This window comes from Mesoplasma melaleucae, assembly GCF_002804105.1.
Taxonomy (GTDB): Bacteria; Bacillota_I; Bacilli_A; order Mycoplasmatales; family Mycoplasmataceae; genus Mesoplasma; species Mesoplasma melaleucae.
Map to the genome: position 1 here is coordinate 173,014 of NZ_CP024964.1, position 57,671 is coordinate 230,684.

61 protein-coding genes, 6 tRNA genes, 3 rRNA genes and 1 pseudogene (2 of these 71 only partly in view) are annotated in these 57,671 nt (G+C 26.6%); 40 read left to right on the top strand and 31 right to left on the bottom strand.

The window, feature by feature from the left end:
- A protein-coding gene (locus tag EMELA_RS00885) for an ABC transporter permease (RefSeq protein WP_028124069.1) crosses the window boundary here: on the top strand, positions 1-3,807 show its 3' portion. Its footprint begins 468 nt before the window's first position; only the last 3,807 of its 4,275 coding nucleotides appear in the window; the start codon falls outside the window, past its left edge; it ends in the stop codon at positions 3,805-3,807.
- 19 nt (positions 3,808-3,826) lie between these two features.
- Entirely contained in the window at positions 3,827-6,355 is a 2,529-nt protein-coding gene (locus EMELA_RS00890) for a hypothetical protein (RefSeq protein ID WP_028124070.1), read from the top strand.
- Between the two features lie 26 nt (positions 6,356-6,381).
- On the opposite strand, the gene EMELA_RS05160 is transcribed toward EMELA_RS00890, so the two are convergent.
- The 7 genes from EMELA_RS05160 to EMELA_RS05280 form a co-directional block, all read right to left on the bottom strand.
- On the bottom strand, positions 6,382-6,510 hold the full coding sequence (locus EMELA_RS05160; protein ID WP_268875450.1) for a hypothetical protein: 129 nt from the start codon (positions 6,508-6,510) through the stop codon (positions 6,382-6,384).
- A gap of 121 nt (positions 6,511-6,631) precedes the next feature.
- Positions 6,632-6,781 carry a hypothetical protein gene (locus EMELA_RS04680; RefSeq protein ID WP_198409296.1) on the bottom strand — a complete coding sequence of 50 codons (150 nt, stop codon included), beginning with the start codon at positions 6,779-6,781 and terminating at the stop codon, positions 6,632-6,634.
- Complete coding sequence (locus EMELA_RS04685; RefSeq protein ID WP_028124071.1) at positions 6,759-7,133, bottom strand: hypothetical protein; 375 nt, start codon at positions 7,131-7,133, stop codon at positions 6,759-6,761. Before EMELA_RS04685 ends, EMELA_RS04680 begins: the two co-directional genes overlap by 23 nt.
- Positions 7,133-7,519, bottom strand: a complete 387-nt coding sequence (locus EMELA_RS04690) for a hypothetical protein (protein WP_028124072.1) — start codon at positions 7,517-7,519, stop codon at positions 7,133-7,135. Before EMELA_RS04690 ends, EMELA_RS04685 begins: the two co-directional genes overlap by 1 nt.
- Positions 7,504-8,205, bottom strand: coding sequence for a hypothetical protein (locus tag EMELA_RS04695; RefSeq protein WP_028124073.1), 702 nt, complete (start codon positions 8,203-8,205; stop codon positions 7,504-7,506). The genes EMELA_RS04690 and EMELA_RS04695 overlap by 16 nt, the downstream gene beginning before the upstream one ends.
- A 188-nt stretch (positions 8,206-8,393) precedes the next feature.
- Positions 8,394-8,627 carry a hypothetical protein gene (locus tag EMELA_RS04700; RefSeq protein WP_028124074.1) on the bottom strand — a complete coding sequence of 78 codons (234 nt, stop codon included), beginning with the start codon at positions 8,625-8,627 and terminating at the stop codon, positions 8,394-8,396.
- Between the two features lie 20 nt (positions 8,628-8,647).
- Positions 8,648-8,761, bottom strand: a complete 114-nt coding sequence (locus EMELA_RS05280) for a lipoprotein (protein ID WP_169733532.1) — start codon at positions 8,759-8,761, stop codon at positions 8,648-8,650.
- A gap of 175 nt (positions 8,762-8,936) precedes the next feature.
- Between EMELA_RS05280 and ligA the strand changes: the two genes are divergently transcribed.
- From ligA to gatB, 4 genes are read left to right on the top strand one after another with little or no spacing between them, the layout of a single operon-like run.
- Entirely contained in the window at positions 8,937-10,937 is a 2,001-nt protein-coding gene (ligA, locus tag EMELA_RS00900) for an NAD-dependent DNA ligase LigA (RefSeq protein ID WP_028124075.1), read from the top strand.
- A gap of 1 nt (position 10,938) precedes the next feature.
- Positions 10,939-11,226: a hypothetical protein gene (locus tag EMELA_RS00905; RefSeq protein ID WP_028124076.1), complete on the top strand. Its 288-nt coding sequence runs from the start codon at positions 10,939-10,941 to the stop codon at positions 11,224-11,226.
- Entirely contained in the window at positions 11,226-12,674 is a 1,449-nt protein-coding gene (locus tag EMELA_RS00910) for an amidase family protein (protein ID WP_034971127.1), read from the top strand. Before EMELA_RS00905 ends, EMELA_RS00910 begins: the two co-directional genes overlap by 1 nt.
- A gap of 1 nt (position 12,675) precedes the next feature.
- On the top strand, positions 12,676-14,115 hold the full coding sequence (gene gatB, locus EMELA_RS00915; protein ID WP_028124078.1) for an Asp-tRNA(Asn)/Glu-tRNA(Gln) amidotransferase subunit GatB: 1,440 nt from the start codon (positions 12,676-12,678) through the stop codon (positions 14,113-14,115).
- Positions 14,116-14,158: 43 nt separating this feature from the next.
- Here the strand turns inward: gatB and EMELA_RS00920 are convergent, their stop codons facing one another.
- Both EMELA_RS00920 and EMELA_RS00925 read right to left on the bottom strand, forming a co-directional pair.
- Positions 14,159-14,605 carry a hypothetical protein gene (locus EMELA_RS00920; RefSeq protein ID WP_028124079.1) on the bottom strand — a complete coding sequence of 149 codons (447 nt, stop codon included), beginning with the start codon at positions 14,603-14,605 and terminating at the stop codon, positions 14,159-14,161.
- An 83-nt stretch (positions 14,606-14,688) separates the two neighbouring features.
- Entirely contained in the window at positions 14,689-15,603 is a 915-nt protein-coding gene (locus tag EMELA_RS00925) for a potassium channel family protein (protein WP_028124080.1), read from the bottom strand.
- An 83-nt stretch (positions 15,604-15,686) separates the two neighbouring features.
- Here EMELA_RS00925 and EMELA_RS00930 point away from each other — a divergent pair, with 83 nt between their 5' ends.
- From EMELA_RS00930 to EMELA_RS05175, 24 genes and pseudogenes are all read left to right on the top strand, one after another.
- Entirely contained in the window at positions 15,687-17,351 is a 1,665-nt protein-coding gene (locus EMELA_RS00930) for a TrkH family potassium uptake protein (protein ID WP_034971128.1), read from the top strand.
- 8 nt (positions 17,352-17,359) lie between these two features.
- Positions 17,360-18,214 carry a bifunctional 5,10-methylenetetrahydrofolate dehydrogenase/5,10-methenyltetrahydrofolate cyclohydrolase gene (locus tag EMELA_RS00935; protein WP_028124082.1) on the top strand — a complete coding sequence of 285 codons (855 nt, stop codon included), beginning with the start codon at positions 17,360-17,362 and terminating at the stop codon, positions 18,212-18,214.
- A 154-nt stretch (positions 18,215-18,368) separates the two neighbouring features.
- A tRNA-Asn gene (locus EMELA_RS00940) sits at positions 18,369-18,444 on the top strand.
- 8 nt (positions 18,445-18,452) lie between these two features.
- Positions 18,453-18,528 (top strand) — tRNA-Glu (locus EMELA_RS00945).
- A 9-nt stretch (positions 18,529-18,537) separates the two neighbouring features.
- Positions 18,538-18,613 (top strand) — tRNA-Val (locus tag EMELA_RS00950).
- A 10-nt stretch (positions 18,614-18,623) separates the two neighbouring features.
- A tRNA-Thr gene (locus EMELA_RS00955) sits at positions 18,624-18,699 on the top strand.
- 125 nt (positions 18,700-18,824) lie between these two features.
- Positions 18,825-18,900: transfer RNA gene (locus EMELA_RS00960), tRNA-Lys, on the top strand.
- A 3-nt stretch (positions 18,901-18,903) separates the two neighbouring features.
- Positions 18,904-18,987: transfer RNA gene (locus tag EMELA_RS00965), tRNA-Leu, on the top strand.
- A 268-nt stretch (positions 18,988-19,255) separates the two neighbouring features.
- Positions 19,256-20,780, top strand: a 16S ribosomal RNA gene (locus EMELA_RS00970).
- Between the two features lie 207 nt (positions 20,781-20,987).
- Positions 20,988-23,900 (top strand): 23S ribosomal RNA (locus EMELA_RS00975).
- Positions 23,901-23,966: 66 nt separating this feature from the next.
- A 5S ribosomal RNA gene (gene rrf, locus EMELA_RS00980) occupies positions 23,967-24,074 on the top strand.
- Together the 16S, 23S and 5S rRNA genes with 6 tRNA genes alongside form the textbook arrangement of a ribosomal RNA operon.
- 931 nt (positions 24,075-25,005) lie before the next feature.
- Complete coding sequence (locus EMELA_RS04710) at positions 25,006-25,200, top strand: hypothetical protein (protein WP_028124597.1); 195 nt, start codon at positions 25,006-25,008, stop codon at positions 25,198-25,200.
- Positions 25,151-25,600: an ATP-binding cassette domain-containing protein gene (locus EMELA_RS04715; RefSeq protein ID WP_028124598.1), complete on the top strand. Its 450-nt coding sequence runs from the start codon at positions 25,151-25,153 to the stop codon at positions 25,598-25,600. The genes EMELA_RS04710 and EMELA_RS04715 overlap by 50 nt, the downstream gene beginning before the upstream one ends.
- 240 nt (positions 25,601-25,840) lie before the next feature.
- Complete coding sequence (locus EMELA_RS00990; RefSeq protein ID WP_028124599.1) at positions 25,841-26,683, top strand: HAD-IIB family hydrolase; 843 nt, start codon at positions 25,841-25,843, stop codon at positions 26,681-26,683.
- Between the two features lie 85 nt (positions 26,684-26,768).
- Positions 26,769-27,731, top strand: coding sequence for a GMP reductase (locus EMELA_RS00995; protein ID WP_028124600.1), 963 nt, complete (start codon positions 26,769-26,771; stop codon positions 27,729-27,731).
- Positions 27,732-27,733: 2 nt separating this feature from the next.
- Positions 27,734-27,946, top strand: a complete 213-nt coding sequence (locus EMELA_RS04720; RefSeq protein ID WP_028124601.1) for a MerR family transcriptional regulator — start codon at positions 27,734-27,736, stop codon at positions 27,944-27,946.
- Between the two features lie 94 nt (positions 27,947-28,040).
- Positions 28,041-28,166 (top strand): hypothetical protein, encoded by a 126-nt coding sequence (locus EMELA_RS05165; protein WP_268875451.1) that lies wholly within the window; start codon positions 28,041-28,043, stop codon positions 28,164-28,166.
- Between the two features lie 137 nt (positions 28,167-28,303).
- Positions 28,304-28,540 (top strand): annotated as a pseudogene (locus EMELA_RS05285) (SDR family NAD(P)-dependent oxidoreductase); the annotation flags it as partial.
- 38 nt (positions 28,541-28,578) lie between these two features.
- On the top strand, positions 28,579-28,707 hold the full coding sequence (locus EMELA_RS05170; protein ID WP_268875452.1) for a hypothetical protein: 129 nt from the start codon (positions 28,579-28,581) through the stop codon (positions 28,705-28,707).
- Positions 28,708-29,014: 307 nt separating this feature from the next.
- Positions 29,015-29,986 carry a 6-phosphofructokinase gene (gene pfkA / locus EMELA_RS01010; RefSeq protein WP_028124602.1) on the top strand — a complete coding sequence of 324 codons (972 nt, stop codon included), beginning with the start codon at positions 29,015-29,017 and terminating at the stop codon, positions 29,984-29,986.
- A 52-nt stretch (positions 29,987-30,038) separates the two neighbouring features.
- Positions 30,039-31,475, top strand: coding sequence for a pyruvate kinase (pyk, locus tag EMELA_RS01015; RefSeq protein ID WP_028124603.1), 1,437 nt, complete (start codon positions 30,039-30,041; stop codon positions 31,473-31,475).
- Positions 31,476-31,968: 493 nt separating this feature from the next.
- On the top strand, positions 31,969-32,352 hold the full coding sequence (locus tag EMELA_RS01020) for a hypothetical protein (RefSeq protein ID WP_028124604.1): 384 nt from the start codon (positions 31,969-31,971) through the stop codon (positions 32,350-32,352).
- A 105-nt stretch (positions 32,353-32,457) separates the two neighbouring features.
- On the top strand, positions 32,458-33,174 hold the full coding sequence (locus EMELA_RS01025) for an ABC transporter permease subunit (RefSeq protein ID WP_028124605.1): 717 nt from the start codon (positions 32,458-32,460) through the stop codon (positions 33,172-33,174).
- Between the two features lie 203 nt (positions 33,175-33,377).
- Positions 33,378-33,509, top strand: coding sequence for a hypothetical protein (locus EMELA_RS05175; RefSeq protein ID WP_268875453.1), 132 nt, complete (start codon positions 33,378-33,380; stop codon positions 33,507-33,509).
- Positions 33,510-33,598: 89 nt separating this feature from the next.
- Here EMELA_RS05175 and EMELA_RS01030 read toward each other — a convergent pair whose 3' ends face one another.
- Complete coding sequence (locus tag EMELA_RS01030) at positions 33,599-33,859, bottom strand: hypothetical protein (protein WP_028124606.1); 261 nt, start codon at positions 33,857-33,859, stop codon at positions 33,599-33,601.
- Between EMELA_RS01030 and EMELA_RS04415 the strand changes: the two genes are divergently transcribed.
- The gene (locus EMELA_RS04415) at positions 33,858-34,001 is read left to right on the top strand and encodes a hypothetical protein (protein ID WP_156932150.1); all 144 of its coding nucleotides are present in this window, start codon (positions 33,858-33,860) and stop codon (positions 33,999-34,001) included. The genes EMELA_RS01030 and EMELA_RS04415 overlap by 2 nt on opposite strands.
- Positions 34,002-34,356: 355 nt before the next feature.
- Here EMELA_RS04415 and EMELA_RS05290 read toward each other — a convergent pair whose 3' ends face one another.
- Entirely contained in the window at positions 34,357-34,617 is a 261-nt protein-coding gene (locus EMELA_RS05290; RefSeq protein WP_028124607.1) for an IS3 family transposase, read from the bottom strand.
- Positions 34,583-35,014 (bottom strand): hypothetical protein, encoded by a 432-nt coding sequence (locus EMELA_RS01040; protein WP_028124608.1) that lies wholly within the window; start codon positions 35,012-35,014, stop codon positions 34,583-34,585. The genes EMELA_RS05290 and EMELA_RS01040 overlap by 35 nt, the downstream gene beginning before the upstream one ends.
- A 128-nt stretch (positions 35,015-35,142) precedes the next feature.
- On the opposite strand from EMELA_RS01040, the gene EMELA_RS01045 reads away from it, so the two are divergent.
- Positions 35,143-35,811, top strand: a complete 669-nt coding sequence (locus EMELA_RS01045; RefSeq protein WP_028124609.1) for a hypothetical protein — start codon at positions 35,143-35,145, stop codon at positions 35,809-35,811.
- Positions 35,812-36,114: 303 nt separating this feature from the next.
- Here EMELA_RS01045 and EMELA_RS01050 read toward each other — a convergent pair whose 3' ends face one another.
- Positions 36,115-36,333 carry a hypothetical protein gene (locus tag EMELA_RS01050; RefSeq protein WP_028124610.1) on the bottom strand — a complete coding sequence of 73 codons (219 nt, stop codon included), beginning with the start codon at positions 36,331-36,333 and terminating at the stop codon, positions 36,115-36,117.
- Between the two features lie 695 nt (positions 36,334-37,028).
- Here EMELA_RS01050 and EMELA_RS04420 point away from each other — a divergent pair.
- The 8 genes from EMELA_RS04420 to EMELA_RS01085 all read left to right on the top strand — a co-directional run bounded on the left by EMELA_RS04420 (position 37,029) and on the right by EMELA_RS01085 (position 42,579).
- Positions 37,029-37,181, top strand: a complete 153-nt coding sequence (locus tag EMELA_RS04420; RefSeq protein WP_156932151.1) for a hypothetical protein — start codon at positions 37,029-37,031, stop codon at positions 37,179-37,181.
- A 42-nt stretch (positions 37,182-37,223) separates the two neighbouring features.
- Positions 37,224-37,571 (top strand): hypothetical protein, encoded by a 348-nt coding sequence (locus EMELA_RS01055; protein ID WP_028124611.1) that lies wholly within the window; start codon positions 37,224-37,226, stop codon positions 37,569-37,571.
- A gap of 101 nt (positions 37,572-37,672) precedes the next feature.
- A complete protein-coding gene (locus tag EMELA_RS01060) occupies positions 37,673-37,936 on the top strand; it encodes a hypothetical protein (RefSeq protein WP_028124612.1) in 264 nt (87 codons plus the stop codon).
- Complete coding sequence (locus tag EMELA_RS01065; RefSeq protein WP_028124613.1) at positions 37,920-39,422, top strand: hypothetical protein; 1,503 nt, start codon at positions 37,920-37,922, stop codon at positions 39,420-39,422. Before EMELA_RS01060 ends, EMELA_RS01065 begins: the two co-directional genes overlap by 17 nt.
- Entirely contained in the window at positions 39,415-39,993 is a 579-nt protein-coding gene (locus tag EMELA_RS01070) for a hypothetical protein (RefSeq protein WP_028124614.1), read from the top strand. The genes EMELA_RS01065 and EMELA_RS01070 overlap by 8 nt, the downstream gene beginning before the upstream one ends.
- Positions 39,994-40,153: 160 nt before the next feature.
- Positions 40,154-40,660, top strand: coding sequence for a Panacea domain-containing protein (locus tag EMELA_RS01075; protein WP_028124615.1), 507 nt, complete (start codon positions 40,154-40,156; stop codon positions 40,658-40,660).
- A 1-nt stretch (position 40,661) separates the two neighbouring features.
- Complete coding sequence (locus EMELA_RS01080; RefSeq protein ID WP_028124616.1) at positions 40,662-41,045, top strand: hypothetical protein; 384 nt, start codon at positions 40,662-40,664, stop codon at positions 41,043-41,045.
- Between the two features lie 67 nt (positions 41,046-41,112).
- Positions 41,113-42,579 carry a P-loop NTPase fold protein gene (locus tag EMELA_RS01085; protein WP_028124617.1) on the top strand — a complete coding sequence of 489 codons (1,467 nt, stop codon included), beginning with the start codon at positions 41,113-41,115 and terminating at the stop codon, positions 42,577-42,579.
- Positions 42,580-42,609: 30 nt separating this feature from the next.
- On the opposite strand, the gene EMELA_RS01090 is transcribed toward EMELA_RS01085, so the two are convergent.
- The 18 genes from EMELA_RS01090 to EMELA_RS01165 all read right to left on the bottom strand — a co-directional run.
- Positions 42,610-42,945 carry a hypothetical protein gene (locus EMELA_RS01090; protein ID WP_028124618.1) on the bottom strand — a complete coding sequence of 112 codons (336 nt, stop codon included), beginning with the start codon at positions 42,943-42,945 and terminating at the stop codon, positions 42,610-42,612.
- 136 nt (positions 42,946-43,081) lie between these two features.
- Positions 43,082-43,516, bottom strand: coding sequence for a hypothetical protein (locus EMELA_RS01095; protein WP_028124619.1), 435 nt, complete (start codon positions 43,514-43,516; stop codon positions 43,082-43,084).
- A 42-nt stretch (positions 43,517-43,558) separates the two neighbouring features.
- Positions 43,559-43,726 carry a hypothetical protein gene (locus tag EMELA_RS04425; RefSeq protein ID WP_156932152.1) on the bottom strand — a complete coding sequence of 56 codons (168 nt, stop codon included), beginning with the start codon at positions 43,724-43,726 and terminating at the stop codon, positions 43,559-43,561.
- Positions 43,717-44,145 (bottom strand): single stranded DNA-binding domain-containing protein, encoded by a 429-nt coding sequence (locus EMELA_RS01100; RefSeq protein WP_028124620.1) that lies wholly within the window; start codon positions 44,143-44,145, stop codon positions 43,717-43,719. The genes EMELA_RS04425 and EMELA_RS01100 overlap by 10 nt, the downstream gene beginning before the upstream one ends.
- The gene (locus EMELA_RS01105; RefSeq protein WP_028124621.1) at positions 44,145-45,122 is read right to left on the bottom strand and encodes a recombinase RecT; all 978 of its coding nucleotides are present in this window, start codon (positions 45,120-45,122) and stop codon (positions 44,145-44,147) included. Before EMELA_RS01105 ends, EMELA_RS01100 begins: the two co-directional genes overlap by 1 nt.
- Positions 45,115-45,735, bottom strand: a complete 621-nt coding sequence (locus EMELA_RS01110) for a hypothetical protein (protein ID WP_028124622.1) — start codon at positions 45,733-45,735, stop codon at positions 45,115-45,117. Before EMELA_RS01110 ends, EMELA_RS01105 begins: the two co-directional genes overlap by 8 nt.
- Positions 45,717-46,145, bottom strand: coding sequence for a VRR-NUC domain-containing protein (locus tag EMELA_RS01115; RefSeq protein WP_028124623.1), 429 nt, complete (start codon positions 46,143-46,145; stop codon positions 45,717-45,719). Before EMELA_RS01115 ends, EMELA_RS01110 begins: the two co-directional genes overlap by 19 nt.
- Positions 46,145-46,330, bottom strand: a complete 186-nt coding sequence (locus EMELA_RS01120; protein WP_028124624.1) for a hypothetical protein — start codon at positions 46,328-46,330, stop codon at positions 46,145-46,147. The genes EMELA_RS01115 and EMELA_RS01120 overlap by 1 nt, the downstream gene beginning before the upstream one ends.
- Before the next feature lie 53 nt (positions 46,331-46,383).
- On the bottom strand, positions 46,384-46,755 hold the full coding sequence (locus EMELA_RS01125; protein WP_028124625.1) for a hypothetical protein: 372 nt from the start codon (positions 46,753-46,755) through the stop codon (positions 46,384-46,386).
- Positions 46,756-47,437: 682 nt separating this feature from the next.
- Positions 47,438-48,616, bottom strand: coding sequence for an Mbov_0401 family ICE element transposase-like protein (locus EMELA_RS01130; RefSeq protein WP_028124573.1), 1,179 nt, complete (start codon positions 48,614-48,616; stop codon positions 47,438-47,440).
- A 419-nt stretch (positions 48,617-49,035) separates the two neighbouring features.
- Positions 49,036-49,458, bottom strand: coding sequence for a hypothetical protein (locus tag EMELA_RS01135; RefSeq protein WP_028124574.1), 423 nt, complete (start codon positions 49,456-49,458; stop codon positions 49,036-49,038).
- Positions 49,459-49,561: 103 nt separating this feature from the next.
- Complete coding sequence (locus EMELA_RS01140; protein WP_028124575.1) at positions 49,562-50,101, bottom strand: hypothetical protein; 540 nt, start codon at positions 50,099-50,101, stop codon at positions 49,562-49,564.
- 238 nt (positions 50,102-50,339) lie between these two features.
- Positions 50,340-50,834: a hypothetical protein gene (locus EMELA_RS01145; protein WP_028124576.1), complete on the bottom strand. Its 495-nt coding sequence runs from the start codon at positions 50,832-50,834 to the stop codon at positions 50,340-50,342.
- Positions 50,835-51,011: 177 nt separating this feature from the next.
- Positions 51,012-52,340, bottom strand: a complete 1,329-nt coding sequence (locus tag EMELA_RS01150; protein ID WP_028124577.1) for a hypothetical protein — start codon at positions 52,338-52,340, stop codon at positions 51,012-51,014.
- A gap of 256 nt (positions 52,341-52,596) precedes the next feature.
- A complete protein-coding gene (locus tag EMELA_RS04725) occupies positions 52,597-56,880 on the bottom strand; it encodes a hypothetical protein (RefSeq protein WP_028124578.1) in 4,284 nt (1,427 codons plus the stop codon).
- On the bottom strand, positions 56,880-57,056 hold the full coding sequence (locus EMELA_RS04435) for a hypothetical protein (RefSeq protein ID WP_156932145.1): 177 nt from the start codon (positions 57,054-57,056) through the stop codon (positions 56,880-56,882). The genes EMELA_RS04725 and EMELA_RS04435 overlap by 1 nt, the downstream gene beginning before the upstream one ends.
- A 1-nt stretch (position 57,057) precedes the next feature.
- Complete coding sequence (locus tag EMELA_RS01160) at positions 57,058-57,549, bottom strand: hypothetical protein (RefSeq protein WP_028124579.1); 492 nt, start codon at positions 57,547-57,549, stop codon at positions 57,058-57,060.
- Positions 57,550-57,663: 114 nt separating this feature from the next.
- A protein-coding gene (locus EMELA_RS01165; protein ID WP_028124580.1) for an ATP-dependent nuclease crosses the window boundary here: on the bottom strand, positions 57,664-57,671 show its 3' portion. It continues 1,426 nt past the right edge of the window; 8 of the gene's 1,434 nt are visible here — the last part of the coding sequence; the start codon falls outside the window, past its right edge — the gene reads right to left on this strand; the stop codon is at positions 57,664-57,666.

A 57,671-nucleotide genomic window follows, 5' to 3' on the forward strand; every position in this document is an offset into this window, starting at 1 on the left:
ATCTTTGAAGGGCATGATATTCAATCACACCATCAAGTGGTGATTGATCCAAACTATGCAAAAAATAATGGCATTAAAATTGGAGATGTTATTAGAATTCAAGCAGATAATTTAGGTAACTCATTATTAGTTAGAGATTCAAAAAGTGAACAAGTTGCAACCGATGTTAAAGAAATTGAAAAAAGTATAGATAAAATTGATAATATTGATAGTATTTACACAACATACTATTCAAATTACCAGTGATTTCAAGTTGTAGGATTTGGTAGCTCTGCTGACTTTATGGCTCCAATTTTCAATGCGTCAACAATCCTACCAAGTCGTTCAAAAGAAGTAATGATTTATGTTAATCCAGCTGCATTTGGACTAAAACTTAATGAAGAATCAAATGTATATGATTACAATATGAACTCAAATGGTAATTTAACTGTTTCATCAAATGTTGAAATGGAATCATTTTATTCAATTAAATTCACTGAAACAAGTAAAGTAAGTAATACAGGATTGCAACAATTTGAAACTGATTTTAAAGAATTAATAAGAAGAAACTCAAATAGTAAAATAGTGTATGGAAAAGAAGAACCAAGTTACAGATTTAGTAAAAGAATTAGTTTAATTAAACAAACAATTAAAATGTACACATTAGCTGCTATTGTAATATTTATTTTAATATTATTTGTATGTTTATATACAATTGCTTTAGTTACAAAAAAACAAATTGAAAAAGCATCAAAACAACTTGGAACAATGAAAGCATTAGGTTACAGAAAACGTGTGCTTGTATTAAACTTTGTTATGTTACCAGTAATTGCATCAAGTATTGGTGGATTATTTGGATACATTGTTTCAATATCTGTTTCAAATACATTAACAGGTGAATTTGGTAAGTACTTCTCATTAAATTACTCAACATTTAATTTTGATTGAATTTCAATCGTGGCAATGATTTTAACTATGTGAATAATCTTATCTGCAATTTCATTTGGTATTTCAGTTTTATTAATGAGAAAATCTGCATTAAGTTTAATTTCAGCAACATTTAATGAAAAAACTAGTGCATTTAAAGCTAAAATGAGAAATATTCATTTTAGAAAATATTTTGGTGCTAAATTAAGAAAAGCATTATTAGTTGATGCCTTTGGAAAAATGATGGCAATCGGATTTGTTGTTCTATTATCATCAATGTTATTTACTGTTTCATTTGCAGCTCCAGACATTTTAAAAAGAAATCAAAAAGCTACATATACAGGAATTAAATACAAACAAGTTGTTGAATATGCGCAACCAAGTTATAATAACCCCCTAACTTTTGCAAAAACATTTAACCCATCAACAACTCAAGAAGACATGGTTTATTCAGAAGCTGCTGGTGGATGAACAAACTTAAAATTAACTGGTAATGGTAATTTTGATTATGACCAAATCATGACAGACTACTTTAATAATGAAATTAGTGAAAAATACTATTCAATCTTTATTCAAAACTTATTTACAGCTTCAAGTAATAATCAATACGCTATCCCCAATCTTGTTGAATTATCACTAGCTAATATGAAACTACTTAACTTAGAAGGATCAATCTTTGATAGTAACTATTTCAGACAACTATCTAAATATGGTATCCCTGCTGCAAGCAAAAATGATCAACTTGGAAAATTAATTTCCCCAATAATTTTAAAACAATGATTTGATTATCAAAACCTATTAAAAGAAGTTGAATCTACAAATTCACTTTATGAAAAAGGTGCAGCATTACAAACATTCTATACTAAGTATTCAGAATCAATTGGATTATCAATTACAAATGATTTTAGAAGTGGATATAAAGATAGTATTTCAGATGAACAATGAATTAAGATGACTCCAAATGAAAAAATTAACGTGTTTAATCAATCAAATGGAATATTAGCTCAATCATACTTAAATGAAAATGTAACTATGTTAAAACAATTATTAAATTCAAATGATGTTGTTATTAATGATCAAACTGGTGAAGACAAATTTAAATTTACAGACTCAAATTACGACAATTTAGGTGAATTTAGAATTGCTTCAAAACATAATACCAAAGAATCATCTAATGATTACTATTTAGGACTAAATTTTGATAAATTAGGTGAACAAAATGATGATGCTTCAAAAGAAATAGCAACAGAAGCAATTACTGATATGTGAGAATGATTTACATTCTTATTTAATAACCGTGTTGATCAAGCAATTATTCAATCTGCGTTTTCAAGACCCCCTTACTTTGTTAAACAAACATTGACTAATGCATTTAAGTCAACTGAAAAAAACTATTCAATGGCCTTTAATTTAGTTTCATATGATCCAACTCTTGAAGCATTAGGAACAAAAATTCAAGCTGAAAAAGATGGTAAAAACTTTAAAATTTATGGAATTGACAATGATGATAGATTCTTAGATTTAAGAGATAATAATAATTTAATTGAAAAATTATTTAATACTGAATATTCAAATGGAATTGTAATTAATGAATCATTGGCTAAAACTTTAAACCTAAAAGAAGGTCAAGAAGTTGATTTTAATGTAATTCAAAATGAACTTCAAGATGAATATAAAGATGGAGCAGTACCATATGAATTAAATGATTGAGATACAAGTAGTTTATGAAATGGAACTGGTGGATTTAAACAAAACTCAAGAACAAACAGTTTAGGAGCTAATATTGTTGTTAAAAAACCAGGGATTGATCAAAAAAAATCAATTGACTTCTTAACAAGTGTTTCATCTCCAACAAACTACTATTCATCAATATTAAAAAATGAAACAATCATTCGAAATAAAACAACAAATCAAAAATTTAAAATTGTTGGTATCCATGAAGGATTTGGCACAGCACAAGCATGAATTAAAAATGACGATGCTAAAAAAATCCTTCAATATGATCAAGTAGAAAACTACATGTGAAAAAATTTCTTTGCTAAACAATGAAATAATCAATTTGGTTATACAACTTCATTTAATAACAAAATAATTATTGAAGATAAGGACCAAGAAGAATTAAAAATATACAAAAAAATTAAGAACTTAGATTTAACAAAAAATGGTTTAGATGATATTGAATTATTTAAAAATCAATTTATCTACTACCCAGACAGTCAAGATAAAAAAGACTTAGGAGAATTAATTTTAAAAATCTTTGATAATCAATATCCTGTATTTAACTATAAATATTCAAATAAAACTGATGTTGCTGATTACAATACAGTAATGAGTGTATCAAGCACATTTGGAGATTATTCACCAACTGCTTTAAATGGTTTAGAAGCTAAATTTAGTTCAAACTTTAAAGCATTTGATGGTAGTGGAATTGGAACTGTAGAATGAATTTTACCAATTGATTTATCAAAAGATATGTTAGAAGAAATCTCACAATTGATTCTATTATTAATATCAATTGCAATTGTTTTGATTTTATCTTTAACATTTGTAATTATTCTATTAACTACATCAGTAATCATTACAGATAACATAAGATTTATATCAACAATGAGGGTTTTAGGTTATCATGATGCATATGTTGTTAAAACTGTAATGGGTATGTATATGATTGTTATCTCAACAATGTTTGCAGCCGGATTCGCAGCTGGATGGTTTATTTTTGTTAAAGTAATTAATATAATGTTAATGAATGGTGTTGCTCTACCACTACTATTCCCAATATGATTACCAATTGTTGTTTTCATAGGAATTGTTGGAATTTATGCAATTGCCATTTATGCAGGATACAAACGAATTACAAAAACAAACTCAGTCTTAATTTTACAAAATACCGATATCTAGATAGGAGAGTATTTAACTCATGAAAAAAATATTATTAAGTTTAAGTGCTCTTACTATTGGAGCTACACCAGCCATAACTTTATTAAGTTCAACTGAAAAACATGTAATAACAAAAGTAACATCAAAGATACAAAAGAAAATTGATGAATCAGCTTTATTATTTAAAGCACCAATTATTACTAATGGTCAAAAGCAAAATGCTGATGTAACAACTAATTGATTAAATGATCAAAAAGTAAGTGATATTAGTCATATTGATAGTAGCTTAAGTTATGCTCAATTTAACGAACAAACTTATGATATGAATTCAACTAATAAAACATTAAGTACAATTTATAAACAAGATGGTTATAAATATAAAAACGATGATGCACTACAAGAAATGTTACATGGTGTAGCTGATAAAGGATTAAACTTACTAGAAAATTTAATTGATGATAATGGATTAAAATTTGATGGAATTAATGAAGCATTTAATTGAATTTCTTATATTTCACTTTTAACTGGTGATAAATTAAAAGCAGATAAATTTGATTCAGGTATTTTAAAATTTGCTGATAAGATATCATTTATTAAAATGTTTAAAAACTCCCCAGCACCTACTTATACTCAATTGTTAAGTGAAGGTGTAAAAACTTACATGGGTCTAAAATTTTACGCACTATCAAACTTTAATAGTTTTATGAGTACAAACTTTGGATTAACAGCAAATGATGGAGCTTGAAACTTCAAAATTGAAGAATCAGATAAAACAGCAAGAAACTTTTTTGACCAATCATCTGTTTTTTATAAAGAAGTATTTGTTAAAGAAGGAGATGCATCTAAGCATAGCTTTAAATTTTCACAAGACAGTTTAAAATACTTATTTAACTTTATTTATTCTTTATCTTATTATCTTGACGCATTTAATGCACCAGAATATAAACCTGATATAGAAAAAATTCAAGATCAAAATCATTTATTTAGTAGTACAAAATCAAATATTGATGTTATCTCAGAGGTTTATAAAAAAGATATATCAAAAGAAGATATTCAAAAAGGTAGTCTTCAAGGTATACTTACATTGCTTTATGACATAATTGGTTCAGTAAATGACCCAAAAAGTTATAAGGCTTCAAGAACACTTAAAATTTTATTTCAAGTTGATAATGATATTACTGATGGGAATGAAAGATTGGATTTAAACACAAAAGTGTTAAAAGCAAATAAAAGTAAATTTGTTAGTGTTGATGTTGGTGAATGAAAAAAAAATACAACTGGATCAAACGGTATATTTAATATCTTATTAGCTTCACTTGCAAAAGGATTCTTAGATAACCAAGTTTCAGGTGCAATTGGTTCATTATTATTTCTTATAGGGCTATCAACAGAAAATTTAGGTAGTATAATTGCTGGTTTAGTTAGTTCACTTCTGACAGGTATTGATATGTCAAACTTCTTTTCTAAACTTTCATCACAATTAGGAACCACTTTAAAAAATATGTATGGTTGAGGTTTTGGTGGAATTATTGGTAACCAAATCAAAAAACCGCTTGAAAAACAATTAACTAAAATGAAATTTGGAACAGAAGACACTCCTAATAAACCTTTACAAGATAAATTTAAAGAAAAACCAACAGATGATTTTATTGATTATCTAGATAAAATGATGACAAAGTTTAGTAACATCAAAATTAAGGATAGTGAAGATCAAACATGAAACTTATTTAATAATCTCTTTAATCAAATTATTAATGAAAAAGGTAGACTGCAATCATTATTAAATGTACTTGGTGTTTCTTTACCAATTGATATGTCTGATAAATCATTAAAAGATTTATTTGCTATAAATATTTTTGGAACTACAATTGGTGATTTACTTACAAACCTTATAAAAGGGGTTAATTCAATGCTACCCCAAATATATAAAGTGTTTGGACTATTAGGTTCAATAACAAGTGATGAAGCAGCTACTAAATATGATTTCTTTATACAAGAAAACAATGAACCTTTATTAATATCAATTGATAAAGTTTTAGGATATACACCAGAAAATGGTAGAACTTCAGATATAGCTTTAATTTGATCAATGATGAAATTTGTAAAATCAGATGATGGGAAAAATAAAGCTATAGGAATAAGAGAAAAAAACTCTAATAATACTTCTGAAGAGATCATTTGAGGACATAAAGCATGGAAATATCTACTTGGTTTAGATATGGAAAATAAAACATACGTACCAAATTCTATTTTAGGATATCTTGACTGACTGCTATCAAACAAATTAGCAGCTAAACTTGTTCAAGTACCAATTAAATTTGCAAGAAAATATGTAGAAAATAATTTAAGTGGCGTAGATTATAATAGAAATAAAAAAATGACTTATTGATCAAATAAAGAACTATTCACAACTGAATTAATCAGTTATAGTGAAGACAAGAATCAAGAAAATTTAAAATACGATATTATATACAAACTTAAAAAAGGTGTTTATGCAACATATGAAGTTTCAGTATATAAAGAATTCACAACTAACAAATATAAAATAAGCTCATTTAACAGAATATAAAAAAGTGAATCAAATGATTCACTTTTTTATTTAGTTTCAAAATATTCAATATGATGCTTTGGTTCAACAGCTTTTTTTCTAGCTCCAGAAAGAACTAATTTAACTAAGTAAGTATTATTTACATCAGCGTTTTTATAATTTATTTTGCTTATCATCAAATATTTCAGTTAATGATCTAAGTATTTCTTTAATACCCGCAAATATACCTTTAATTAAATTTCCAGTTTCATCGTTTCATAAAGTGCTAATTGAATATAGTATAGTGTTTTCTCTAAATTAATATCAATCTATAGTACCATCTTCAAGCTCAACACCTAAACTAAGCATTCATTTAGCTACATCTTTACTGCTAAATTGTTTTGCCTTAGATAATCCAAATTCTTTTTTACCAGGTATTGTTACTTTAATGTCAGTATTTTTTTTCATCAAACAATTTTGTAGCAAGTGCTAATAAATATGTATATTGAGCATCGCTTTCTCCTAATAATAAATCACTAGTTACTAAATCAGAAATTTTAACTGAAGTTGAATCTCCCTTAACTAGTTTAAATTCAGAATCTTGTGTTAAAGAAGTATTATTAAATTCATTAGCAATATTTGAAAGTTTTGGGGCAACACCTTTAGCTAGTAATGCAATAACATGACTTAGGCCTTTTGTTCATGTTTTAAGTAAATCACTTAGCTTCATAGTTTTTGTTGATTGAAGATCAATAATTTGCTTTAATGAAATTTTTGGTAGTTCAACAGGTAAACTATTTTCTAGACCAAATACTTGCATTAATTTTCTAATATCTGATTAACTAAATAACCTAAAAATTTGTTAGTATATGATGCTTCAGAATCAACAATTGAAGCAATTGTAACTCTAAAACTTTCAACTTTAGTAATTATATTGTTAATCTGCTCTTTTAATTTATCATTTATAAATGATCATTCTTTTAAATTATTAAATGATTCAACAAGTTGATCTACTAGTGTTTTAAAGAAATTATCAATATCTATTCCAGTTAAAATTGAGCTAACTAATCCAGATGCTACTCCACCAAGTTGTTCAGAACCTATTCCTATTCTGTTAAGGAAATCAAGAATTCCATCATCAGGGTCAATCCCAGATGCTAAGCCTTTAATAACTCCATCAAATGTTGAACTTAAGAATGTATTCAATTCACCATTCTCAGTTTTTCCATTTGTTGATCAATCACCAAGTTCAATGATAATGTTGTTTTATTTATTTTTAATATTTTTTTATTAAAACTTAAATTAGTATTACCTGTTGTAATGTCATCATCAACTTGAAATAATATTTTAAATGTTCTTAAAAGTTTATATGAGTTTTTGTCAGTTTCACCAGAAAATAAATCATAAAAAAATTCTAATAAAGCGTCTATATTAGTTGCATTAATTATACTTTCATCAATAATTTTAGCGTTTACTTCTTTTATTATCTCTAGATCAGTTTTGTCTTTAGAAAAAATGTAGTTGTCATCTAACATCTCTTTTGAATCTAAATTGTAATCATCAGTTGTAAAATTTTGAATATATCAATTAATTTCAAATAAAGCGTTCATTAGTAAACCTAAACTTTCACTTGTAAAAGCAATTTGTGGTTTACTTTCTTTATTGTTTAGTTTTGTCATAATTTTTTTTCAAATATTTGAATTGTATTTGTAGTAATCTAAGTTGATATCATCATGTTGCTCTTTAAAATCAAAAGCTTTTTTTACTTCTATTCCAAAAAGATTAGCAACAAATAAAGTTAGTTGATAAGAAAAGTAAACTTTTAAATCTAAATTTGTTTTAATTGCAAGTTTAATTAGATCTTTATAATTAGGTACTTTAACATCTTTCATAATGTCAATGCGTTAGAAATTTTAGGCATAACTTTTTGAAATGATGAAATATTTTTATCACTTAATGAGTTTAATAAAAGCGGTAAAATTGAACTTACTGAAGTTGGATAAAAACTATCTCCAAACATTTAATTAATCTTGTCAAAAGAATTTTGAATAGAACTAATTATTTTGCTAATTTCACTTTGTTAAACAGGCTTATTAAATTTATCTTTTGAATAGATAATTGTTTCTAAATAATCATTAGCTTTAGGTATATTATATAATTCTTTAAATAATTCACCCATTGTTTTTGAACTATTTGTATTATTAATCATTTCACTAACTTTAAGATTTGAAATATATTTATCAACAGATTGCCCATTGTAACCTTGAGAATTTGCTAAAATTGCACCTTTAAAATAATTAGATGTTGAAGACATAACTTCTTCTAATTTTTTATCTATATTTTTTTAACTGTATTTACATACTTACATGAAACAACAACCATTACTGGTATTACTGATAATGATGTTGCTCCAATAAGTGATATTAATTTTTTTATTCCTACTATAATAGAATAATTTTACACTTTTTTAGATAATTTTGCACCATAAGAATTTAAAAATTGTCTATATAACACTGTGCAAAGAAATTTAAAAAATGATGAATAACTATTAAAAATGACATAAATTTTTAAACCCAAAAAACTTTTAAAAAGTTTATAATTATATAGATATAAAGGAGTTATCATGACTAAGGAACAAGCAATAATATTAATTAATGATTTACGTAAAAAACTTAATAAATGAGCTAAAGAATATTATGTGTTAGATAACCCAAGTGTTGATGATACAGAATATGATCAAGCAATTCATCAATTAATTGATCTTGAAACACAATTCCCTGAATTAATTACATCAGACTCAATTACACAAAAAGTTGGGGGTATTGTTAGTGATAAATTTGAAAAATATACCCACAAATATCCAATGTTAAGTCTTGGAGATATTTTTAGTTGAGATGAGTTTTTAAACTTTAATAAACAAGTTGCTAAAATCACCGGTACTAAAGATAACGAATACACAGCTGAACTTAAAATTGATGGTTTATCAATTTCATTAATTTATAAAAACAATGTCTTACAAAATGGGGTAACTCGTGGTGATGGTAAAGTTGGTGAAAGTGTAACAACTAATGTTAAAACAATTAAATCTATTCCACTTTCAATTCCTGTAAAAGATGAAATTGAGATTAGAGGAGAAGTTTTCTTATCTAAAACTGAATTTGCAAAAATTAATGAAGAAAGATTAATTAATGGTGAACAACTATTTGCTAATCCAAGAAATGCTGCAGCAGGAACTTTAAGACAATTAGATTCAAAGATTGTTGCAAGTAGAAATCTTGATGCTTATCTGTATTATTACTTTAATGAAACAAATCCAATTAACACACAATTTGAGTCAATTAACCAAATAAAACAATTAGGTTTAAAAGTAAATCCAGAAACAAAAATATGTAAATCACTAGATGAAATTAAAGCATATATTGAATATTACACTGAAAAAAGAAATGAATTAGATTATGAAATTGATGGAATCGTATTTAAGTTAAATGATAAAAATTTACAAGAAGAAGTTGGATATACTGCAAAAACACCAAAATGAGCAATTGCTTATAAATTTTCAGCAGAAGTTAAAGAAACTAAATTACTAGATATTTTCCCAACAGTTGGTCGTACAGGTAAAATTACATACAACGCAAAATTAGAACCAGTGCAAATTGCCGGAACAACAGTTTCAGCAGCATCATTAAACAATGCTGAATATATCATGGCAAAAGATTTAAGAGTTAATGCGAAAGTGAAAGTTAAAAAAGCTGGAGATATTATTCCAGAAGTTATTAATGCAATTAAAGATAATGACTTTGAAAACTTACCCAAATGAGAAAAAGCTGAAAAATGTCCAGCATGTGGTGAGGGATTAGAAAAAACAGCAACTGAAGTTGATCAATTTTGTGTTAACTTCAATTGCCCTGCTCAAATCTTAAGAAGTTTAGAACACTTTGCAAGTAGAGGTGCCGCAAATATTGTTGGTTTAGGCGGTCAAACAATTAAAAAATTATTCGAAGAAAAATTAATTACAAATATTGCAGATATATTTAAAGTTGAAGAGCATAAAGAAGACATTATTAATTTTGAAAAGTTTGGAGAAAAAAGTTTTGAGAATTTAGTTGCATCAATTGAACGGGCAAAACATAATTCACTTGAAAAAACATTGTTTGGATTAGGGATTAGACATATTGGATCTAAAACAGCTTTAACTCTTGCTGAAATATATCAAAACATTGATAATCTTAAAGATGCAACTTATGAAGAATTAAGTGCAATTAATTCTTTGGGAGAAGTTTTAGCAGCATCAATTGTAGATTGATTTAAAATCGAATCTAATTTACAATTAATAAATCAATTAAAAACATTTAATGTGAATTTTGAATATTTAGGAGAAGCTAAAAATACTGATTCTCTAATTAGTAATAAATCATTTGTCATTACAGGTACATTATCAAATTCAAGAGATTATTATAAAGATATAATTGAATTGAATAATGGTAAAGTAATTGGTTATGTTTCTAAAAAAACTGATTATTTATTAGCTGGTAAAAATGCTGGAAGTAAATTAACTAAAGCAGAAGAATTAAATGTTAAAGTAATTAATGAAAAAGAATTTTTTGAAATTTTAAAAGGAGAATAGGATGAACAATAAAAAGTATTATAAAGAATTAGCTGAAGATTGCATGTTAAGTTTTACTGATGCAGAGATTGATGAAATTGTAGCTAAGGAAGAAAACCTAAAAAAAGAATTTGAAAATGTTTTAAAAATCGATACAACTAATGTTAAGCCTTTATTTTATCCATATGATGATATTCATACATATTTAAGAGATGATGAAGAAATAACAGTGATAGATCAAAAAGTTATTTTAAATAATGCACCAACAGCAACTGGTGATTTTGTAACTATTAAAAAGGTGGTTAAATAATGAATTATAAAAAATTATCAATTATTGAATTACATGAAAAATTAGTTAATAAAGAAATTACAGTTTCACAATTAACTCAAGCTGTTTTAACAGAAGCTAAAAAACTTCAATCATCAAATGCAATTAATAAACTAGTTGAAGACAAGGCATTATTACTAGCAAAAGAATTAGACAATAATATTGATCAAAATACTTTATTATATGGAATCCCATATTTTGCAAAAGATAACTTTGCAACAAAAGATATCGAAACAACTTCTTCATCAAATATTTTAAAAGGATATGTTCCTCCATTTAATGCTACTTCTATTACTAAATTAGCAGATAATAAAGCTGTTTTAGTTGGTAAAGCTGCGTTAGACGAACTTGGAATGGGTGGAGTTGGATTATATTCATGTAATGGAGTAATTACTAACCCAGCTGATGAAAAAAGGCTTGTTGGAGGAAGCAGTAGTGGAAGTGCATACTTAGTTGCAAAAGGAATAGTGCCTTTTGCAACAGGTAGTGATACTGGTGATTCAATCAGAAAACCTGCATCTTTTAATAACATTGTTGGATTTAAACCTTCATATGGGGCAATTAGTAGATATGGTTTATTACCTTATTCACCAAGTTTAGATACTGTTGGTTTTTTTACCAGAAATGTAACTGATATGGCAATCGTTTGTGATGCTACTTTTGGTTATGACAATAAAGATGCAACAAGTCATCACAATGATTCAAAAGATATTTATCAAAACATTAATGACTTAGATAAAAACACTAAATTTGGATATATTAAAAAAGTAATTGATGATTTAACTGAAACAACAAGAAAAGCCTATTATGAATTTTTTGAATTGTTAAAGTCAAAAGGATATGTTGTTGAAGAAGTTAACTTTAACCAAGATTTATTAAATGCACTGTCTGCAATTTATAAAATGATTTCATATAGTGAATCAGTGTCAACTAATTCAAACTTAGATGGAATTAAATTTGGGCAAAGAGCTGAAGGCGCAGATTATGTTGAAATCATTACAAATTCAAGAACTCAGGGATTTGGAAATGAAGTTAAACAAAGATTTATTGTTGGAGCATTAAATTTAAATAAAGAAAATCAAACAGTTTATTTAAATAAAGCTAAACAAGTAAGAAGATTGATTGTTCAAGAATTAAAAGAAGTTTTTGCAAAAACTGATATTTTAATAATTCCACCAACAGATAAAGTTCCACCATTAATTAGTGAAATGAAAATTAAGACTGCACCTGAAAAGCAATATTTAGATCATATTCTTACTTTAGCAAACTTCAATGGATCTCCATCAATTACAATTCCTTTTATTAAAGAACACAAATTAGGAATTGGGATTAACTTAAGCGCTAAACCAAAAAATGACTTATTATGTTTACAAGCAGCTAAAATGTTTGAAGACATAATTGGTATTAAGAACGAAATAGTGGAGTATTAAGATGAAAAATTTTGAAATAATTATCGGAATTGAAAATCACGTTGAATTAAAAACAAAAACTAAAATGTTTTCATCTGCACCAGTTAGTTATGGTGAAACTCCAAATACAAAAGTTAATGAAGTTGATATGGCTTATCCTGGAAGTTTACCAGTTATCAATAAAAAAGCAATTCAATTAGCAATTAGAACTTGTCATGCTTTAAACATGGAAATTGATACATTAGTTAAATTTGATCGTAAAAACTATTTTTACCCAGATTTAACTAAGGGATATCAAATAACACAACAATATAATCCAATTGGTAAAAATGGAGCATTAGTTATTAATGTTAATGGTGTTGAAAAAACAGTTGATATTGAAAGACTGCATATGGAAGAAGATACGGCTAAACAAATTCATAAAGATGATTTAACTTTTATTGATTACAATAGAGCTGGAACAGGTTTAGTAGAAATTGTTACAAGACCAGTTATGCGAAGTGCAGATGAAGCTTGTGCTTATGTTGAAAAACTAAGAGAAATTTTATTATTCTTAAAAGTTAGTGATGTAAAAATGAATGAAGGAAGTTTAAGAACTGATGTTAATATTTCAATCAGACCATTTGGTACAAATGAATTTTCAAACAAAGTAGAAGTAAAAAACTTAAACTCAATTTCAAATATCAAAAGAGCAATTGAATTTGAAGTTGAACGTCAAACTAAATTAATGTTAAACAATGAAATAATTATGCAAGAAACCCGTAGATTCGATGATACAACTAATTCAACAGTTTCAATGCGTAGTAAATCAGATGCATTAGATTATAAATACTTCAGAGAACCAAACATTATGCCAATTCAATTAGATAAAAATTGAGTAAATGAATGTATTCAAAATTCACCTGAGTTAGCAGATGTTAAACGCAATAAGTATACAAATGAATATAAATTATCACTTAATGATGCAAACATTATTTTAACAAGTATTGAAATGACAGACTTTTTTGAAGAAGCAATTAAATATACAAATAACTATAATAAATTAGCAAATATTTTAATTAGTGATATTCAAGCACAATTAAATACTCAAAATATTTCAATTGATAAATTAGCTTTATCTCCAACTCATTTAGCTGAAATAATAAATTTAGTTGATAAATCAGTAATATCTTCAAAACACACAAAAGCAATCTTACCAATCATTATGAAAGATAATTCAAAATCAGTAATGCACATTGTTCAAGAATTAAATATTAAAATGATTAGTGATGAAACTGAGATTACTAACTTGGTAAATCCAATTATTGAAAGTAATTTAGAATTACTTGAACAATATAATGAAAGACCAGAAAGAGTAACTAAAACTATTATGGGTCAATTAATGAAAGTGACAGGTGGAAATGTAAATCCTGAAGCTGGAATGCAAATTATTATTAAATTAGTTGAATTAAAAGCAAAATAAAATGAAGCAAGCGCTTCATTTTATTATATTCATTTATATCAAATTATTTTCTAACGATTGGTCCAGTTAAAATTAAGAAACCTAAAATAATAACAATATAGAATCCAATAATTGATCCGATTGAAACTTTAGTTCCTTCACTTGATAATAATGTTACGTTAGCAACAATTAATAAAATAACTGAAATTAAAGCAAGCCCAATAGAAGCTGAATTGAATAATCTTGCAAAAGCATCAATTCCTAAAAGACCTAATATCAATCTAACAACAACTGGTAGAATTGATATACATGATAATGCTAAAGCGGCTGAAACAAGATTTTTTGGCGTTTCATACACTGACATTATATCTGATCCATATTTAATAATTCCAAAACCATTTTTAGCACCTAAACCAATTCCAAAAATTGTAATAATTACTAATATTGCAAAAGCAGCAGCTGAAACTACAGATAATAAAGATCATAAATTCTTTTTAGCTCATTCTTTCATTTTTCTTCCTCCTTGTAAAAGATTATAAATGATATTTTAAATTTTTAAACAAAAAATAGTAGTTTAAAATTACTACTACTTAATTATTTTTTTAATGATTTTTTGTTTTTTTCAAAATTAGAAGCGTCAATTGTTTCGTTAACATTGTCATCAAAAATAATTGAATCAAATAAATCATTAGCTTCAGTTGTGTCAAATGCTTCTTCATTTTTATTCTTGTTATCTAATGTTTTATTTGCATGTTTAAGATTATCATTTTCTAACTCATCAAAGATCACTAATTGATCACTTGCGTCTTTTTTATCTTTAGCTCCACCTTGAATTTTTTCAGCTAATTCATTAATAATTGTTGTTTTAGCAAATACTACAACATCATCATTTTCTTTTAATTCAGTATAGTCATCAGGTAATAAAACTTTCCCCTTACGACGAATTTGAATAATATTAAAATCTTTTGTTGTAGAAAGTCCAGCAGCTAAAATTGTTTTATTAAATATATTGTGATTTGTTACATTTAAAGTTGTTGAAACAAAGTCTTCATCAATTGATTGCACATCAACATGTAAATCAATATTAAACATAGATCTAGCAGCAACAATGTTTCCAGCCAGTCCATCAGGTAAAATAATTTGATTTTCGCTTAATCCTAAAGCTGTCAAAATTCTTTTGTGTTTTTCATCACGTGCTCTAACAATTATGTTTTCACATTCTAAATCGGTTAAATTTAAAACAGTCATTAACCCTGCTTCAATATTTGTTCCAACTCCAACAATTACAACATCATATGCATTGATTCCATTTTTAGCTAATGCCATTTTGTTAGTTGAATCTAAAACAACAACATCAACTCCATATTCAAATTCTGATAATTGTAAATTTAATTTATCTTCATCATAGTCAAAAACAGTAACTTGTTGTTTTTTATCAACAAGTGTTTTTATTACAGATAAACTGAAGTTTGATACCCCAATAATTGCAATACTTTTTTTCTTTGCCATTAAATACACCTTCTTTATTACTTTAATTATTATACATTTTAATATTAAATTGTATAATAATTACTATGAATGGGGGTGATCAAATGACTAGTAAGAAAAATAAGTCTGAGAAACCTAATTGACTTAAAATTAAAAAAGACAATAATCATAAAAATAAATTTGACCCCCAAAGAGCATTTTATAAACTAAAAACTTGATGACCGCTATCAAAAGTTTCAGGAAAAATATTTTTAATCTATTTTATAATCGTTTTATTTGGTGGATTTCTATTATGTATTCCAGGGATAGTAATTAATAATGATTTAAATGGGTTTGATTTTAGATGAGATTATCTAACTGGAATCTTTACTGCTTCAAGTGCCTTTAGTGATACTGGGGTTAATATTATTGATCCTTCACATGATTATTCATTTTGAGGGCAATTGATTTTACTTATCTTAATTGAGATGGGTGGAATTGGAGTTTTAACTTTAAAAATTATTTTATTTGTTTCAATTAACAAAAAGATTTCACTTAATGATACCATTGTTGCGCAATCAGAACGTGGTAATGATGTTAAGTCATCAACCATTGAATTAATTAAAGATGGATTTATCTTTTTAACATTTGTGCAATTATTAGCTGCGGGAGTTTTATTCTTCTTATTCTTCTTTTCTGATCCAGCAACACAATCATTAAATGGAACAGAATTAAATGTAGTGTCACCTTATCATAATTTCATAAAGTCAATTTGATTTGCAATTTTTCACTCAACAAGTGCAATTAATAATGCTGGTTTTGATTTATTATCTACAAGTTCTTTACAACCATATAATATTGAAGGACACCAAGCATATGCTATTCAAATCGTGTTCTTGTTAGAATGAGTTATTGGAGGATTGGGTTATCCAACATTCCATGATATAAAAAGAAAAATTAAAGCAAGAAGAGTTGGACAAAAAGTAAGATTGAGTTTATTTACTAAATTAAACTTCTGAGTATATTCATCATTAGCAATTGTTGGACCTTTATTAGTATTTGCAAGTGAGTATTTAAATCAAGCAAACTCATTAATCTATAATTACTATACATATGAAGTTGATCAATTAACTCAAATGCCTATTAATGTAACAATTACTGGAGCAAAACCTGGATATGCTGTAGCTATGGATATTATCTTTAATACAACAGCATGTAGAAATGCAGGGTTCTCAACAGTTCCAATTAATGATTTTAATGCTTCATCAAAAGTTATTTTATCTTCATTAATGTTTATTGGTTCAGCACCATCATCAACAGCTGGAGGAATTCGAACTACCACTTTTGCAATTATTCTATTATCAACTTGAGCAATTGTACGTAATAAAAGTTATACAAGTGCATTTAAAAAAGTAATCCCAGCAGAAACAGTTAGAAGAAGTTTTTCAGTATTCTTTATTTCAGTCTTTATTTTAGCAATTGTTATCATTTTAATTTATTTTGATTCTAATGCTTATTTAACTCCAAGTATTGATAATGAATTAGTACAAAATCAAGGTGATGCAAGTATTGTCCAGATCTTAACGTTAATAACCAGTGCTTATGGAACCGTGGGGATGAACCCATTTATTCAAGTTCAAATGTATAATTTTGGTGTATTGACTAAATTATTAGTTATTCTATGTATGTTTTTAGGACAATTAGGGATTTCAAATACATTATTAGCATTTATTAAACCTTCAAAGAAAACTAACTTTAAATACTTAGAAGAAGATGTAACGATAGGATAGGTGATATTATGAAAATTTTAGACGGTAAAAAAATAGCTTTAAAACGTAAAGAAGAACTAGCTTTAAAGATTTCACAATATCAAAATCAAGGTTTAAGAAAACCAAAACTTGTTGTTATTATGGTCGGTAATGATCCTGCTAGTGAAGTTTATGTCTCACATAAAATTAAAATTGCTAGTCAAGTCGGAATTGAATCTGAACTATTAAGATTTGCTGAAGATATTAAAAAAGAAACTTTATATGACAAAATTAATGAATTAAATCATAATCAAGAAACTGATGGAATTTTATTACAATTACCTTTACCAGTTGATTTTATTGAAGAAGATTATTTACAAGCAATTATTCCCCAAAAAGATGTTGATGGTTTTCATTATATTAATCAAGGTAAGATCTTACAAGGTTATGAAACTACTTACCCATGTACACCATTAGGTATTATTAATTTATTAGAAGAATATAATATTGCAATCAAGCATAAAGATATCACATTAATTGGGACAAGTAATATTGTTGGTAAACCATTAGGAATGATGTTATTAAATAAAAAAGCGACAGTTACAATGTGTAATAAAAATACATTAGATATTAAAAAGCATACTTTAAATGCAGATATTATTATTAGTGCGACAGGCAAACAATTCATTATTACTGGAGACATGATTAAACAAGATGCAATTGTTATTGATGTTGGGATCATTAGAGACCCACATACTAATAAATTAGTTGGAGATGTTGATTTTGAAAATGTTAAGACAAAAGCAAGTTACATTACTCCGGTTCCAGGTGGAGTGGGTCCAATGACTGTCATAACACTAATGGAAAATACATTTAATTTATACGAAAAACATATTAATAAATAGATTAAAACACTTCTTTAATAAGTGCTTTTTTGTGTCAAAAATAAAAAAAATTAAAAATTATAGAAACTTATTTACAACTTATTTTTTATATGATAAGATTTTTATTGTCCTTTAAGGAATGAACAATTTAATATTAACCAATAAAATTGTATTTGGCTTTTTAGCTCAGTTGGTAGAGCAACCGGCTGTTAACCGGTTTGTCACAGGTTCAAGTCCTGTAAAAGCCGCCATTACTTTTGGCCTGTTGGTGAAGCGGTTAACACACACGGTTTTCATCCGTGGACACACGGGTTCGAACCCCGTACAGGCTACCATTTATTATTGGAGTGCTAGCTCAGTTGGGAGAGCTCCTGCCTTACAAGCAGGCGGTCAGCGGTTCGAGCCCGTTGCACTCCACCATTTTTTTTGTGCTGACTTAGCTCAGTTGGTAGAGCAACTGACTTGTAATCAGTAGGTCGGGGGTTCAAATCCTCTAGTCAGCACCATTATCAACTATAAAAGAAGCACCATTGGTGCTTTTATTTTTATTTTCTTAATATCTTAATATATATTTATTTACATTGATAAATTAAAAAAATAATGATAATATTTTTATTGTCCAAAAGTTTATGACTCGCTAGCTCAGTCGGTAGAGCAACTGGCTTTTAACCAGTGGGTCCGGAGTTCGAGCCTCCGGCGAGTCACCATCTGCGGGATTGGCGGAATTGGCAGACGCACTAGACTTAGGATCTAGCGTCTTCGACGTAAGGGTTCGAGTCCCTTATCCCGTACCATATGAGAACAAAAACTAGTGTAAAAAATTGCTAGTTTTTTTATTTGAAAATATACGAAAAAAGCACTTTTAAAAATAAATAAAAATTTATCAAAAAATGATTGCTTTCAAAATTAAAAAAGTGTATATTTATTATTGTGCCCTAAATTGGCACCAAATGATCTTTGAAAACTAAATAGAACAACAATTGTACAATCCTGTAACAATTTCAAATTGAGTACAGATTTAATATACAAAAAAATATAATAGTCAGAATCAAAACAATAATTTAAAATGAGAGTTTGATCCTGGCTCAGGATAAACGCTGGCGGCATGCCTAATACATGCAAGTCGAACGGAGGTGCTTGCACCTCAGTGGCGAACGGGTGAGTAACACGTATCTAATCTACCTTCTAGCGGGGGATAACTTTTGGAAACGAAAGGTAATACCGCATGTGGATATTATTATCGCATGAGAAAATATTCAAAGATCCGTTTGGATCACTAGAAGATGAGGATGCGGCGTATTAGCTAGTAGGCGGGGTAATGGCCCACCTAGGCGATGATACGTAGCCGAACTGAGAGGTTGATCGGCCACATTGGGACTGAGATACGGCCCAGACTCCTACGGGAGGCAGCAGTAGGGAATTTTTCACAATGGACGAAAGTCTGATGAAGCAATGCCGCGTGAGTGATGACCGCCTTCGGGTTGTAAAGCTCTGTTGTAAGGGAAGAAAAAATAGGAGAGGAAATGCTCTTATCTTGACGGTACCTTACCAGAAAGCCACGGCTAACTATGTGCCAGCAGCCGCGGTAATACATAGGTGGCAAGCGTTATCCGGATTTATTGGGCGTATAGGGTGCGTAGGCGGTTTTGCAAGTTTGAGGTTAAAGCCCGGAGCTCAACTCCGGTTCGCCTTGAAAACTGTGAGACTAGAATATCAGAGAGGTAAGCGGAATTCCATGTGTAGCGGTAAAATGCGTAGATATATGGAAGAACACCAGTGGCGAAAGCGGCTTACTGGCTGATTATTGACGCTGAGGCACGAAAGCGTGGGGAGCAAATAGGATTAGATACCCTAGTAGTCCACGCAGTAAACGTTGAGTACTAAGTATTGGGGATTACCTCAGTGCTGCAGCTAACGCATTAAGTACTCCGCCTGAGTAGTATGCTCGCAAGAGTGAAACTCAAAGGAATTGACGGGGACCCGCACAAGTGGTGGAGCATGTGGTTTAATTCGAAGCAACACGAAGAACCTTACCAGGGCTTGACATCCAGTGCAAAGCTACAGAGATGTAGTGGAGGTTAACATTGAGACAGGTGGTGCATGGTTGTCGTCAGTTCGTGCCGTGAGGTGTTGGGTTAAGTCCCGCAACGAACGCAACCCTTGTCGTTAGTTACTACCATTAAGTTGAGGACTATAACGAGACTGCTAGTGTAAGCTAGAGGAAGGTGGGGATGACGTCAAATCATCATGCCCCTTATGTCCTGGGCTACACACGTGCTACAATGGCCGATACAAAGAGTCGCAATCTCGCGAGGGGGAGCTAATCTCAAAAAGTCGGTCTCAGTTCGGATTGAAGTCTGCAACTCGACTTCATGAAGCCGGAATCACTAGTAATCGCGAATCAGCTATGTCGCGGTGAATACGTTCTCGGGTCTTGTACACACCGCCCGTCAAACCACGAGAGTCGGTAATACCAGAAGTACGTTTCCTAACCGTAAGGAAGGCGCGTCCCAAGGTAGGACTAGCGATTGGGGTTAAGTCGTAACAAGGTATCCGTACGGGAACGTGCGGATGGATCACCTCCTTTCTATGGAGATAAAAACAAAACAGATTGACTATTATATGTTCTATTTAGTTTTCAGGGATTATTTAAATATAATCTCTGAAAGAAAATTGTTCTTTGAAAACTGAATATTAGATGAAAAGCATTGTAAAAGATTAAATAAATCAACAATTTTTAACAAAACATAAAAATAATTTTACTGAATCAATTTCAATTGCTTTAAGATTTTTTCTAAAAAATAGTAAGGGCACATGGTGAATGCCTTGGAAAATGGAGCCGAAGAAGGACGTGATTACCTGCGAAAAGCATCGGGGAGCTGGAAGTGAGCTTAGATCCGGTGATGTCCGAATGGGGAAACCCAATACGATTAATCTCGTATTATCCATAAGTGAATACATAGCTTATGAGAAGGGAACCTTGGGAACTGAAACATCTTAGTACCAAGAGGAAAAGAAAATAAATAATGATTCTGTTAGTAGCGGCGAGCGAACGCGGAAGAGGCCAAACCAGTCTACGGGCTGGGGTTGTAGGACATCTTTTTAGAGTTACAAAATCAACATATAGTAGAAACTACTGGGAAGTAGTGGCATAGAGGGTGATACCCCCGTATACGAAATGTGTTAATCTCTTAGATGTATCCTGAGTACGGCGAAACACGTGAAATTTTGTCGGAATCCGCCGAGACCACTCGGCAAGCCTAAATACTCCCATTTTACCGATAGTGAACCAGTACCGTGAGGGAAAGGTGAAAAGTACCCCGAGAGGGGAGTGAAATAGTTCCTGAAACCATGTGCTTACAAGAAGATAGAGCCCGTTAATGGGTGATATCGTGCTTTTTGTAGAAAGAGCCGGCGAGTTACTGTATCGTGCGAGGTTAAGCAGAATATGCGGAGCCGTAGTGAAAGCGAGCCTTAATAGGGCGTTTAGTACGTTGCAGTAGACACGAAACCGGGTGATCTAGCCATGAGCAGGTTGAAGTTTGGGTAAAACCAAATGGAGGACCGAACCGACGTTCGTTGAAATGACCGCGGATGACTTGTGGCTAGCGGTGAAATTCCAATCGAACCCGGAGATAGCTAGTTCTCCCCGAAATATATTTAAGTATAGCGTCGAGGTTTACCACAATGGAGGTAGAGCACTGAATCTATGATGGCCCCACCTAGGGGTACTGAATAGAATTAAACTCCGAATGCCATTGTCGGATACTCGGCAGTCAGAACATGGGTGATAAGGTCCATGCTCGCGAGGGAAACAGCCCAGATCGTCAGCTAAGGTCCCTAAATTTAGGTTAAGTGTGTAAGGATGTGGAATTGCACAGACAGCTAGGATGTTGGCTTAGAAGCAGCCACCATTTAAAGAGTGCGTAACAGCTCACTAGTCGAGTGATTCTGCGCCGAAAATGTACCGGGGCTAAACCTAATACCGAAGCTACGGATTGTATTTTTAATACAGTGGTAGGGGAGCGTTCTAATTGCGATGAAGTCAGACCGTGAGGACTGGTGGAGCGATTAGAAGTGATTATGCCGGCATGAGTAACGTTTGAATGTGAGAATCATTCATACCGTTTGACCAAGGTTTCCTGGGCAAGGTTCGTCCACCCAGGGTTAGTCAGGACCTAAGGCGAGGCCGAAAGGCGTAGTCGATGGACAACAGGTTGATATTCCTGTACCTGCTAGTTAGTGATGGAGTGACGGAGAAAGGTAGTGTATCCCAGGTGATGGATGTCCTGGGTTAAGCACAAAGGCGGCAACATAGGCAAATCCGTGTTGTATTAAACGCTGAAGTGTTATGAGGAGTGAACGGTTCGCCTAGTAACGAAGTACATGACCCTACGCTTCCAAGAAAAGCTTCTAACTTAATAACTAGTAGCCTGTACCTATAACGAACACACGTGGTCAAGGAGAAAATCCTAAGGTAAGCGAGATAACTGTAGCTAAGGAACTCTGCAAAATAACTCCGTAACTTCGGAAGAAGGAGTGCTCAACTATGTTGAGCCGCAGTGAAGAGGGAGGGACAACTGTTTAGCAAAAACACAGCTCTCTGCTAAGTCGCAAGACGAAGTATAGGGGGTGACGCCTGCCCAGTGCCGGAAGGTTAAGAGGAGAAGTCAGCGCAAGCGAAGCTTCGAATTGAAGCCCCGGTGAACGGCGGCCGTAACTATAACGGTCCTAAGGTAGCGAAATTCCTTGTCAGGTAAGTTCTGACCCGCACGAAAGGCGTAATGATCCCTTCGCTGTCTCGGCTGCAGACTCGGTGAAATTTTAGTACTGGTGAAGATGCCAGTTACCCGCAACTAGACGGAAAGACCCCGTGGAGCTTTACTATAACTTGATATTGAAATTTGGTATAAGGTGTAGAGGATAGGTGGGAGACTTTGAAGCTGGACCGCTAGGGCCAGTGGAGTCAACCTTGGAATACCACCCTCGTTATATTGAATTTCTAACTTCGACCCGTTATCCGGGTTAAGGACAGTGTCTGGTGGGTAGTTTGACTGGGGCGGTCGCCTCCTAAAATGTAACGGAGGCGCTCAAAGGTACCCTCAGCATGGTTGGAAATCATGCATAGAGCGCAAAAGTAGAAGGGTGCTTGACTGTGAGACTTACAAGTCGAACAGGTACGAAAGTAGGATTTAGTGATCCGGCGGTCCCGTGTGGAAGGGCCGTCGCTCAACGGATAAAAGTTACCCCGGGGATAACAGGCTGATCTCCCCCAAGAGTTCACATCGACGGGGAGGTTTGGCACCTCGATGTCGGCTCATCGCATCCTGGAGCTGTAGTCGGTTCCAAGGGTTGGGCTGTTCGCCCATTAAAGCGGTACGCGAGCTGGGTTCAGAACGTCGTGAGACAGTTTGGTCCCTATCTGTTGTGGGCGTAGGAAAATTGAAGAGAGCTGTTCCTAGTACGAGAGGACCGGAATGGACACACCTCTGGTGCTCCTGTTGTCACGCCAGTGGCACAGCAGGGTAGCTATGTGTGGAACGGATAATCGCTGAAGGCATCTAAGCGAGAAGCCTCCTTTAAGATGAATTTTCCCATTTCTTTAGAATGTAAGATCCCTTATAGACTATGAGGTTGATAGGATGGATGTGTAAGTGTCGCGAGGCATTAAGCTAACCATTACTAATAGATCGAGAGAATTTTAGAAAAAAGAAGCAATTGAATATGCATAACATCTAGTATCCAGTTTTCAGAGAACAATTTATAAAAATAATCTGGTGGTCATAGCGTAGAGGTCACACCTGTTCCCATACCGAACACAGAAGTTAAGCTCTACAGCGTCGAAAATATTGCCTTGCGAGAAAATAGAACGCTGCCAGTTTTTTAGAAAAATAACTCTATAAGGGTTATTTTTTTATTTTTTTAATACAATTATTTTTAAAATAGAAAAAAACCATGTAATATTAAAAATGTTTATGCAAGAAATAAGTTTGGAATTCTTTTATTTTCTATATTAGCATTTATCTCAGCTGCAGGATTAGTTTTTTTCTGGTTATGTTATCAGTTATCTAATAAATACTGCAGTTGATGTAGTTAATTGTGACAGTGATAAAATGAATTTGCTTTTTATTGAAATAGCTATTTGTGCTGCATCATTTGGAATTTGTTTGTTTTTTCTTATTTTCAAACACAGCAAAAAAAATAAAATAATAAAAAATTTCAATTTATATTTAAGAACAAAAATTACAAATAAAATTATTAATTTAGATATAAAAGATTTAGATACTAAAAATAATGAGATTTTATTAGTTGATTAATTAATGATATAAATCAAATAGAAAGTAAAAACTTTGAAAACTTATTTTCTTTTATTGAAACTTTCTTAACAGGAATATTAGCTATTATTGCGATATTTTTACTAAATTGAATTACAGAATTAGTAACAATTATTTGCTTTTTTGTTTTATTAATTATTACATCACTTTTACATAAATCAATGGTTAAAATTTTTAATAAATTATCATCAAAGCAAGAAGAATTTTCTTCAAAAGTGGAAGATACAGTTTCAGGTTATAGAGAACTTCTTTATAATAATAAAACTAAAATTTTTAATCAAATGATTAATGAAAAAAGTGCTGATTTAGAAAATTATAAACAAAAAATAAAAGTCTTCAAAATTTACAAATTACTGGAATTAATTCAATTGGTGTTTTTGTCAAATTGGATTATTAATATTAACTGTAATATTAACTTCATACAGGATTGCACCAATAGGTTTAGTTTTTGCTGTTACTCATTTAGCAGGAAAATTATTGGGAAATGCTCAACGTGCATTAGGATCACTACTTGGATTATTAGGAAGTAAATATTTATTTAATAAATTTAATTATGAAAAAATAAAACATAATGATAAAAAAATAAAATTATTCAAATCAATAACAGTTAGTGATTTTAAGTTTGGATATAAATGGAAACACTTTATGCAAAAACTTAAGTTTAAAAATTAATAAAAGTAAAAAATATTTAATTTCAGGGCGTAGTGATGCTGGTAAAAGTACGTTAATGAAAATTTTATTTGGTACTGTATTAGATTATCAAGGTGAAATAAAATGAAATAACGAATTAAATTATTTAGAAATTGATCGTAAAAAAATATGAGAGCAAATTTATTATGTTCAACAAGAAGCAACTATTTTTGAAGGTACATTTAAAGAAAATATTACATTATTTGATAATTCAATAACTGATAAAAAAGTGCTTAAAGTCGTTAAGCAAGTTAATTTAGAAGAACTTTTAACTAAAAATAACAATACTTTATCATTTAAATGTAAAGATATTTCTAAAGGTGAAGCTCAAAGAATTGCAATTGGTAGATCTTTATTATCAAATAAAAAGTTATCTACTTAGATAAACCAACAGCTAGTTTAGATAAAAGTAATACTGAGTTAATTGAAAACTTAATTCTAAAAAATCCTGATTTAATAGTCTTATTTATTTCACATACTTCTGATATTAAAAATCAAATGTTTGATGAAGTTATAAAATTAAAATAGTTAGTAAATATAAAATGAAAAGAATTTTAAAGAATTCTTTTTCTTGTTTATTTGATAAAATCAATTAAACAAGAAAAATCAGAAAGGTGAAAAAATGAAGAAATTTATAGCATTTAGTGATTGTGATGGCACATTATTATTTGATGATTACAAGTTTTCAGACTATACAATTAACACAGTAAAAGAAATTTATGAAAGTGCTAATTATTTAATTCCAGTTACAGCAAGAACATTAAAAAACTTAAGAACAATTGCAAAACAATTAAAAATTGATCAACTTGGAGGTATCGTTGCAGGAAACAACGGAGCTCAAATATTTGATTTTAAAAAAGATCAATTTATTTTAAATAAAACTATTAATAAAGAAATGATTGCTGAAATATTTGATTTATATTTCACTGAAGCAGACGAAGAAAAAGAATGTAAAGTAAACTTTACTTCTGAAAACATTGTTTATTCTTTTGGTGAATCAGAAAACACTAAAAAATGAGCAGAAATTATGGAACAAGAATTTAAAGTTGTTAGAAATTCAATTGAAATTATTGAAGATATTGTAAGTATTACTATCGTAACTAAAAAAGGTACAGATCTTGATACTTATTTAGAACACTTCAATCAAATCAAAAAAAATTATGGCAAAGAATATAGAATTGATAACTATCATAATAGAGTTATTAGTATTGCACCAAAAGATGTTGACAAAGGTTATGCAGTTGAAGTTATTAACAAATATTTAAATAATACAGGACAATATGAAACATATGGTTTTGGTGATAGTTATAATGATTTTGCTCTAATTGCTGCTGTTGATTATGGAGTAGCTATGCAAAATGGATTACATGAACTAAAAGAAAATGCATATGATATAACTGAATATTCAAACTACCAAGATGGAGTAGCTAGATACATTAATGAAAAAATTATAAATAAAAAATAAAATAATACAATGAAATAAGGTCTACCCTTATTTCATTTTTAATATTATAATCACTATATAAAATATAAAATAAGGGAGAAAATAAATGTACGCTTTTGATTACGAAGATATTCAACTTATACCTAATATGTGTGTGGTAAATTCAAGAAGTGAATGTAACACATTTGTAACTTTAGGTAAACATACTTTTAAAATGCCAGTGGTGCCAGCAAATATGGCAACAGTTATAAATGAAGAGATAAGTGAAATGTTAGCAAAGGGTAATTATTTTTATGTTATGCATAGATTTAATTTTGATGCAGTTGCTTTCATTAAAAAAATGAAAAGTCAAAACTTGATAACATCAATTAGTGTTGGGGTTAAACCACAAGACTATAAATTAATTGAAGAATTAACAAAATTAGATTTAATACCAGACTATATCACAATTGATATTGCACATGGACATGCAAATAGTGTTAAAAAAATGATTGCACATATTAGAAATCACATGAATGATAAAACTTTTATTATTGCAGGAAATGTTGCAACACCTCAAGCTGTAAGAGACTTAGAATATTGAGGAGCTGATGCCACTAAAGTTGGTGTAGGGCCAGGTAAAGTTTGTATTACAAAACTTAAAACAGGATTTGGAACAGGTGGTTGACAGCTTGGTGCTATTAAATGATGTAGTAAAGCTGCAACAAAACCAATTATTGCAGATGGTGGTTTAAGAGTTAATGGAGACATTGCTAAATCAATTAGATTTGGAGCAACTATGTGTATGATCGGTAGTTTGTTTGCCGCTCACGAAGAATCACCAGGTAATAATGTAACAATTGATAATGTTTTATTTAAAGAGTACTATGGAAGTGCTAGTGAATATAACAAAGGTGAAAAAAGATATGTAGAGGGAAAAAAAGAACTTATTCAAGTACGTGGTAAGTTAATGGAAACATATCAAGAAATGGAAGAAGATTTACAATCATCTATTTCTTATGCTGGTGGTAAAACACTAAAAGCAATTAAAAGTGTTGACTACGTAATCTTAAAAACAAGTAACTTTTAAACATGAATAAAGAAAAATTAGGAATTAAAGAAATAGCAAAAATATTTGATGTTTCAAAACAAACAATTAGATTTTATGACGCTAAAGAATTATTTCCTTTTTTTGAAGGAGAAAAAAATTATTATCGTTATGTAACATTTGAAAATTTGCAATGATTTAAAATTGTCTTTTTACTGAGAACTGCTGGAATGGAAATTAAGAATATCAAAGAATAAATTAATTTATGTATGGAAGGTGATTCTACTGTAACTCAAAGATTACAAATTATTAAAAATCAAAAAAAATGCTTTAAATAATAAAATTAAAGAAATGCAAAATGAATTAAAGATTTTAACAACAAAAGAAGAACATTATAAAATGGTATTTGATCAAAATGTTACAGACGAATGAAACCCAGTAAACTTTGCAAAAATAATAAAAGAAAAAATAAAATAAAAACTCTTGCCTTATAGCAACTATAATGTTTTACAATTAAACTATGTTATTAAAAAGGAGATTTAAGAATAAAAAATAAAGTATGATTTATAACTGGAGATAGTCAAGGATTTGGTCTAACAATTACCAGAAAACTATTAGAACAAGGACATCAAGTAACTGTAATAACTCGAAATTCACAAAAATTAATTGATGAACTAGGCGCTAATGATAATTTATTAGCAGTTAAAGTTGATCTATCAAATAAAGAAGAAATTAATGATGCAGTTAACCAAACAGTTAAAAAATTTGGGGAAATTGATATCTTATTATACAACGCAGGTTATGAACAATTATGAACATTTGAAGAATCAACTGATCAACAAATAAGAGATTGTTTCGAAGTTAACTTCTTTGGAACTTTAAATGTAACTTGTCAGTTTTACCAATCATGCGTAAACAAAAGCATAGACATATTTTCACAACTTCATCAATTTGAAGATACACAGGAGTGCTATACAATAGTACTTATGCAGCAGTTAAGTTTGCAACTGATGGATAAACAGAATCAATTAGTCATGAATTAAAACCATTAGGAATTACAGTTTCAAGTATTAAACCTGGAGGATTTAGAACAAACTTCTTAAGTTCAGGATCACTAATTATGCAAATGAAAAAATCTCTAAAATTAAAGAAGATATGAAAACACTTGAAAAAGAAGCAACATATTTACATGTAAAATAATTTGAACCAACTATGTTGGTTTTTTATTTATTTATTTCGTGTTTTCTAGTAAAACAATAGAGCAATTAAAATTGACTTTTAGTATAATAAGTAAGTATTCTTATTTTTATGAAAGAAGGGATAATATGAAAAAAATTGGAGTTTTAACTTCAGGAGGAGATGCACCTGGAATGAATAATGCCATTGCTGGAGTTGTTAAAGCAGCTGAAGCACAAGGGATTGAAGTTTGTGGTGTAAGAGATGGATATAAGGGTTTAATCAATGGATGATTTGAAAAATTAGATTCTAAATTTGCTTTAGAAATTATTTCAAAAGGTGGAACTGTTTTAGGTTCAGCTAGATTACCAGAATTTAAAGAAGAAAGCGTAAGACTAAAAGCTGTTGAGCAATTAAAAGCACATGAAATTGAAGCACTTGTTGTGATCGGTGGAGACGGAAGTTACATGGGAGCACAAAGATTAACTGAAATGGGAATCAACTGTATTGGTTTACCTGGAACAATTGATAATGATATTGTTTCAAGTGATTACACAATCGGATTTGATACAGCATTAAATACAGTTATTGAAGCAGTTGAAAAAGTGCGTGATACTATGCAATCACATAATCGTGCTGCTGTTATTGAAGTAATGGGGAATGGTTGTGGAGATTTAGTAACTTATGCAGCTATCGCAACTCAAGCAGAAATATTTTCACCAAGTGAAAGTAAATTAACAGTTGAACAAATTTGTGAACAAGCTAAAAAATTTGCTGATGCAAAACACAGAAGCTTAATTATCTTAATAAGTGAAAAACAACTTGATGCACATGAGTTAGCTAAAAAAGTTGAACAAGCGAGTGGATATGAAACAAGAACGACAATTTTAGGGCATATTCAAAGAGGTGGACGTCCAACTGGAATGGATCGTTACTTAGCATTTACTGCTGCAATTTATGCGGTTGATAAACTTGTTGAAGGTAAAGGTGGATTATATATTGGACTAAGCGACAACAAATTAGTTGCTAGAGATATTGAATCTACATTAAATATGCCAAAAGCAGATAAAACTGAATTTATTGACAAAATAAGATTATTGAACGCAAAAATATCAAAATAAGAAAAAAATAATTTAAAATATATATTGAAAATGTACATAGGAGAAAAAAAGAATGAACAAGAAAGAATTACAAGCACGTGTAAAACGTACTAAAATTATTACTACAACTGGTCCATCAACAAATGAACCAGCACAAATTAAAAAAATGTTTGAAAATGGTATGACAACAATTCGTTTAAACTTTTCACATGGTGATTATGCTGAACAAGGTTACAGAATTGAAGGAGCTAAAAAAATTAGAAAAGAATTAGGGAAACCAATTTCTATTTTATTAGATACAAAAGGACCTGAAATTCGTGTTGGAAAATTTATAGATGGAAAACAAGAATTCCACGCTAACCAACCAATAACAATTTACACAGATGCTGATTCATTTAAAAATAAAGAATGTTTATCAGGAGAAATGACTGTTACTTATGATATGTCAGTTGATTTAAAAATTGGAGATACAATTTTAATTGACGATGGTAAATTAGAAATGACTGTTGAAGAAATTAAACCAGGAATTGTTAAAGCAGTTGCTTTCAACAACCACTTAGTTAAAATAAACAAACGTGTTAACTTACCAGGTGTTGATTTCTCAATGCCATTCTTAGCTGAAAAAGATGTAAATGATATTAAATATGGAGTTGAACAAGGTGTTGACTACATTGCTGCATCATTTGTTAATACAGCAGAAAACGTAAAAGAAATCCGTGAAATTTTAGCAGAAGCTAATGGAGCAGATATTCAAATTATTTCAAAAATTGAATCACAAGTTGGAATTGATAACATTGACGCTATTATTGAAGCATCAGATGGAATCATGATCGCTCGTGGAGACTTAGGATTAGAAATTCCTTACTATGATGTACCATACTGAGAAAAAATAATTATCAGAAAATGTCGTGAAGCTGGTAAAGTTGTTATTGTTGCTACTCAAATGTTAGAAACAATGACAGAAAACCCAGCACCTACAAGAGCTGAAGTAACTGACGTTTACTTTGCAACTGAATTAGGAGCAGATGCTACTATGTTATCTGGTGAATCAGCAGCTGGAGATTACCCATTTATTACTGTAAATACTATGGCTACAATTAACAAACGTGCTGAAATCGAATTCTACAAAAAAGCATATTACCAAACTCAATTAGAAAATGCTAAAAAAACTACAAGTGGTCCACGTGCAGATATTGCAATGGACTTAGCTGAAAGAACTCGTGATGGACAATACGAATTTGCTGTTGTTTTATCAAGAACTGGAGCATTATTAAAAACTATTTCAAAATTTAGACCTAATGTAACAATTTTAGGAGTAAGTGAATCAGAAAGATTATGAACTGCATTTGGTGTATGACACTCAATTTTTATGAACAAAACTCCAAACTTATTAGAATTAGAAGAAAACAATGCAGAAATCTCAAAAATTGCAAAATTATGAGGAGCAAAAGCTGGATCAAAAATCTTAGTTGTAAGAAACAAAGATATTCGTGAAATCACAGTTGCTTAATTAAAATAATAAAAAACTTACCGCAAGGTAGATTTTTTTTGTCAGTTTATAGATTATTTAATAACTTATTCAATTATTTATATATTTATTGCTACTTAATCATATATTTTAGTATTTTTAAAAGTTAAAAAACCCTTAAAGTATTATAAAATCTTATTAAAAAAGTACAAAAATTTCTATTTTTTGACAAAAATTTACAAAAAATTAACTTTTTTACACATCTTAAGTATTTTTTTGCTAATACCTACTTAAGATAAGTAGTAGCCTATGAGATACTTAGATTCACTCAAAACTTTGTTTAATAACCAAGTGTTTTTTTAAAAATTTTAATTTTAATAAAATGCGCATTAAACAGGCTGCAGGATATTAAATTAGAATATTTTTTAGGTATAAAATATTCACAATTTAATACAAATTTTAAAAATATGTTTAGGGGTAAACTATTTTTTTATATTTAAATTTGTATTTTATCAAAAAGGAAGTGTTGTAAATTGTGGTAAAGAAAGAGAAATTAGGTATTGAAGAACTAATAGAAAGCGTTAGTGAAACGGTTACTTCATCAAAAAAAAGAAAAAATATTTTTGTTAAATCAAAGTTCTACATGAACAATTTACTTGAAATATTTTATGAATTTAAGAAAAGATACCCATTACTATTTTATTCTATTAAAAGAATCTTCTTTGCTTTAATAACAATGTATGCAGCAGTAATAGTAATTTATTGTATGATCAGTTTTATTGTAAAAGATGAAACATACTTGATGGATATTAGTGGAATATTTGCTAAATTAGGTATTCAAGTTGGTGATGCCAAATATAACCAGATTTTAGCTACAAGAAAGAAAATACTTGGAGTTGATGGTACATTATTACACTAAATACTGATATATCTAAGAAACATTAGTCCATTTATTCCTAAAATTATTCAAACAAACCCAACTTTAACTGAAACAGGAGAAATAGTTTCAACACCTGTTACAAAAATGTTTTATTTAAGTTTAATACTTAGTGGAAATATCAAAGCGGTAAGATCACCGGTAACTGAAGTTTTCTCTTCAACAATGGGAGTTTCCTTTATTGTTGGCACAGTTGCAAAAATACTTGCCTACTTAATAGGAATACCACTAGGAATATTTGCTGCTATCAAAAAAGACAAACAACAAGATGGTTTAATAAATGGTCTAACCTTAGTTATTATTGCTTTACCAGCATTAGTTTTAATAAAAATATTATATGAATTCTCATTAAAAATGGGTGCAAGTACTCAATGACAACTTGGTAAAATTGGTACAAAAATCTTTCCTGTAATTGATTTATTATTATTTATAACTCCAGGAATCATTATTATAACAAGAAGATTTGTTGTTCATGAAATGACATCTGATTATAGAAAATTTGCCCTATCAAAAGGATTAGGTGAAAAATATATATTCTTTGTACACGTATTTAGAAATTCATTTATTAGGATGGTAAGAAGTATACCTGCAGTCTTTATTGCATCTGTCTTCGGATCAAGTCTTTTAATTAAAAGAACATGAAACATTCAAGGAATGAGTAATGTTGTTATAAGTTCCATAAGTGCATCATACATTTTCTTAATCATGGGTGTTGTTGTATTATCAGCTTTTGCTAGCATCGTAAGTATCTTAGCAGGAGATTTATTATTAGCTATATTAGATCAAAGGGTTAAGTTGGCGTAGAAAAGAAGGTTAATATGGATAATTTAAATATTTTAGAAAAATATGAAATAGATAAATCATTATTTGAAGTTGTTGGTGCAAACAACGAAGAAGCTAAACATATTTATTCAAAACCTTATAAATATTAAAATACAGTATTTTAAAAAGCATTTACAAATCCAACATTTCTTATAATCTTTATATTAATTGTAGTCTTTCTTATTATGTCGTTTACAATCGCAGTAGGTGAACCCGCTGTTATACCTGGATCACCACCTACAACACCACAAGCACCTTTTTGAAAACACTGATTTGGTGCTGGCAAGACTGGTGAAGATATGTGAAATAAAGTATAAATAGGTTCAAGAACAACAATTATATTTGCAGCAGCAAAATTTGTTATTCAAGTTACAATCGGAATTATAATTGGTGCAATATGAGGATATTATTCAGAATATGATTTATTTTTTATTGAATTAACTAGATTTATTTCTTTAATTCCCGCATTGATTTTATGGCTTGTAATAATTTTTATAGTTGGAGCTAAGACGATTGGTCTAGTTATGTTTGCAATATCTATAACTAGTTGAATTGGTTTAGCTAGTTTAGTTAGAACACAAATTGCTTTAACTAAAAATACATAATATAATGTTGCATCTCAAATTTTTGGTTCAAAAGGACCAAAAATTATTTGAAAAAACATCATGCCAAAAATTTTACCAATCGTAATTCAAACATGTGCTTTTGCAATTCCAGAAGCAATTGCTATTGATTCATCATTAGCATACTTAGGATTTGGTTTCATCTCACCAGATGATAGAACAAAAGCATCATTAGGATCAATTTAAATGAAGTCTTATCAGATTCATCATGGCAAGTTAATCCACACTTATTAATAGTGCCACTAGTGTTTGTTGGTGGAGTATCATTATTATTTTATTTAATGGGTAAAGTTTTAGCTGACTCATTAGATCCAAAAACACATAGATAATTTAAAAAGAAGAAAAAATTTATGAAATCAAAATTTAATTCAAGAAAAGGTTTATAAGGATTACTAGCATTAAGTTTAGTAGTTTCAAGTGCATCTCTTGCAACAGTTTCATGTGCTGGAAATTCTAAATTAGAAAAAATTGCAAAAAGAAAAAAAGATTCAACTACATTAGATCAACTTTATGAAACATTACCAGAAAGTTGAAACACATCTTATATAATAAATCTATTTTTAATTTTATTAAATCCCCTTTTTATTAAATCTGGGACATTAAATCTATTTTTACCTACTAAATGCTTATTTTTCCTTTGTCTTCTATTTAAATAACCTACAATCATACTAAATGATTTCATTAATTTTATAATTTTTTTAAAATTCATTAGTATATTATGTTTTTTGAATAATTCAGATTTAATTCTTCTATAACCAAATTGTTTTCTAGATTCTTTGAAAATATCATAGATTAAAATCACTTCATGAATTTTTCTTTCTTCTATTTCTTTCTTTCTTTCTTTTGAAATTATTAAGTCTATAATAATAATTTGATTTTGAAATATTTAGTTCGATTAAAATTATTTTTAAAGATAAATTATGTTTTTTTCTTATTTTTTCAATAGATAAAATACTATTAGCTTTATTTTTATTGAAAATTAGCTTTATTTTATTTATTAATTGTGATGTTTTTATTATTAATTGCTCAGAATCTTTTTTATGATTAGAAAATAAAAATTCTTCTTTCTTATTTTTATAATATCAACTCTTTAAAGTGTTAATATTTATATTCATTTTTTCACTAATATTTTTAAAATTATTATATTTTAATTCTTTTAAAGCTTTAAGCTTTATTTCTTTTTTATAGATAATTTTCATATTAATTATTTTCTTTCTATTTTTCTTAATAATATCATTTATATTTTTTAAAAAAATAATATATAATAATATGATTGTTATTTAATATATAAAAAAATAGACAATCATAAGAAAGGTGGTAAAAGAATATGTATAAATTTGTAGATGATACAAAGTTTTTAAAAGAGTCTAAATCTTTTTGTAGTAAAATTATTTCAGAATTAGTAGAAACACTTAAAGATGACTACTCAATAAATACTAAATTTTGTAAAATTGGGAGTGGCGCTAAAAATTTAATAACTCAAAATGGAAGTGGTGATATAGATTTTGATTATAATATTGAGATTTTACATTGTAAAGATGGCAATTATAAACCAAAAGAAATCAAAGAAAAAATAAAAAAAACTTTCAATAAAGTATTAAATAAAAATGGATTACAAGATTGTAAAGATTCAACATCTTCGTTAACTGTTAAAAATATAAAGTTAGATTATAAAAATAAACCTTATTTCAGTATAGATTTAGGAATAATTATTGAATGAGATGATGGGACTGTTTCTAGATTAATACATAAAAAAACAGGAAATACTAATTATGATAATTGAGAATGAAATACAGCTACAAGATCGTTAGAAAAAATAAAAAATAAGATTAAAAAATTAAAGAAAGATGGGTGTTGAGAAATTTTACGTCAAACTTATTTAGATAAGAAGAATTTATATTTAAAAAGAAACGATTTTAATCATCCTTCTTATATATGTTATATAGAAGCTGTAAATGAAGTATATAATAAAAATATTAACGGTTTTTATGATTAAATAATATATAAAAAATATTTATTTCAAATTAGTTTTTAATTTAAAAATTTTTAATGTTATAATAATTTTAACAAAACAAAGAACTGCATATTAAAATACTTTTATTTAATATGAGTTTTTTAATATGGAGTTTTAAAAGCAATTACTAAAAAGTGGTTGCTTTTTTTGTTTTGAATTTAAATTAAAAAGGAGAGAAATAGGAATGAAAAAATTGATTACAAGTTTATTATTTTCAACATTAAGTATTTCTAGTGTTAGCATTTTTGAATTAAATAGAGAAATAATGTTTTTTAATACAGGCATTTAATTATTCCTTTCTAAATTATAATATTTATCTAAAACTTCCCCTGAAGTCTTTATAATATCTAAATCTAATTTATTTTTTTGAATATATTTTTTTGTTAAATCATAACAAAGATTTTCTGCCAAGCACTCTCTAGCTTCTGGATTTCTAACTCTTGATTTTGATAATTTTTCATCTACTTGCTTGATAATTTCTTTATATATATTTATTTTTGTCATTTTTTAATAGACCTTTCTTAAAAAAGTTAAATAGTGTTGTATAAGGTTATATAATTTTTTATTATTTAAAATTTTATTATTTTAATTTAAAAATGAAATTTTGATTTATTTTATGGCAAACTTCCAGAGAATTTTTGCTTTGGAACAGAGTTTGCCCTATAGAAAGGCAAACAAAGTAAGTAAAGTAAAAATCAACTTCCGTCGAACATTTCCCCATCACTTCGGCAAATACAAATTACGGCATCTCACCCCACCAACCTTTTAAAATCTAAAAGGGATTTGCTACTGCTAAATTGAGACTTCCATTTTATAGCTACAAAAACTATAAAATCTTCCTTTGAAGTAAAAAAACTTCAATAGATCTATAGACGCAACTCTATAGAAACCAGACCTTATTTGGTTGTCATCACCAAAAATTAACGTAAATTTCAACCGGAGCACATTTTTTAATAGCTTTCACTAGAACATGAGCTTGCTCAGACCAACCCTGCTACTGATTTTAAAATCTAAAATGGTATCTTGGGGTTAAAAAATTATATAATGTTATACAATTTATAAAAATTTAAATCTTGCATCTTTCACAAAACAAAGCACCACAATATTTAATTTTTACCTGCTTTATTTTTGACAACAAAAAAAGCAGTAATTACTGCTTTTAAAATTCAAACAACTTTTTGTCCTAAAATAGGGGTTCAGTGCTTAATAAATATTTAAATGTTGCTACTGGTGTAGAAAATAATGAATTTAATAAAGTTTTAGCAGATGGACAAGAAGAAGACTTTAAAGAATTACAAAAACAAGGCATTAATACACAAAATAAATTAATTAATAATGCTACTAAAAAATAAAAATAGGGGCAATAATTGCCTCTTTTTATATAAGGAAAATATATGTGATTTTTAACATTATTAGAAGCATTTTCATCAACTACACAAGCAAAAGATTTATTAGAATTTATACGTGGTGGTAAAGTTATAAATAAATATACTGATGATAACTTTAAACAAGCATTAAAAGCATTTTTAAAATATGAATTTAAAACTAAGCAAATTAATTTAATTAAAAAAGAATTTAATAAAATAAATATTAATAAAAATATTTCAAAAACATTACAAAATAATAAAAATACTTTAAAAAGAGATTATTTAAAAGCATTAGGAATCCCAAATAAAATAGAACAAATACATTTTAAGTATTTTGATGAATGAGATAATGAAATTTTAATAGTAGTTGATTAATTGCTGGTAGTTATTCAAAATCATCAAAAACACTTGAAATAACTACAATTAAAGCAAAAAGTTATATTTACCCTAATGTTGATAAAGAAATATGAAATAAAATGAAAAATGCTATTGGTAAAAATGGAACTGGTGCTGGTAGTATATTTTGAAATTATTATTTAAAACCTAATGGTTGATTAAAAAGTAATAAAAGAAAATATATAAAAGAAAATGTAAGTAAAAAGTTTTATTCTTATTGAAATATTACACCAATAGGAATTAGTAAAACACCTGATAAAAGAAGACATATAGCAAAGAAAATACATTCATTAGATAGCATTTTTAATAAGAAAGTAGGAAAAAAACATGGCAGAATTATTTAGTTTTTATAAAAATTGAATATCAGAAGCAGAATTAAAAGCAATTGGTTTTATTGATGATAAAGAAGTTGGTTTAACTAGTGAAGTTATAACAAGAGCAACAATATATGGTGCTTATACATTAGATAAAAATCTTAGTGGTGGTAGATTAAGTAAAAAAATAGGTAATTATTCATTTGAAGAAACACCAAATTTAACTAATTATGAAAAAGAAGAAATTAGAAATTGTGTAGCAATATTAGCAAAACAAGTTTTAGATTATGGTGCTGATGAATTTTTAAGAGGTTCTACAAGTGTAAATATGGGAAATATTAATGTTTCACAAACAAACCCAGAAGACCCATTTTATATTCCTTTAAGTGTAATTGATAGCATGATTAATTTAGGTTTATATGTTAAATTAAAAGGTGTTAATATTGAACCTTATACTAATACAGGTATTCATACACCTTTTAATACAATTGATGATAGTATGTTAAATAATGTAAGTTTTGATTGAGCAAAAAGAAATTTAATAAGTAAAAATGAAATTATTGGGGATGAACCATTATATGTTAAAATAAGTCAAAATATAAATGGTATGGGTTATGGAAATATTAAAATAGGTTTAAACCCTGAATTAATAGGAAATTGAATTATTGATAATCTTATTCAAAATATTATTAATGAAGTAATAAAAAATGGTTTAGAAGAAGATGTAGCAATAGCAATATTACAAGATGAAAATAATTTCTGACAACCTTTACTAGCAGCTTTAGAATTAGATAATAATTTACAATCTTTATTATCTGAAAAAATTAAAGAATTAATAAATAATGATAATGAATTTATTAAATTAATTGTTAATGGTATTTATCCACAAGTTAAAGATGAATTAAAAACTGATACACAATTTATTACAGATATTTCAAATAATAGTATTAATAATATTAAAAATGATGCTACTTTAAAACAGGAATTAAAAGGTGATAAAGGTGATAAAGGAAATGATGGAACTATTAGTAATATAAATGATATAAATCTTTCATCAAATCAAACTATTATAAATTTACAAAATCAAATTAATCACTTAAATAATACTTCATTATGAAATATTTTTGAAAATAAAAAATTTAATCAATATGGTTTTCGTATAGGAACAAAATTTAAACCAAGTAATTTAGATTTTACAAGACCTTTTATATTTAAAATTGGACAAAGTAGAAGTGGTAATATAGTTATTTCACCAACTATTTACACTTATACACCTGAATTTTATATTTATGGTTTACAAGTAGGATATGATAATGATTTTGTCTGAGCATATAATGATGGAAAACCAATTATTACAACTGATGGAATTGAAATAACAAAAGTAGCATTAACAAATATTTCTCAAAGTAATTCATTATCAAACTTAAATATTAGTTCAAATTTAGTTTTATATTTATTTTACTGACAACCTGATAAAGAAATATCAGTTTTTAAAAAGGATAATCATTATGAATAAAAAAGAATATGTAAGTTTATGAGTTAAAATATTTGGTGAAAAACCTAAAATTGATTTAGCATTAATGAGTGATAGACAAAGAGCTTTATTTAATTGAAGAAAAATTGTAAGATTAATAACTTTATTAATGTATGCTTTTATTTGAAATGGTTTATTTAGTATTGGTTGATATACACATTTTCATCAAAATAATAATGAAATAATTAATAAAATTGGAAATAATGTAAATACAATTATTTTAGGTATAGGTCATTTTTCAGTTGGTTTAGGACAATTAATATTTTCAAAAATAACATCAACAAAAGTTCATAAAGTAGAACAAATTAATGGTAATAATATAATTAAAAAATCAAAAATAGGAATATTATTTACTATATTAATTTTAATACCTATTATTATTTATTTTATTGGGTATATAATTATTTTAATTAAAATACCAGATAAATATTATAATTCTTATTCTGATGGTAAATTTAATAAAAATGAATACAAAGAATATAAAAAAGCAAAGATACAAGATATAAGCATATTGAAAGAAACAATAGATAGTGTTTTAGATATTAAAGATTAATGTTATAATAATTAAGCATAATATAAATCAAAATAAATCTTAAATGATTTTTGGGGCAGGTATGGAGTGATATCTGCTTTTTTCATTACAAATATATTTTTATATGATAATATGATTTATAAGAAAATATAAGAAAGTAATAAAAAATAGGTGAATTATTATGGAAAATAACAAAGTTTTTCAAGTAGCAAATTATGTCCTTAAATACTATGAAGAAAAATATAACAAAGAAGAAAAAGAAATTTCAAATTTTTTAAAACAAAATTTTACTGTTTTGAGATTTCATAAAATAATGTATTTTTTGCAAGGTTTATATTATTCTAAAACTGGTAAATTATTGTTTGAAGATCAATTTGAAGCATGACAATATGGGCCTGTTTTAAAAAAAATATATAATGAAATAAAAAAACAAAAATATAATAATAATGAACTAAACTTTAAAGAATTAAAATTTGATATTTTTAATTCTTATAACATAGATTTAAATAACGAAGATTTTGATTTTTATGAATTACGAGAAATTCTTTTTGAATTGGATAAAATTTCTACTTGAAGTTTAGTTGAAATGAGTCATTCATCATTATCGCCTTGAGACAAAACTGAAAATAACCAAGAAATAAGCAACAATTTATTAAAATCATATTTTGAAGGAGTTTCAATTAAATAAAATGAATAATTTTCAAAAAATAACTTTTAGTAATAAAAATCAATTGTATTTTTGTTTAAAGTATTTTAATTTTAAAGAAATGGATAAAACATATATAAATAATTATAAAAAAGATTTTAAAAAAATGTTAGAAAAAATAGTTGATTTACATGGCTCTCCTGCAAATGAAATTATTATAACAAATAAACTAATATTAGAAAAAGCAACAAGCTGTAAAGAAAAAGCTATAGCAAAATTAGGTGATAAAGTTTTTAATGAAAAATTTAATGGTAAAATATATGATTTTTTTAGAGGCAATCACCCTCTAAGAGTTTTTGGTGTTTTAGATAGTTCTAATAATTGCTTTTATTTATTAGAATTTGATCCAATACATACAAGTAGATAAATAGAACAAGAATTAAAACATCTTTTTTTGATGTATTTTTTATATAATAATAAAAAGGTAAAAAAATATGAATAATGAATTAATAAAAAATATAGAAACATATATTAGAAATAAAGAAAATAATAATATAGCATTATCAGGCCTTTGAGGTTCAGGAAAAACAACTATTATTGATAAAGTAGCAGATAATTTAAAAGAAGATTATCAAATAATTAAACTAGATTTATGAAACTATGAATTATATGAAGAAGAAGTTTTTTGTCAAATTATTTTAGATATAATGTTAGGATTAAATTTTGATGAAAATAACTTTAAAAATATTTTTGCAAATTCAATTAAATTATTTGCCAAAGATGTTCCTGTTGCTATTTTAGAATCAGTTTTAACTAATTTTTTTGAAAAAAATAATTTAAATAAAGTTTTAGAAGTTTTTAAAAAATCAATTAGAAATATTTTTAAAAGTTCTATATTTAATGAACTTTCTGAAAATTATCAAAAAATTATTTTTAATAAAAAGCAAATAGATTATTTAATTTTTTTAATGAATGAAAATTTTTCAGAATATTTTAAAAAAAATGATAAAGAAAAAATATTAATAATTTTTGAAGATTTAGAAAGATGTTCAGAACTAAATATTATAAAAATTTTAACCTATATTAAAAATGTTTTAATAAAATGCTCAAAAAATAATTTAAATTTTGTTACTATAATAAACAAAAATCAAATTGCTAGTATTTTAAAATATAAAGATGAAGAATATATTGAAAAAGTTTTTGAAAAAATTATTGATATAAATAAATTTACTAAATTTAGTAATGAAATATATAAAAATAATTTTAAAAATGAATTAGATGAAATTGAATTAGAACTAATTAATCATTTTAGTGATAATTTAAATTTTAGAATATTTGAAAAATATCAAAATATAATTTCAAATCTTAAAAATAAAAATGATAAATATTTTGTTCTTTGGCTTTTTTTATTAAAAAATAATAAATCTAACAAATATAATAATTATTTTGATAATTATTATAATAAAAAAAAGAAAAATGAAAATGAAATAAAATCTTTTTATGAAGAATATTTAATTTTCAATGCTAACAAATCAAATTTATATTCAAATAAAAAATCTTTTTTTGAAAATTTTCATTATTTAGATTTAATAAATTGAAAAGCTGAAAATACTTATAAAATTGATGGTACTAAATTTAAAATTTTATCTAATATTGGTAACGGAATAAGTAAATCTTATTCTTTTGATAATTTTATTATATTTTTGAACATTTATGAAAAAATCAATTTTAAAAACATACCAAATTGTTTAAAAAATAACAATTCTGATTTTTTATTTAATTCAAATATTATATTTCATATAGAATTAAACAATAATTCATTAGATATATTTGATAATGATTTTAAAGATTTTTTTTTAATTTTAAATTCTAAAAAACATTTATACAATATTTTTTTTAACATAGCAGAATATATATCAAATTTAAATTTAGAATATGTATATTTTTTATTAGAATCATAAATATATAAAAACACTCTTAATTGAGTGCTTTTATTTTAGTTTAAATTTTTTGTTTACTTTGCTATCACTGATACCTTTTACTAAGTCAGCATTGATTGCTAGTATTGCTGCTTGTTTTTCTTCATCAGTTAAGTTGTATTTTGTTAATTCTTGTCCTAATGCTGAATTTAATAAACTATTTCTATTCATTAACTCAATAACAGCATTTCTGTATGCTTTATTTTGTCTTTCATCAACAATTTCTTTTGCTATTCTTTTTCTATTTTGTTTTTTAATAGATAAAGAAAATAACATTAATAAAATACCTGACATTAAACCTGCTCCTGCTATTCCAGCAGCAATACCAATTATAATTTGTAATGACATTATTTCTAATTCCTTTCTTTTAAATATAAAAAAATAAACAAGTACAATGAAACGTTTTGGCAAACCTTTTCAGAAAAATACTTGTTTATTTTATACTTATATTATATCAATAAAAATTAAAAATGTATATTTGATTTTAAATATTTTTTAAATATTCATTATTTAAATATAATTTTATAGGTTGACCTCATGGTTTAAATGTAGCATTACTTTCTTTACTATCTTTATTTAAAATATTTTGTAATTTTATAAAGTTATTTGCTGCTTCATCACCGTAATCATTTGTAAAAAATATTTTATAATTTTCAATAACACTTCCAAGATTGTAAGTAAATGACAAACCATAGCTCATTTTTAAATCGTTCAATTCTTCTTTGTTAACTAATTTAATATTTTCAACTGCGTTTTTATTTATTTCTCAGTCATTTATTTTTACTCAGAATGGTTTTTCTCAATTTGGTTTTATTGTTGCTGTTGTTCTAGGAATTAAAACTCCTACACCTATTCCAGCACCTAGTAATGCTAAACCAGCAAAAATAGATAATATAGGTATTCATACTTTCTTTTTCATAATTACTCCTTATATTTATATTTTTAATAATATCATTTTTATTTAAAATAATGCTTTGCTAATGATAATTGCTATAAAAATTAATATTGCTATTGCTAGTATAAAACCAATAGTGTAAAAGAATATTTCAAATTTAATACCTGTATTAATAGTTTTTTGTATTCCTTGCTTATCTTTATGACATTTACATTCTTTATCTTCTAATCTCATATTATTTCTTCTTCATTAAATGTTGTTAAAATATCTTTATTTTGATTATTTTTGTCATTTTGATTTTTAATAATATTTGTTATTTTAAGCTTTGTTTCTCAAGGTCCAGTTTCTTTTCCATCTTTATCAGTTATATATTGTCAAACTCCATGAGCATTTAAATATTGATATTTTGCTTGTTTATTTTTCATTTTACATAATTGATATTCAAAAATAACTGTTTCTTTTTCATATAAATTATTAATTTTATCTACTACTTCATTAAAAGCAACAAAATCAAATTTAACTTCTGCTTGATTATGGTCTTGTATATTTTCAATAGTACCAACAATCATGTTTAAATAAGTTCCATCATTTCTTTGTTTAGTTAGTGTTTTTTTAGATATTACATACCCTTCAATTTGTCCTATATTTAACATTAATTTAATTCCTCTAATTCTATATTTAAATCTTTTAAAGTTAATAAATGTTTTATTTGTTCTTCATTTAATTCTGAAATTTTAAAATTATTATCTTTTAAATAATCAATAACTATTTTTTTAAAATTAATATCATTATTAATTGCTTTTTGTAATTCTTGTTTTAATGTTAATAATTCATTAATAACTATGGGTTCTAATTGCTCTATATTTGCTTGTTTTAAAGGTTCTTCATATTGTTCTACTAATACTTCATCTTTAACTGATAAAACCATTTCATCATCAATTAATTTATAACCAAAACTATACATTTTAGTATTATCAAATTGAATATCTCTAATTACCATATCTCTTATAACTTTTGCTTCAATCATTTTAATTGGAAAATTATTTCAAGGTGAATATTCACTATTTCCTGATGGTGATGAAGATTTAATTTTATCTAATTCACTTTTACTTAAAACTCTTGTTTTTTTAATTTTATTTTCAAAATTAATTGTTCCAATAGCAAAAATAATATTATTATAATTATTTCTATCAATTGTAAAATCTGGTTCATATTCTATTAAAACTTGATTACCATATTCATCAATTCCAAATTTATATTTATCTTCATTAAAAACTACTAATACATTAATGCTTTTAAATTTATTGATTCCAAATTTTAAAGCTAATTGTTTTCAAGCATTAGCATTTTTAATTTCAACCATTTTATTTTTAAATTTTATTAAATAAAAATCTTTATTTAATACTAAATTACATAATGAATTATTAAATATAGATAATAATGTAATTTCTTTATTTTCACTACTTAAAATTGTATTTAAGGCATTATCTCCTTTAATACTCATTTCTTTTAGTGCTGTAATATTATTTTTAATTGCTATTTCTGCTTCTTTATTTAATTTAATAGTTTTATTAGATGTAAGTTTATTTATATCTATTTCAAATTGTTTAATTTCTTGTATATTACTCATTTGTAATTTCTCCTTTTAATATATTTAAAATGTATTTAACATTTTTATTTGCTTGTTTTTCTTGTTTATTTGTAAATGTAATAAATCTATTTTCATTAGGATTAAAACATTCAAAAATAAACTTTGTATTTTTATTAATATTTAAGTTATCTTTTATTAAAATTTCATATAATTTTAATTGTGTTAACGTTTTAATTTGATTAGTTATTTTATTTGTTTTTCAATCTAGTAAATGATAATTATTATCATTATCTAAATACATAAAATCAAATGTACCTAAAAAATAATTATTAATTAAACTTATTTCAGTTTGAGGTTTATTTATATTTAAAAAGTAATCATCATATCAAAATAAAAAGTTATTAAATAAATTATTATGTAATTCTTTACTATATTCACAATTACAATTTAAGTCAAAATTATTATTAATATAAAACTCAACTCTTTTATGAAAACAATTTCCTCTTTCTTGGTAAGGCTTTAAAAATTCAACACTACAATCTTTGTAATCATTTTTATATTGTGGTAATAATTTTAATAATGCTGATACACTTGGTAAATCAATATAATATTTATGTGTTAATTCATCAACTTTTATATTTTTATGAAACATTTATAGTATTCCATTTTATCTAATAACATTAAAAAATTTAATTTACTTTGTTTCTTTGCTTCTTTTCAATGTTTAGGTCTTAATATATAACAATCAAATCCTTTATTTGTTAGTTCATTAAACTTTTCAATTTGACTTGGTCTTAATTTACTTGTATCTGTTTTAATTTCTATAAAAAATGTTTGTGAATTTTTAAAGGATTTTTCATAATTTTTAAATACAATTACATCAGCAAACCCTTCTTTATTTTTAATAGGTCTAAATTCACCTGTATAAGTACCTTTATCTGTTCTTTTAACTTCTCCTGCTGGTAAATAAGATAAACCCCCAGTTGTTTTAATATAAAGTATATTTTCTTTTTTTAATAATGCTATAAATTTATCTTGTAGCTTTGCTTCTTCTTTTCTCATTACTTTAATTTCTTTCTTAAATATCTTTTATGGTATCAACAAGTGTAATTAATATAATTTTGTTTGTAATCTGTACTATAATCTGCTAAAAATTTACAATCTACTTCACATTGAAATTTATATTCATTAATAATTTCATTTGGTATTTTATAAGTTGTTTTCTTTTTTGATTTTAATAATTTCATAGCCAATAAACCTAAGCTTATTCCTTTTTATGTTTCTATAAGTTCTAATTTCATTAAATTAACTCCAAATGATAATCATCATTTATTAATTCTTTTACTACTTCATCATCTAATTCAATGTATTGTCCATAATAATAACCTTCATTTAAAATTTTTACTAAATCTTCATTAATAGCACAATCAAGTATGTAATCTTTTAAAATGTTATATTGCTTTAAATTATTTGTATCTTTTGCTATATCAAGTATTAAATCTTCTCAAATATCTTTAAATTCTTTTTCTGAATATGTATTTTTAAATGTTTCAATTATTAAATCTATTTCTGATGGTAAATTATTTATTAAACTTAGTAATAATCATTTATTATTTTGTTTATTGTTATTTTGTATAAGTTCTTTTTGTATAATGTTATTTTGAATATTCATTTTGTATAACTCCTTTTTGTTTATGTTGCTAATATTGTGTTTTGTCTATGTATATCTATGTTTATATATATGTATATCTATGTATATGTGTTCTCCTTTTCAATAATTAGCAAATAAAAAACCAGAGGATATTACCTCCGGCAAAAGTGTTATGCACCCAAAGAATTTTATTTATTCTTCTACGAATACCTTCATTTTCTGAAAAAAGTAGAATCCTATCTTTTAGTCTTATTATTATAATAACTACCTGTTTGTTTCTTAATCAACCTGCAGCAATTGAAACAATTAGACTTATTGCAAAACCTAGAGTAATGAAATACTCTCAATAGTTCTTGTCACTACTCATTGCAAATTTAGCAATTAAATATGTTATTAATACATAAACCAAAGGAATAAAAAGAACAATTAAATAATCATATGACATTAGTTTTTTAGAACTTTTGTACTTAGCTTGTTTTATTATTTCTTTATCATTTATATTAGACGAATTAAATTTTTGGGAGTAAAAATTTTATGGGGGGTCTAGCTTAAAGCAGACAAAGACTTCTTTATATGTCAATCTCATTATAGCAAGAATTACATATTATGTGTAATTTTTTAATTTATTTTTCATAAATCAACGCTAAAAAGTTTTTAATATAATTAAAAAGTTGAAGTATTCAATTTTTTAGTTTGATCTAAACTAGTTATTAAATTTAAAATTGTTATTTATTTCAAATGCCCTTTGAGATAAAAAATTAACTACGTTTCTTAATGTATAAGTTGCTTTTTTAAAACCTAAAGGAGCTTTAAGAACATTACAAATATCCGTTTCAGCAGAAACTCCAATATAACTTTGTTCTGCTTGTGAAACAATTCCATCACGATTATATTTAAAATAGTTCATTATTTGTTTTGAAATTGATAAACCAGATTCTTTCAAAAACTTAATAAGTTGATCTGCTTTACCATTTTTAAAAAGATTAACAGCAATTTTATATAAATCTCAGTTACTAGAATCATACTTTTTCTTACCTCTGACAAATAAATCTTTTAAATATTTTATGCCATGGAATCTATCTAAGTGAAATTCAGCATTCATTTCTCTAGCTATTTTTTTAACCCATTTAGCCCCATCTCCACCAACTATTAGTTTAGTATTAGCAAAATTTTCGTAATAATTATTTGCCCAAAAATTAATCATTTTAATTGTTTTTTTCCAAGTTATTGGATTTGTTTTATTACCTATTATATAAAAAACTCTTTTATTTTGTAATACTCCCCTTTTTCTAGTTTTAGTTGATTTACTTTCTTTATACTCAACTCCAGTGTTAAAACTTACAATTCTAACTGAAAGCTTTAATACTTTTTTATTGATTCTATACTTTATATATCCATCATCCATATTAATATATAGATTTTGTCCGATTGATAAATTTACTTTGTTTTCAATTTCAAAAATTTTGCTTGTATTATCTATACTATTCAAAATTCTACCTATTGTAGTTTTAGAAATATTAGTATAACCTAAAGTGTCGATTATATCTTGATAGCGTTTTCCAGTGCCGATGTAATTTAAAACTTTCTTTTTTAAACTTGGCAATATTCTAGAATGTTTCTTTAAACCCAGATGCTCATCTAGCAAATAAATATAGCCTTTTTTGCCAACAATTATATATCTTCTTCTGAAAAAAATAATTGGACCATATTCAGTTATTATAATTCTTGGTCTTATGTCTTTTAATTTGTATTTTGATTTATCCCTCTCATTAAGCAATTTTAAATCTAACTCTTCTAATTTCTTTTTATATTCCTCAAGAAATTGTTTACCATGTTTAATAATTCATTCTTCATTAGTAAAAATGTTAAAACCTTCTGACAAATTAATATTCTCCTTTTTTGACATTTCCATAATTATTGTAAACCAAAAGTTTCTAAAAAATGGGGAATCAAAGCTATATCGCCGATGGCTCTCCGCAATCTGTAAAAGACTTTGCCAAATATTTGGCAAACGAAAGTACCCCAGACCCCCCTTTCTTGCCTTTTAAGGTAAGCAGGGTAAGGGAAGGTACCTTTTTACATATTTTCCTGTGGAAAACATTATAAAAATAAGCATATTTTATAGTTTTTTCAAACTTAAAATATGGTACCTTTTTTAAAAAGTGAGGTACCACTTAATTAAAAATTAAGAAAAAAGGCCTTATATAAAGTCTTTTTTACAGGTACCACTATGTTTAAAACGTCTACCCGACTAACTTATTATAAAAAAACAGTCATTATTAAATGACTGTATTATAGTTATTACATTTCCATTTCAGGTTCATATTTATCTTGAAAATATTTTACTTGATCTCTTAGTTGCGCGTTCTCATATTTAAGTTCAGCAACTTCAGCTCTCAGTTGTGCATTATCAGCTTTAAGCTCATTTATGGCATTCATAGCAAATTCTTTAAATTCATCAAATTCTTTTTTAAGTTTAAAATACTCAGCTTTTCAATTAATTCTTTCAACATTAGCCTTTGGTTTAGAAGTTTTTATGCTAGTAATTTTCAATGGATTAGTTAATTGATTTGTAGCAGTTCTTATTTGCTGACTCATTTTTAATTTCTCCTTATCACTTAATAAACTAATTTTATCATTATAGTTATTAAGATTACCAAAAAGTTCTGAATTAATTTCTGTTGAAACTGGATCAACTTCAATTTTGAGTTTTAATATTGACATTTTTTTGCCTTCTTTCTATACAAGAAATAAGCAGTCAAACTACACTAAAATAAAAAGAGCATGCGTTTAACATGCTCTTCTCTTGTTACATTAATTGTATCATTTAACTCATAATCATTTCATGATCATCAATAATATCTTCATCATTTATTGAATTATTTTCAAAACTTAAATTATTTATTTCTGGGCTATCTTTTAAAGAATTATATATAGTATCATTTACATTATTTGATACTGTTTTTGTAAATAAACCAAGTTCTTCTTTATAACCTAAGAAAGTGCCATCATATTTATATACTTCTTTATCTTTGATATTAAGTAAAATATTTATTTCTTTAGCTGTTAAATCAGATTCATAAGCTCATTCATTTTTCCCAACAATACCCTTTTCTCAAATATTTACTTTATAGTGTTTTCTACCACTAATAATTTCATTATTCTTTCTTACTAGTATTCAATTAGAATCTTTTAAATCTCTATTAGTCAACATTTGAACCTTAAATTTAGCATTCGCTGGATTATAGCTTAGTATGCAGGCAATTCTTTTTTGTTTAGTATTCTTGTTTTTTTCAAAATCATTATCTAACGGGGACTTGACCCAAACTCATTCACCAAATTTTCATATTTTTTCTGATTTATTCATACATTAAATGTAAAAAGAGCAATTAATATTGCTCTTAAATACTTATGTTCATTCCTAATTTTGACTATTAGTGGTCAAAATAAAGGGGGATTCATTTTAATAAATGCACTAACCATTAAATATTAAAATGCCACGTGTTTGGAACTTCCCCAAACCTGTGTAAGACATTATTGTCTTCACTCATAAATATTATATAGCAAATTATTTAAAATAACATAATTGTCTCTTTTTATTTATTCTATAAAGTTAAACTTTCTTGGATTTCTTTAGAATCTTCCTGTTCTAAATCTTTTTTATGATCATCTACTCATTTTTTTACTTCCTGAGTATTTGCTTTAAGAATTTTATCGAATTCAAAAAAAGAGATTTCTTCGCGAATGAATGATTTTGTATCATTTTCTGATTTTTCTAATACTGAAATATTAATAGTTTTTGTTTCAGGCATATTTATTCTAAAGAATGATTGCTTATCAAATAGTGATGTAACTTCTTTAAAGTATTTATTTTCATCTTTAAAATTAGGTTTTAAAGGTGTTAACATTTTTGTAGAAATAGAAATTCAAATTCTTTTTTCTTCATTATTTTTATCTATCGTTTTAAATTCTATATTAGCTAATTCTTTTTTCTCACCATTTTCTTTTGTTATTTCATGAATTTTAGATAACTGATTTTTAAAAATGATTCCTGATGCTCAATTTGTAGAGTTCTTATCTTTTATTTGTACTTTTGACATTTTTGTCCTCCTATTTTATTCAAGAAAAGCAAGAAATAATTAAATAAGCTATTCTCCAACTTTTATTGTTTAAGAAAGGAAATTTTATGAATTTTAATATTATATTATTAAAAAAGAGAGAAAGCTGTATTTAACACGCTTGTCTCTCTTGATAAATATATTATAACATTTTTTTAATTACTTTAGCTGATTATTTACTCAATTAATATTCAAATTAGAATTTCATTCTTTTGCTTGATTATTGTTTTTTAAATAAAGAATTGTATTACTTTTTAAAAAGTAAGAACCTTCAATAGCAGAAACTGTAATAGTTATATCATTATTTGAATTTTGTTTTATAATAATATCAAAATCTTTTTTAAACATAGGGATATTATTTCTGTCTCCAAATGGATCAATACCTTGTTTTAAAGATTTTCCTGAAATCATTTGGTCATTTATTTGATAATTTCACTCATCAAAATTAGTTTCTTTTCATACTTGAGTATATATATCATTAAATGCTTTTTGAATTTGAGCGTTACTTCAATTTATAAAATTTTTATCTTGTTCTGCATTTTTGATTTTAGTTAAATTATATTCATTTGAAGTCAAACTTATATTATTTAAATCAAATAAGATGGAAGATTGTTCTAATTCACTTTTTGGTTCTTGTATATTTATTGGTAATTTATTGCTAGATGCATAGCTGCTTAATTTGCTAAATAATTTTGTTGCTTTAATTAAATTATCTTTTCAATCAAATTTCGTATATTCAGAAAAGAAAAAAGGTAAATTTTGAATATAATTTTTATTATCTTTTGACATTTCTTTTCCACCATTAAGAGTAATCGCTTTAATTCACTCTTTGCTGTTTAAATAACTTTCAATTGTTTGTGAATTTGTAATTGTTGACATTAATGCTTTATAAAAATTTAAATAATCATTAAAAATTTCAATACTTTTAATTTCAATATTTTCAAAATCATTGTACTTAGGGTTTTCTTGAAAAATTCTATAATTATTGTAATCATAAATTGTTTTATAGTACATGTAGCTTATAAAACTTTGTGAAACTCCTAAAAGCTTAAAAAGTTGATATTCTTCATCTGTTATATCATTTTTATTAGAAATAATTTTAATTAAATCCTTTTGTGTTATTTCATATTGATTTCCAGACTTATCTGTTGTTTTTCAATTATCTCCTTGTTTAAATGACTTATATACACCATGTTCTGCAATAAGTTTAGTTTTAATAAAATCATTAAAAGTTTCTTCACTTGTAATTTCATTATCGCTGCTTGGAGTAAAATTTTTTAATATTTCATTAATGTCTTCTTTGAATTTATTTGGCTCAATTTTAAATTCAGAAGAAAAAGGTGATAAAGGTTTATATTTTTCACTAATTGAATTTTCATTGTCTTTTTTAGCTTTAACTAAAATATTATATGACGCTATCCCCCCAACTGGAATTGCAATAATTAATAAACCCACTGCAGTTATCTTAAGCATGTTTAAATATTTCATATTTTAAACCTTTAACACATATTATTTCTAATTTTGTGAGCGCAATTTAAACAAACTGTATAACTACAACTTGAAAGTGTAACTGTAGTATCTTTATTATTATGATTTTTAATACAAAAATCTATTTGCTGTTTTCTTGTCATGTTTATTTTCTCCTATCTTTTTTTACAATCAAAGAATAAGTTAACACAAAAATAAAAAAAGCATGCGTTAACATGCTCTTCTCTTGTTACATTAATTATAACATTAATTAGATTTATTTTTTACCTAAATATTTTGACTTTCTTCGATTTAATATTCATCTTATTAAGAAAAATATAATAGCAGCACCTATTATTGATAAAGGGATAATTCAAGCTAAATTTACTTTATCAAATTTTGGTTTAGGTTTTGGTTCTGGGTCTGGTTTTGGTTTTGGTTCTGGGTCTGGTTTTGGTTCTGGGTCTGGTTTTGGTTCTGGGTCTTTATTTAATGTTCAATATGTTACATCAATTTTTTCACCTTTAAGTTTTTTTTCACCTTTTATTGTTAAACCTATTTTAACAGAATGATAATATCTATTTCCTTCTGCATTATTTGTTCAATTTCATTTAAAAGTAAATAAATCCTTTGTGTATTCATTTATATCTATCTGATTAATTAAGGTTAATTTATCGTAGACAGTTTGCTCTGAAACTTTTCCAATTGATGACACATTTATTATTTCACCAATATTTGTTATTTTAAATAAATCACTAAGATCAGGTCTAAATTTCTCAGGTATTTCATCAAGTTTTTCAGATGTATAGAATTTTGATATTGTTGAACCATGATACAGGTCTTTATTTGCTGATTTAACAGTGAAATTGTTTGTATAAAGCAATTCTTCAGGATTTTCTGGGTTTGGTATAGGCCTGTAACCTAAATCCTTGTAGAATAGCTCAAAATCTTTCATTTCTAACTTTTCTAAGAATGAATTTAATTTATCTGCAAATTCTGGGTCTATTGAATTTCAAGTGGTATTATTTTGTTCTTTTTGTAAAGCTATAATTTTATTTCAAAGTATTTCATTATTTTTGAATCAAATTGTTTCAGCATCTCATTCTTCAGGATTATTGTTTTTATTGTACAAATCAATAACTCCAAAATTTTTAACATTTAAAAAGGAATTAATGTTTTTGCTTTTATCAATTGGTGGAATTGGTGGAGAAATTTCACTTTCAGGATCATTTATGTATCGTTGCTCTGTCATACCAAACAAAATATTTGATTCTTCTGTTGCTCTTACTTTCAAATTTAGTTTTTGTTTTTTATTTTCTTCAGAATTATTTATGTTTAAGAATCTAGCAATTTCATTTTGAAATTCCTCTGTATTTTGATCATAAATTTTTAATTCACCATTAATTTCTTTACTTATTGTTATATTATAATCAGTATTTAAATTAGGTTGATTAGGATTAACTAATTCAACAGCTAAATTTAATTGTTCCTTAATTAAATTCACAACTCACTTATTGGTAAATTCTTCTTGACTTTCTACGTTAGAAAAATCATAATTTTGAGTTTTTCAATTAATGTAATTTAGATTTAGCATTTTAGTAGGATTATATTCAGGGTCATTAATAATTTTAAGTCTTTTTTGTCCAACTAATTTTGTGCTATTATCAATAGCTTTGACGGTTATTATTTCAGTTTTACGTACTTTTTCTATATCGGCAAATTCTTTTAAATACATTTCGGCATTAGTGTCAGTTAATTCAATATTATTTAAATAAATACTTCAATCTTTTCGATATTGAGCATCTGATTTATTTTTAGTTAAATAAGAATTAACTTCTTTAATTACGTAATTTTTTATTTCTGCAAATAATTCTATTGGATTTGTACTATTTATCTTTAAAAAATCAATATCTAAACCATTTAAGTTTACTGTGCTTACTGGTTCAATTGGTGGAGAAATAGTTTGTGCTTTCATTTCTGAAACATACTGTTTTCAATATGAAAACATTCCTTCAAAACTTAACAAATCAAGTTTTGTTTGATCAAACCCATACTCATTAACAAGATATCATTTTAAGTGTGAAGAAGCTAAAGAAAAGGTATTAGAAAACTCAGTAAATTTTTTATTACTTTGAATATCTGGTATATTTAAAAATTGCTGATAAGGTGCATCTGATTCATCTTTTGAAATATAAACAAACTTATGTAGAACATTTCCACTTTCAGCAATTATGCTTTCACCATTTGGTGGATATGTTTCAACATCTGATGGATTAAGTTTAACCTTTTTTGGTTTCCCAGTTTCTGGATCAATGACAATGTTACCTTCATCATCAATTACAGTTTTTTTATAAATTGGAGTTTTGTCTTTTAGAAAAAATAAATATTCATAAAGTCCTTTAGTTGAAAATTGTGTTTCTTTTTCTAAATCTACTTCTTTTCTTGTTCCTATTTCATTTCCACTTTTAGAATCAATTTTGACTCTTTCAACTTTACTTATAGTATCTTTAAAGGATTTATCTAAAATATTAGCTACTCCAGAGTTTGCAACGTAAGTTTCAGCAAAATAACCATATTCATAACTATTTTGTTCATTATCCTTTATTACATTCCCTCACTTGTCAATTGGATCAATTGGAAAAGGATTATCTTCTATGTATTTTTTAGTTGAATTAACTCATATTTTTTGAATTCTAATTCCTGTTTCAGGATCAATTGTTGGATCATATTTTGGATTATCAACAAGACTACCTTCAGCATTTGCTATTTTCTCTTGTGTTACAATTCACTGTGCATAACCCTCTTTGTTAGTTGGATCTGAATCAGGATTTCAACCTAATCATTTAAAGGTTGACCTAGAAACTTTTGACCTAATCATAATAGTAAAATTTGTTTTAATTGGTTCAGGTTTACCATTTACATAATTTGTTCCATTTATTTCAATTTCATATTTAACTTCTTTTTGTTGATTTTTATCATTTATTCTAGAGTCATTTAGTCTTTTTCGATAAATATTGTTATAAACTTCAATTGGTTCTCCATTAATTGTTACGCTTTCATTTCAACCTTCAAAAGTTTGGAATGAAAAATCTAAATAATTATGATAAATAAAAATTCTTTTTCTATTTTCATAAATCATTTCAGGTTGATCATCTATTAATTCACCCATTGGGTCATCAGGATTAATCATTAAACCTGGTGATAATGAAATTCTTTCCAAGAAACTTCTTTGCAAAGCAATATCAGTTGGATTGATTTCAATAGGCATTTCTACGACTTGAACTCACTGTCCATTTGCTATAAGTCCACTATCGCCTTTATCACTAAATTTAATCTGAATTTTATCCTTTGATTCATTAAAAGTTGGTGGATTCATAATTATTAAATCTTTTAATTGCGGAGATTTTGAGAATAAACTATCAAATCTGTTATTAACTTCCCTATTAATAACTTGTAAATTAGTCATACCCTTATTAGGATTTGGTTTAATATTACCAAGAGAGTCTTGTTTATCAACTACAGTATTATTTGATGAATCTAATGATGTATTAGTTGTTAATATAAATTTTTTGTTAAATGTATCATTAATTTTTTTAGAAATACCTACGGCATCAAATTTTATTGATGTACTTATTGCATATTCTTTTGTAAAAGAATTAGCAGCACTTGAATTCTGTTTTTTATTGAACTTAACATTTACAATTCCATTTGTATCATGTGGAATTGAAATAATAGGATTGTCTAAATCAATATGAGTATTTCATAATTCATAGTTGCTTAAGGTTTTACTTCTTTTTTTGATTTCATCAATTATTAATTCTTTATTAGATTTAGGTTGATCTTCTCCTCAAATGTTAACCTTCATATTTGAATCTAATCACTTTGAAGTTTGTGATGTTATAACTAAGTCTTTTTGCATTTCTTTTGCAAAACTACTATTTTGAGATATTCAATTGTTTTTACTTACAAATTTAACTGTATTCAACTCTATTGAGGCTCTAGTTCAGTGATTAGTAAAAATATTACCCCTTACAACAATTTTTGTTTTCAAAGAAACAGAAATTTTTAAGTCAGATATTCAATTTAATTTTATGTAATATCAAGATTCATTTCTTAAATTATTTCATCCATTATCATGCCCAACTTGAATTCAAGAATTATTTATTTGGCTAAAATTAAAATTTGTATTAAAAGTTTTTGGTGTATAGTTTGCGTTTGAACCATCAAATCAAGAGCTGAAGTTAATTTCCATGTTTTTATAGTTAGTGGTTAACTGATTTCTATTTTCAGCTATTGAAGACAAATCAAGAGTAGTTGAATTTTCAATTTCTCGGTATCATTCACCACCTGGTGCATTTGCTTTCTGATAATAAATTTCATTACTTGAAAGATTTAAATTAAAAGACTGACCAGGAAAAGTTGGGTTAATATTAGAATTTGCATAATTAGCTTTCATAAAATTATTTACAAAGTGATTTTTGTTTGTAGTCATTGAAGTTAAAAATAAAGGACTAAATAAAAGAATTGAAGTTAATGGTACTATTCATTTTATTTTTTTCATTACTCATCAGCTCCTTTATTATTTGGTTTCTTACAATGTTTACAATTTCTCTGAAAACATTTTTTATTTTTTAATTTAGGATTTAAAGGATTTTTAATATTAACTCCTAATTGATCACCAATATTAATAACAATTGAATCAATTATTTTTTTAAATAACATAATTATTAATGACATATTATGATTCCTCCATTTCTTTCTTTTTATTAAAATTTGATATTAGATTTCTTTGTTCTGATTTAATATTTTTTGCTATCGTGTTTTGGAAAGCAAATGGTTGTAATAAACTTTCATCAGGGACTTCAACTTTTTCAGTTAAATTAAATTGTTCTGCCATTAAATTTGTTAATAAAATTAAACAAGCTTTAATTTGTGCTAAATCAATTGCTGGATCTATTAATGATTTTTTTAAAGTTAACGCATTAAAAATTTTCATATCGGAATTTTTATTATTAATAACATTTATAAATGTTTCTTCTAAATCATTTAAAATCTTTCCTTCTTTTAAGTAATTTTCAATTGTTTGTAAAAACAATGTTCTTATTTGAGAATTTATAGATTGTTTAGGAACTGATTCTTTCAAAACTGCTTTAAGAGTCATAATTAAATCAATTTCATCTTTATTGTAAAAATCAATAAAAATTCTTGTTCTTTTTTGTTTTTTTGCCATTATTTTATTCCTTTCTTCAAGGAGAGTTAGTTAACTTTAAGCTATTTAAAAAAATAAAAGAGCATGCGTTAACATGCTCTTCTCTTGATAATTTAATTTTACTATATTTTTTAATTACTTTA